53 protein-coding genes and 1 pseudogene (1 of these 54 cut by a window edge) are annotated in these 56,885 nt (G+C 63.4%); 27 read left to right on the plus strand and 27 right to left on the minus strand.

Annotated features, from left to right (window positions below):
• From FCN77_RS12025 to FCN77_RS12040, 4 genes are all read left to right on the plus strand, one after another.
• On the plus strand, positions 1–130 hold the 3' portion of the coding sequence (locus FCN77_RS12025; RefSeq protein WP_137322446.1) for a 1-phosphofructokinase family hexose kinase. The gene continues 836 nt to the left of window position 1, outside the view; the window shows 130 of its 966 coding nt (coding positions 837–966); its start codon lies off the left edge, out of view; it ends in the stop codon at positions 128–130.
• A 157-nt stretch (positions 131–287) separates the two neighbouring features.
• Positions 288–3,128 carry a cation-translocating P-type ATPase gene (locus FCN77_RS12030; RefSeq protein ID WP_137322447.1) on the plus strand — a complete coding sequence of 947 codons (2,841 nt, stop codon included), beginning with the start codon at positions 288–290 and terminating at the stop codon, positions 3,126–3,128.
• A gap of 256 nt (positions 3,129–3,384) precedes the next feature.
• The gene (locus FCN77_RS12035) at positions 3,385–3,654 is read left to right on the plus strand and encodes an SHOCT domain-containing protein (protein WP_137322448.1); all 270 of its coding nucleotides are present in this window, start codon (positions 3,385–3,387) and stop codon (positions 3,652–3,654) included.
• Positions 3,655–4,011: 357 nt separating this feature from the next.
• Positions 4,012–4,539 (plus strand): flavodoxin domain-containing protein, encoded by a 528-nt coding sequence (locus FCN77_RS12040; protein WP_137322449.1) that lies wholly within the window; start codon positions 4,012–4,014, stop codon positions 4,537–4,539.
• A 478-nt stretch (positions 4,540–5,017) separates the two neighbouring features.
• Here the strand turns inward: FCN77_RS12040 and FCN77_RS12045 are convergent, their stop codons facing one another.
• Positions 5,018–5,488: a pyridoxamine 5'-phosphate oxidase family protein gene (locus FCN77_RS12045; protein ID WP_137322450.1), complete on the minus strand. Its 471-nt coding sequence runs from the start codon at positions 5,486–5,488 to the stop codon at positions 5,018–5,020.
• Positions 5,489–5,562: 74 nt separating this feature from the next.
• On the opposite strand from FCN77_RS12045, the gene FCN77_RS26885 reads away from it, so the two are divergent.
• Complete coding sequence (locus FCN77_RS26885) at positions 5,563–5,931, plus strand: PEP-utilizing enzyme (protein WP_254679019.1); 369 nt, start codon at positions 5,563–5,565, stop codon at positions 5,929–5,931.
• 33 nt (positions 5,932–5,964) lie between these two features.
• Here FCN77_RS26885 and FCN77_RS12055 read toward each other — a convergent pair whose 3' ends face one another.
• The 8 genes from FCN77_RS12055 to FCN77_RS12090 all read right to left on the minus strand — a co-directional run bounded on the left by FCN77_RS12055 (position 5,965) and on the right by FCN77_RS12090 (position 13,927).
• A complete protein-coding gene (locus tag FCN77_RS12055) occupies positions 5,965–6,417 on the minus strand; it encodes a universal stress protein (RefSeq protein WP_137322451.1) in 453 nt (150 codons plus the stop codon).
• 274 nt (positions 6,418–6,691) lie between these two features.
• A complete protein-coding gene (locus tag FCN77_RS12060) occupies positions 6,692–7,804 on the minus strand; it encodes a Gfo/Idh/MocA family protein (RefSeq protein WP_137322452.1) in 1,113 nt (370 codons plus the stop codon).
• Entirely contained in the window at positions 7,789–8,487 is a 699-nt protein-coding gene (locus FCN77_RS12065; protein ID WP_137322453.1) for a ThuA domain-containing protein, read from the minus strand. Before FCN77_RS12065 ends, FCN77_RS12060 begins: the two co-directional genes overlap by 16 nt.
• A 51-nt stretch (positions 8,488–8,538) precedes the next feature.
• Positions 8,539–9,543 carry a sugar phosphate isomerase/epimerase gene (locus FCN77_RS12070; RefSeq protein ID WP_137322454.1) on the minus strand — a complete coding sequence of 335 codons (1,005 nt, stop codon included), beginning with the start codon at positions 9,541–9,543 and terminating at the stop codon, positions 8,539–8,541.
• 28 nt (positions 9,544–9,571) lie between these two features.
• Entirely contained in the window at positions 9,572–10,750 is a 1,179-nt protein-coding gene (locus FCN77_RS12075) for a Gfo/Idh/MocA family protein (protein WP_137322455.1), read from the minus strand.
• Positions 10,751–10,762: 12 nt separating this feature from the next.
• On the minus strand, positions 10,763–11,668 hold the full coding sequence (locus tag FCN77_RS12080; RefSeq protein WP_137322456.1) for a carbohydrate ABC transporter permease: 906 nt from the start codon (positions 11,666–11,668) through the stop codon (positions 10,763–10,765).
• A 1-nt stretch (position 11,669) separates the two neighbouring features.
• Entirely contained in the window at positions 11,670–12,605 is a 936-nt protein-coding gene (locus tag FCN77_RS12085; RefSeq protein ID WP_137322457.1) for a carbohydrate ABC transporter permease, read from the minus strand.
• Positions 12,602–13,927: an extracellular solute-binding protein gene (locus FCN77_RS12090; protein WP_137322458.1), complete on the minus strand. Its 1,326-nt coding sequence runs from the start codon at positions 13,925–13,927 to the stop codon at positions 12,602–12,604. Before FCN77_RS12090 ends, FCN77_RS12085 begins: the two co-directional genes overlap by 4 nt.
• A gap of 232 nt (positions 13,928–14,159) precedes the next feature.
• Between FCN77_RS12090 and FCN77_RS12095 the strand changes: the two genes are divergently transcribed.
• From FCN77_RS12095 to FCN77_RS12105, 3 genes and pseudogenes are all read left to right on the plus strand, one after another.
• The gene (locus FCN77_RS12095; RefSeq protein ID WP_137322459.1) at positions 14,160–15,200 is read left to right on the plus strand and encodes a LacI family DNA-binding transcriptional regulator; all 1,041 of its coding nucleotides are present in this window, start codon (positions 14,160–14,162) and stop codon (positions 15,198–15,200) included.
• 326 nt (positions 15,201–15,526) lie between these two features.
• Positions 15,527–17,011, plus strand: a complete 1,485-nt coding sequence (locus FCN77_RS12100) for an IS1182 family transposase (RefSeq protein WP_137322460.1) — start codon at positions 15,527–15,529, stop codon at positions 17,009–17,011.
• A 110-nt stretch (positions 17,012–17,121) separates the two neighbouring features.
• A pseudogene (locus FCN77_RS12105) lies at positions 17,122–17,640 on the plus strand (fumarylacetoacetate hydrolase); the annotation flags it as partial.
• A 1,039-nt stretch (positions 17,641–18,679) separates the two neighbouring features.
• Here the strand turns inward: FCN77_RS12105 and FCN77_RS12115 are convergent.
• Positions 18,680–19,075 carry a carboxypeptidase-like regulatory domain-containing protein gene (locus tag FCN77_RS12115; RefSeq protein ID WP_175417242.1) on the minus strand — a complete coding sequence of 132 codons (396 nt, stop codon included), beginning with the start codon at positions 19,073–19,075 and terminating at the stop codon, positions 18,680–18,682.
• Between the two features lie 308 nt (positions 19,076–19,383).
• Positions 19,384–20,277: a LysR family transcriptional regulator gene (locus FCN77_RS12120; protein WP_137322462.1), complete on the minus strand. Its 894-nt coding sequence runs from the start codon at positions 20,275–20,277 to the stop codon at positions 19,384–19,386.
• A gap of 112 nt (positions 20,278–20,389) precedes the next feature.
• Here FCN77_RS12120 and FCN77_RS12125 point away from each other — a divergent pair, with 112 nt between their 5' ends.
• Positions 20,390–21,643 (plus strand): MFS transporter, encoded by a 1,254-nt coding sequence (locus FCN77_RS12125; protein ID WP_137322463.1) that lies wholly within the window; start codon positions 20,390–20,392, stop codon positions 21,641–21,643.
• A gap of 315 nt (positions 21,644–21,958) precedes the next feature.
• On the opposite strand, the gene FCN77_RS12135 is transcribed toward FCN77_RS12125, so the two are convergent.
• Positions 21,959–22,342 (minus strand): nuclear transport factor 2 family protein, encoded by a 384-nt coding sequence (locus FCN77_RS12135; protein WP_254678969.1) that lies wholly within the window; start codon positions 22,340–22,342, stop codon positions 21,959–21,961.
• Positions 22,343–22,371: 29 nt separating this feature from the next.
• The gene (locus tag FCN77_RS12140) at positions 22,372–23,178 is read right to left on the minus strand and encodes an MBL fold metallo-hydrolase (RefSeq protein WP_137322465.1); all 807 of its coding nucleotides are present in this window, start codon (positions 23,176–23,178) and stop codon (positions 22,372–22,374) included.
• A 109-nt stretch (positions 23,179–23,287) separates the two neighbouring features.
• Between FCN77_RS12140 and FCN77_RS12145 the strand changes: the two genes are divergently transcribed.
• Positions 23,288–24,172 carry an AraC family transcriptional regulator gene (locus FCN77_RS12145; RefSeq protein WP_137322466.1) on the plus strand — a complete coding sequence of 295 codons (885 nt, stop codon included), beginning with the start codon at positions 23,288–23,290 and terminating at the stop codon, positions 24,170–24,172.
• Between the two features lie 52 nt (positions 24,173–24,224).
• Here the strand turns inward: FCN77_RS12145 and FCN77_RS12150 are convergent, their stop codons facing one another.
• Both FCN77_RS12150 and FCN77_RS12155 read right to left on the minus strand, forming a co-directional pair.
• Positions 24,225–24,599, minus strand: a complete 375-nt coding sequence (locus FCN77_RS12150; RefSeq protein ID WP_137322467.1) for a DoxX family protein — start codon at positions 24,597–24,599, stop codon at positions 24,225–24,227.
• A gap of 46 nt (positions 24,600–24,645) precedes the next feature.
• Positions 24,646–25,698 (minus strand): LLM class flavin-dependent oxidoreductase, encoded by a 1,053-nt coding sequence (locus FCN77_RS12155; RefSeq protein WP_137322468.1) that lies wholly within the window; start codon positions 25,696–25,698, stop codon positions 24,646–24,648.
• A gap of 66 nt (positions 25,699–25,764) precedes the next feature.
• Here FCN77_RS12155 and FCN77_RS12160 point away from each other — a divergent pair, with 66 nt between their 5' ends.
• From FCN77_RS12160 to FCN77_RS12175, 3 genes are all read left to right on the plus strand, one after another.
• Positions 25,765–26,289, plus strand: coding sequence for a MarR family winged helix-turn-helix transcriptional regulator (locus FCN77_RS12160; protein ID WP_254678970.1), 525 nt, complete (start codon positions 25,765–25,767; stop codon positions 26,287–26,289).
• A gap of 414 nt (positions 26,290–26,703) precedes the next feature.
• The gene (locus tag FCN77_RS12170; protein ID WP_254678971.1) at positions 26,704–27,180 is read left to right on the plus strand and encodes a hypothetical protein; all 477 of its coding nucleotides are present in this window, start codon (positions 26,704–26,706) and stop codon (positions 27,178–27,180) included.
• A gap of 441 nt (positions 27,181–27,621) precedes the next feature.
• Positions 27,622–29,043: an MFS transporter gene (locus tag FCN77_RS12175; RefSeq protein WP_137322469.1), complete on the plus strand. Its 1,422-nt coding sequence runs from the start codon at positions 27,622–27,624 to the stop codon at positions 29,041–29,043.
• Between the two features lie 54 nt (positions 29,044–29,097).
• Here FCN77_RS12175 and FCN77_RS12180 read toward each other — a convergent pair whose 3' ends face one another.
• The 4 genes from FCN77_RS12180 to FCN77_RS12195 form a co-directional block, all read right to left on the minus strand.
• On the minus strand, positions 29,098–29,835 hold the full coding sequence (locus FCN77_RS12180; RefSeq protein WP_137322470.1) for a fumarylacetoacetate hydrolase family protein: 738 nt from the start codon (positions 29,833–29,835) through the stop codon (positions 29,098–29,100).
• 382 nt (positions 29,836–30,217) lie between these two features.
• Positions 30,218–30,427, minus strand: coding sequence for a hypothetical protein (locus tag FCN77_RS12185; RefSeq protein ID WP_137322471.1), 210 nt, complete (start codon positions 30,425–30,427; stop codon positions 30,218–30,220).
• Positions 30,428–30,455: 28 nt separating this feature from the next.
• Positions 30,456–31,478 carry a D-isomer specific 2-hydroxyacid dehydrogenase family protein gene (locus tag FCN77_RS12190; protein ID WP_137322472.1) on the minus strand — a complete coding sequence of 341 codons (1,023 nt, stop codon included), beginning with the start codon at positions 31,476–31,478 and terminating at the stop codon, positions 30,456–30,458.
• Complete coding sequence (locus FCN77_RS12195; RefSeq protein WP_254678972.1) at positions 31,479–32,447, minus strand: cyclase family protein; 969 nt, start codon at positions 32,445–32,447, stop codon at positions 31,479–31,481.
• 181 nt (positions 32,448–32,628) lie between these two features.
• On the opposite strand from FCN77_RS12195, the gene FCN77_RS12200 reads away from it, so the two are divergent.
• From FCN77_RS12200 to FCN77_RS12240, 10 genes are all read left to right on the plus strand, one after another.
• On the plus strand, positions 32,629–33,417 hold the full coding sequence (locus FCN77_RS12200; RefSeq protein WP_217496289.1) for an IclR family transcriptional regulator: 789 nt from the start codon (positions 32,629–32,631) through the stop codon (positions 33,415–33,417).
• Between the two features lie 186 nt (positions 33,418–33,603).
• Positions 33,604–35,106 carry a sugar ABC transporter ATP-binding protein gene (locus tag FCN77_RS12205; protein WP_137322473.1) on the plus strand — a complete coding sequence of 501 codons (1,503 nt, stop codon included), beginning with the start codon at positions 33,604–33,606 and terminating at the stop codon, positions 35,104–35,106.
• A 7-nt stretch (positions 35,107–35,113) separates the two neighbouring features.
• Positions 35,114–36,220 carry an ABC transporter permease gene (locus FCN77_RS12210; protein WP_137322474.1) on the plus strand — a complete coding sequence of 369 codons (1,107 nt, stop codon included), beginning with the start codon at positions 35,114–35,116 and terminating at the stop codon, positions 36,218–36,220.
• Between the two features lie 77 nt (positions 36,221–36,297).
• Positions 36,298–37,272, plus strand: a complete 975-nt coding sequence (locus FCN77_RS12215; protein ID WP_217496290.1) for a substrate-binding domain-containing protein — start codon at positions 36,298–36,300, stop codon at positions 37,270–37,272.
• 20 nt (positions 37,273–37,292) lie between these two features.
• Positions 37,293–37,442, plus strand: coding sequence for a hypothetical protein (locus FCN77_RS26330; RefSeq protein WP_217496291.1), 150 nt, complete (start codon positions 37,293–37,295; stop codon positions 37,440–37,442).
• Between the two features lie 147 nt (positions 37,443–37,589).
• Positions 37,590–38,492 carry an NAD(P)-dependent oxidoreductase gene (locus FCN77_RS12220; RefSeq protein ID WP_137324756.1) on the plus strand — a complete coding sequence of 301 codons (903 nt, stop codon included), beginning with the start codon at positions 37,590–37,592 and terminating at the stop codon, positions 38,490–38,492.
• Positions 38,489–39,259 (plus strand): SDR family oxidoreductase, encoded by a 771-nt coding sequence (locus FCN77_RS12225; protein WP_137322475.1) that lies wholly within the window; start codon positions 38,489–38,491, stop codon positions 39,257–39,259. The genes FCN77_RS12220 and FCN77_RS12225 overlap by 4 nt, the downstream gene beginning before the upstream one ends.
• On the plus strand, positions 39,259–40,362 hold the full coding sequence (locus FCN77_RS12230) for an L-idonate 5-dehydrogenase (protein ID WP_137322476.1): 1,104 nt from the start codon (positions 39,259–39,261) through the stop codon (positions 40,360–40,362). Before FCN77_RS12225 ends, FCN77_RS12230 begins: the two co-directional genes overlap by 1 nt.
• On the plus strand, positions 40,359–40,892 hold the full coding sequence (locus FCN77_RS12235) for a gluconokinase (RefSeq protein ID WP_254678973.1): 534 nt from the start codon (positions 40,359–40,361) through the stop codon (positions 40,890–40,892). The genes FCN77_RS12230 and FCN77_RS12235 overlap by 4 nt, the downstream gene beginning before the upstream one ends.
• Positions 40,893–40,958: 66 nt before the next feature.
• Entirely contained in the window at positions 40,959–41,924 is a 966-nt protein-coding gene (locus FCN77_RS12240) for a sugar-binding transcriptional regulator (protein ID WP_137322477.1), read from the plus strand.
• Positions 41,925–41,941: 17 nt separating this feature from the next.
• Here the strand turns inward: FCN77_RS12240 and FCN77_RS12245 are convergent, their stop codons facing one another.
• Entirely contained in the window at positions 41,942–43,447 is a 1,506-nt protein-coding gene (locus FCN77_RS12245; protein ID WP_175417243.1) for a GntP family permease, read from the minus strand.
• A gap of 177 nt (positions 43,448–43,624) precedes the next feature.
• Positions 43,625–44,926: an ISL3 family transposase gene (locus tag FCN77_RS12250; RefSeq protein WP_137322105.1), complete on the minus strand. Its 1,302-nt coding sequence runs from the start codon at positions 44,924–44,926 to the stop codon at positions 43,625–43,627.
• A gap of 217 nt (positions 44,927–45,143) precedes the next feature.
• On the opposite strand from FCN77_RS12250, the gene FCN77_RS12255 reads away from it, so the two are divergent.
• The 3 genes from FCN77_RS12255 to FCN77_RS26340 all read left to right on the plus strand — a co-directional run bounded on the left by FCN77_RS12255 (position 45,144) and on the right by FCN77_RS26340 (position 47,431).
• Positions 45,144–45,713: a VOC family protein gene (locus tag FCN77_RS12255; RefSeq protein WP_137322479.1), complete on the plus strand. Its 570-nt coding sequence runs from the start codon at positions 45,144–45,146 to the stop codon at positions 45,711–45,713.
• A 330-nt stretch (positions 45,714–46,043) separates the two neighbouring features.
• On the plus strand, positions 46,044–46,634 hold the full coding sequence (locus FCN77_RS26335) for a cytosine permease (RefSeq protein WP_254678974.1): 591 nt from the start codon (positions 46,044–46,046) through the stop codon (positions 46,632–46,634).
• Positions 46,595–47,431, plus strand: coding sequence for a cytosine permease (locus FCN77_RS26340; RefSeq protein WP_217496293.1), 837 nt, complete (start codon positions 46,595–46,597; stop codon positions 47,429–47,431). Before FCN77_RS26335 ends, FCN77_RS26340 begins: the two co-directional genes overlap by 40 nt.
• 122 nt (positions 47,432–47,553) lie before the next feature.
• On the opposite strand, the gene FCN77_RS12265 is transcribed toward FCN77_RS26340, so the two are convergent.
• The 4 genes from FCN77_RS12265 to speB form a co-directional block, all read right to left on the minus strand.
• Positions 47,554–48,849: a D-arabinono-1,4-lactone oxidase gene (locus FCN77_RS12265; RefSeq protein WP_137322480.1), complete on the minus strand. Its 1,296-nt coding sequence runs from the start codon at positions 48,847–48,849 to the stop codon at positions 47,554–47,556.
• 28 nt (positions 48,850–48,877) lie between these two features.
• Positions 48,878–50,395 carry an aminobutyraldehyde dehydrogenase gene (locus tag FCN77_RS12270; RefSeq protein WP_254678975.1) on the minus strand — a complete coding sequence of 506 codons (1,518 nt, stop codon included), beginning with the start codon at positions 50,393–50,395 and terminating at the stop codon, positions 48,878–48,880.
• Between the two features lie 102 nt (positions 50,396–50,497).
• A complete protein-coding gene (locus tag FCN77_RS12275) occupies positions 50,498–51,955 on the minus strand; it encodes a cytosine permease (protein WP_137322481.1) in 1,458 nt (485 codons plus the stop codon).
• A complete protein-coding gene (gene speB, locus FCN77_RS12280; RefSeq protein ID WP_137322482.1) occupies positions 51,952–52,956 on the minus strand; it encodes an agmatinase in 1,005 nt (334 codons plus the stop codon). Before speB ends, FCN77_RS12275 begins: the two co-directional genes overlap by 4 nt.
• 221 nt (positions 52,957–53,177) lie before the next feature.
• Between speB and FCN77_RS12285 the strand changes: the two genes are divergently transcribed.
• Positions 53,178–54,671, plus strand: a complete 1,494-nt coding sequence (locus FCN77_RS12285; protein WP_137322483.1) for a PucR family transcriptional regulator — start codon at positions 53,178–53,180, stop codon at positions 54,669–54,671.
• Positions 54,672–54,725: 54 nt separating this feature from the next.
• On the opposite strand, the gene FCN77_RS12290 is transcribed toward FCN77_RS12285, so the two are convergent.
• Entirely contained in the window at positions 54,726–55,490 is a 765-nt protein-coding gene (locus tag FCN77_RS12290) for an MBL fold metallo-hydrolase (protein WP_137322484.1), read from the minus strand.
• Between the two features lie 71 nt (positions 55,491–55,561).
• Positions 55,562–56,107: an alpha/beta hydrolase-fold protein gene (locus tag FCN77_RS12295; protein WP_137322485.1), complete on the minus strand. Its 546-nt coding sequence runs from the start codon at positions 56,105–56,107 to the stop codon at positions 55,562–55,564.
• Between the last annotated feature and the right edge of the window lie 778 nt (positions 56,108–56,885).

The raw sequence follows: 56,885 nt of genomic DNA on the forward strand, positions 1-56,885 counted from the left end.
CCCTCTGGAAACAGCTTTCCGGGCGGCCGTCGCCGCTGGCAGCGCCACAGCGATGACGCCTGCGACCGAACTGTGCCACCGTGGCGACGTCGAGCGGCTCGAGGCAGAGCTTGCGTCGGCCGTGCTTTGAACTGCATGGGGCCAAAGAGCCAGCTCTAACGTGGGTGTCGGGTACGGCCAAGCAATACGCCTATCGGGTGGAGCTGTCACGCCTTGGCCCGCAAGTTGGCTGATAGCCTGAGGAATAGAGAGGTCCTTTGGCTGTCCCTTCGTTCGAGGAGTTCTTCGTGATTCCTTCCAGAGCCGTTGGCACATCGATTGAACCCGCCGCCTGGCACTTACGTCCGGCCGCGGAGGCTTTGGCTGCCTTCGGAGTAGACCCGGTCGCGGGTCTGGATTCAACAGAGGCCCTACGCAGGCTGCAAACTGACGGGCCCAACGAGCTCCGTGCCGCCACACCGGTGCCGGTGTGGCGCAAGATCCTGGCCCAGTTTCAGGATCCGCTGATCTATCTGCTGCTCGTAGCCATCGGCATCTCCCTGGGCGCCTGGGCGGTTGAAGGCGCTACCGGTGTCCCCATCGATGCGGTGGTCATTGTGGCGGTCGTCCTGCTCAACGCGGTACTCGGATTCGCCCAGGAGAACAAGGCGGAGAACGCCGTCGCCGCCCTGCAGTCGATGACGGCTGCAACCTCCTCGGTGTGGCGCGACGGTGAACGCAAGACTGTTCCCGCTGCCGAACTGGTCCGCGGCGACATCCTGGTGCTGGGCGAGGGCGACGCCGTCGGGGCCGATGCCCGGCTGATCACGGCCACTGCCTTGCGCGTTTCGGAAGCACCGCTCACCGGTGAGAGTGAAACGGTCATCAAGGATCCCGCGGCTTTGGGCGGGGATGTGCCTCTTGGGGACCGCCTGAACATGGTCTTCAAGAGCACGGCCGTCGTCCGGGGGCGCGGCAGTGCGGTGGTCACCGGGACGGCCATGAACACCGAAGTGGGCGCCATTGCGGGCATGCTGGAACGGACCGAGTCCGAACCGACACCGCTCCAGAAGGAAATCGCGGGCGTCAGCAAAATACTGGGGGTCACCGTGATAGTGATCGCCGTTGTGGTGATGGTCACCATCGTACTCGTCAACGAAGTTTCTTCGCTGCAGGATCTGGTCACCGTGCTTCTGCTGGGCGTCTCGCTGGCGGTTGCCGCGGTGCCCGAGGGGCTCCCGGCCATCCTGTCGGTCGTCTTGGCCATCGGTGTCCAGCGGATGGCCAGCCGCAATGCGGTCGTGAAGGAACTCCACTCGGTGGAAACTCTTGGCTCAGCTTCTGTCATCGCCTCGGACAAGACCGGAACGTTGACCAGGAACGAGATGACGATCGGCCGGATCGTCACTGCGTCGGGGCAGATCGAGCTCACCGGCGTCGGGTACCGGCCCGAAGGTCAGGTCCTTCAAGGAAACCGCGTAGCCAGCGACCCGGTGGTACTGCATGAGGCCCGTATGGTTTTGGCGGGCGGGTCATTCGTCAATGATGCACAGCTGACGGAACACAACGGTCAATGGCAGATCCAGGGCGACCCAACGGACGCTGCATTCTTGGTCGCTGCCCGAAAGCTGGAGGGGGTTACCGAACGCGTCGGGGAGTTCGAACGGCAGGGCGAAGTCCCGTTCACGTCAGAACGGAGGCTGATGTCAGCCCTGGCGCGCCATAAGGAGTTCGACGAACTCGCTCTTGTCACCAAGGGTGCCCCGGATGTCCTTCTGGGGCGTTGCACCCGGATGCAGGTGGGGGCGGACATTGTCCCCTTGGACGGGCCGCTGCGCGACAAGGCCCTGGCCGACGTCGAGGCTCTGTCGGCGCAGGCCTTCCGGACCCTGGGCGTGGCCTACCGCCTGTACGGGGAGCGGGACCGTCACGAAACGGACGTGCTCGACGAAGCGGACGAAAACGCCCTTGTCTATCTCGGCGTCGCCGGCCTCATTGACCCGCCCCGCGCCGAAGCGGCAGCTGCCGTCGCGGCGGCCCATCGTGCAGGCATCCGCGTGGCGATGATCACCGGCGACCACCCCGTCACCGCCGCCCGGATTGCCAGCGATCTGGGTATTTGCGAACAGGGGGAGAAGGCAGTGACCGGAGCCCAGCTCGATGTACTCGACGATGCGGGGCTGCGTGCTGTCACCGGCTCCACGTCCGTCTACGCGCGTGTGTCCCCGCACAACAAGCTTCAAATCATCGATGCGTTGCAGGCGCAGGGCATTGTCGTTGCCATGACAGGCGACGGCGTCAACGACGCGCCGGCACTGAAGTCCGCCGATATCGGTATCGCCATGGGCATCACGGGAGCCGCAGTTACCAAGGAAGCTTCGAAGATGATTCTCGGCGACGACAACTTCGCCACTATTGTCTCAGCGGTCCGTCAGGGCCGGGTCATTTTCGACAACATCAAAAAATGCCTGCGCTATCTTCTTTCTTCCAATATGGGGGAGGTCTTCACGGTCTTCCTCGGCGTGCTTTTCGCCAGCACCATGGGATTGGCAGGAGCAAGCGGCGAGGCTGTGGCGCTGCCGCTGCTGGCCACGCAGATTCTGTGGATCAACCTCGTCACCGATTCCGGGCCCGCGCTGGCGATGGGAGTGGACCCGGAAATAGACGACGTGATGGACCGCCCACCGCGGAAGATGACCGTCCGCATCCTCGGGAGGCGGATGTGGGTTGGCATCCTGGCCGTCGGCCTGGTCATGGGCGTCGCGACGCTGCTGACCATCGACATCTTCCTGCCCGGAGGTCTCGTTAACGGCAGTGAGTCCCTGGACGTGGCCCGGACCGCCGGCTTCACCACCCTGGTCTTCGCGCAGCTGTTCAATGCCTTTAGCTCACGTTCAGAAATGAACAGCGCCTTCCATCGGCTTTTCGTCAACAAGTGGCTGTGGGGCTCTGTCCTGCTCGCGGCTGCACTTCAGTTCGCCGTGGTGGAACTCCCGCCGCTGCAGCGGGCCTTCGGGACCGCGTCCCTGGACGCGGCACACTGGGCTGTGTGCATCGGCATGGCATCCACCGTGTTGTGGTTCGACGAACTCCGTAAACTCTTCTACCGAGCCCGGCGGAATGAACCCGCACTGGCTCGAACGGGATGAGTTCCTGAACGTTGCAGGCGTGCGTCCTATGCAGGCCTGGGCAGCATTTGTGTTCGGCGCTGTTGCACGGCTCGATGAGCGGCAGATCTACCCTGGGGCCTGAGCGAGCAACAAGCCACCTGGCACGCCCGGCACCAGGATTTCCACCGCAGACCGCGTGACCATAAACCAGTGCAGGGACCTCGGACTCTACCCGTCGGCCAACGCCGCGCCCCAGAATCGAAGTAACTAAAGTCGGAGGCGAAAGGTGCCCGTCATGATGTGGGATTACGGACAAGGCATGGTGTGGATGTGGCTATGGGGCATCCTGCTGCTCATAGGGATCGCCATTCTGGCACTGCTTGCGGTCCGGATATTTGGCGCCGGTGTCCATGGCGGTTACACCCCGCCAGGTTCCCAGGCGCCGGGCGGTCCGCCGGTGGGAAGGAGCAGGGCACGTCAGATCCTTGATGAACGCTTCGCTGCAGGAGAGTTGACCGCGGATCAGTATCGCGAACAGCTCAAGGTCCTCGCTGAGGGTCCGTAGTGCAGCCCATCAGCGGGCCAGGCTGGTCCAGCCGCATGCAGACCGCCGGGGGATCATCCGCCTGGCCTGTACTGGGGAACATCGGGGAAATGGACCTGACCAATAGCAGTGCCATCGACCCCCCGTTCCACCTGCACGTCTGGCCGATGCAAATAGTCGAGGAAGAACGGCCGCGGCGTGAACATCGCCGTCTGGCAGGACTGGTGAACGTACCTGCGAACGGGTGGCTAAAGTCAGGCATGTCGCTTTACGGGGCAACCCGACGGCGATGTTTGTCCGGGCGATAACGGGATCGACGGCACGCCCGCCACCACAGACCTCCATAAAACCTACTAAGCGAAGAAAGGCGTCTCCATCGTGACGGTACTTGTTGCTTTTGCAAGCGCTCGGGGGTCCACCCGTGAGATCGCCGAACACATGGCATCCCGTATGTCCCTTGTAGTCGGGACGGTCGATTGCCGTTCCGTGGAGGAAGTGGATGATGTCTCCGCGTATCAGGCAGTCATTGTCGGTAGCGCGGTTCATAACCAGGCGTGGTTGCCCCCGGCACGGCTGTTCGTGGCTCGGCACGCGCCCGAACTGGCCAAAGTACCCGTCTGGGCCTTCAGCGTGGGGATGGCCGACGCACTACCTAGGCTGTTTCGCCAGCTCGGTGCGGCGCTGCAAGAGGAACGACTGGCCAAGGATCTGTCCGAGGATGTGTTGCTTCGAGGCCACAATCTCTTCTCAGGCGTCTATAAGGCCGACCAAATGCCTGCACCGCTCCGGATCGTTTTCCGGCTCGCCCGTGGGCGATTCGGCGACTTGAGGGACTGGGACGCTGTCGACAGTTGGACAGATGAAATAGCGGACCAGCTTAGCGGAACTGCCCCCTCAGCTTCCTGAAGTGCCACCAGCGGATAGCGCCACCGAGGCTCTTCTTTCGACCCCGATGGGTGTCGGGGCCATCGAGAAGTCAAATGGTGTCCAAGGAGTCCACCAGCTCCGACGGGCCCGGAATCGCGGGAGATCGCCATCCCGTAAGGACATGCTTCTGATCCCCCCGGTACAGGGTCCGTCACTGGGCTCGCCGCCCTTAAGAACCAGATCTTCAAGGATGGATGTATTCCCCGGCCGCGGCGGTGCTGACGGTCGCGGTCACCGCAAGAAGGTCAATGCCCCAATGTCCGGAGTGGGAAACGGGGAATCGTGTCCACGGGTGAGTACCGGCCGTTCCCCAGCGATCTGAATCAGTCCGCGTTGCCCTCACGGCGGCCTCAGCGTCAGCCGTGACGAAAATAAGGCCTGTGTAAGCCCACAAATGCGCACCGGATCGTAGAGGAGCGGTGCGGCGCCCCACAGATCTGCCAGCCGCAGACCGCCGTCATTCCAGCCCGGCCCGGGTGGCGTCATCCAGAGGGCTCCACCAGGTCAGCGGCGGGGCGATCGTGAAGCGTCTCCCGCTCACACTGTCCGGGACAATCTGTACGAAGTGGTCCTTGCGCCCTGTCTCCCACGGAAAAAGGAGCAGTCCAACGGTATCCAATACCTCTTTGGTCCGATCGAGAGCCACAGCCTGGCCCTTCACAACAACGCTCCACGCCACCCCAGCATCTGCATCGACTCCGTCAGCTTCAATGGCAATCGGGCTACCCGACAGCGCAGAGGAGAGTTTTGTCCCCGAACCCGTACGGAAAACCAGCGTTCCGTGGTCGACCTTGTAATTGACTGGGAAAATGTCCGGATGGTCATTAACCCAGACAGCGAGGCGGCCCACCGAAACGCTGCGCAGCAGCCGCCAGCACTCATTACTTGCCAGGACTTCCGCCGCCGGTACTGATGCATCGTTCGTCATGGGGCCGAGCGTACGCCCTCGTCCAGCCCTTAAACAGGGCCCAAAGACCCTCGAAGGTGACCCAGCCCGGCGGAATGCCGGACCCTCGACAGGTCAGCCGGCCTCGGCCGCTGGCGGGGAGCGGCTTAGCCAGGACGACTGCGGAGACCGACCCGGACTGGGTCCCGGTGACGGAGAGGGCCGCCGGCATCATCACCGATCACGGCGGCCCGGTCAGTCATGCAGCCATTGTGAGCAGGGCCCGGGGTGCCGGCGATTGTCGGCACCGGCAATGCAACGTCGGTCCTCACGGAAAAGCAAACGGCATCTGCGGGCAAGGTCCCTGGGACCACCCCGATTTTGCTGCGTTCCTCATACGCGAAGGCATTGATTCACTATCGCTCAATCCCGATAGCTTCCTGCACACTCTTCACATCGTTGCCCACCCAGAATCCCGGATGTAACAACGCAGCGCCTTCAGCTGAGCCCGCCTGGGCTCACTCGTCCCCGGATTCTTGCCCCACTACCAGAACGGGACAAAAGGCATGGCTGGCGCAGGCACTACTCACTGAGCCCATGACCTGATTCAGGAAACCGCCGTGGCCCCGGCGCCCCACGATAAGCAGTTGCGCATCCTTGCTCTCTTCGACCAGGACCTTGGCTGGCGATCCAAATTTTACCGTCGTGGAGAGTTCCGGTGGACGATCCTGCCCGAAAGCAGTCTCAATGGCCTGCTCCACCAGGCGCGTGGCGACCTCTTCCAATCGGGTTGTCATTTCGGGATTGCCAGGAGGGAGATGGGCGGCCAGGTAAAAATCGGAAAAACCGACGCAGGTGATGACCTCGAGAGGTGCGCCGAGCGCCGCGGCCAAGCGGCCGGCAAGCCGCAGAGGCGTCGGAGAGTATTCAGAGCCGTCGATACCTACAACGATGCGTTCCTTAGCGTTCATGGAATTACCGTGGACCATTTCTCGGTGCTGGTCTAGGGTCGAAGGTCACCGCGGGGTCCAGCCCGTGCAGGGCCGGCGACTGCAGACTATCCCCTTTGGGCAGGGCGGGAATGCCGCTTCCGCGACAAGTTCCTGCCGGCACTCTGCTTTGCCCAACAGCAGCAGGGTCGGAGCCTCTGCGCTTGACCGATTGATCTCACGCAGAAGTTCCGCTCACGGGCGGGGAGGCTTTACCGCATCGACCGCGATAATCACCCTAGGGCTTTTGTCAGTCCTAGGAGTTGATTTCCTGGGGGAGTGCGGCCAGGTCCGCCAGTGCGACGGCCGAGGGCCGCTCCACCGTGCTGGCAATCGGGATTGAGGCTCCGGTGCGCGCGGACGCGAGCACGGATTCCATCACTTCGAGCACGTGGAACGCTAGCGCCCCGCCGGCACGCGGTTCCGCACCATCCGGTGTTGCCGCGATGTCCGCGATCCCGTAACCGCGCCCCGAGTCGATGTATCCCGCGGATACCGGGAGGATCTCCCAGGATTCGCCTCCGAGCCGGAAAAGCTGCACGTCGCCGTCGAAGTGGTTGGGGTCAGGAACGGAGAGCGAACCCTTCTCACCGTGGATCTCAATATTCGGGGACTTGCTCTGTACGGCGTCGAAGCTCATGACCAGGGTCGAAAGGGCCCCCGATGCGTGTACCAGGACACCGGTGACATGGGTGTCGATGTTCACCGGGATTACTTGTCCGGCACGCTCACCGGAGCCGATGGTCCGTTCGGTGCGGGTATGGCTGGCGGCGCCAATCACGGAGACCACCGGGCCCAGCAGCGTCACCAGAGCGCTCACGTAGTAGGGGCCCATGTCCAGAAGCGGTCCGCCGCCGGGCTGATAGTAGAAGTCCGGGTTCGGGTGCCAGCGCTCGTGGCCGGGGGTGACCATGGTGGCCGTGGCAGCGATCGGGGAACCGATCAGGCCGTCGTCGATGGCCTTCCTTGCGGTCTGAATCCCGGTACCCAGCACAGTGTCCGGCGCACAGCCGACGACAACGCCGGCCTCACGGGCCGCGGCCAGGACGTGCCGCGCCTCGTCGGTGGTGGCAGCGAGCGGTTTTTCTCCGTAAACGCTCTTGCCGGCCGCGATGGCCCTGAGTGCGACTTCGGCGTGGGCGGCGGGGATGGTGAGGTTGAGGACGAGGTCGATATCCTCCGCGGCAATCAGTTCGTCGACCGATACGGCCCGGACACCTTCGTAGGTGTCTGCGACTTCCTGTGCGCGGGCGGTGTCGAGGTCTGCAACAGCCACCAGACGCACCTGCTCCAGCCTGCGGAAGTTGGTTAGGTACTGGGCCACGATCTTGCCGCAGCCAATAATGCCTACGCTCAACGGCTTGCCCACAGCAAACCCCTTTCAATGATGGTGCGGACGTTGTTGTCCTGCAGGACTTCGACGCGGTGGCCGGGAGTGCTCACAAAGATGCGGCCCTTTCCCCATTGCCGCGTCCAGATGGCGGGTGAAGTGACTTCGCGGTTCCACGGGTCCCAATCGCGGGCCTTTTGGGTGGTGGTGGCCAGGACATCGATGTAGTCGTCGGAGAGCACCCAGTACTGCTCGGTGACGAGGTCGAAGTCCTTGATGCCATTGGTGATGGGGTGCTCCGCCGCTGCTGGGAGCATGTTGACGGTGTAGGGCACGTAGTTGTCGGACTGCTCACCGATGCACTCGTCCGGGTGCTTGCCGGGATGGCAGGCGAACTGGCCGCCGATCAGGTGCAGATAGTCCGAGTTGTTGCGGTAGGAGTCGGCGATACCGCCGTGCCAGCCGGCCAGCCCGGTGCCGTTTTCCACGGCTGCGCGCAGCCCGGCGAACTCGTCCTTTTCGATGGTGGTCATGGTCATGCACTGCATGATCAGGTCCACCCCTGCCATGTATCCGGCGTCGGCGTAGACCTTGGGCGATTCCTCGACGCGGACGTCGTAGCCGCTGTCTTTGAGGTAAGGGATGAAGAGTTCGGTGGCCTCGTACGGCTGGTGGCCGTCCCAGCCGCCGCGGACCACCAGGGCGTTCTTGCGTTCTGTCATAAGAGTTTCCTTTGTTTGGCTACCGGCCCGGCAGGACCGGCAAAATCCGGGTCAACGGGTAGCGAAGGCGGCGTCGAAGGCAGCAGCGGGCGGCGCGATCCGGGCAAGTTCCTTGACCAGGGCCAGCGCCTGGGGCGCGCCGATGAGACGGTCCATGCCGGCGTCCTCCCATTCGATGCTGGTGGGGCCGTCGTAACCGATTGCGTTAAGCGTCCGGAAGATCCTGTTCCACTTCACGTCCCCATGCCCTGCGGTCACGAAGTCCCAGCCGCGCCGAGGATCTGCCCAGGCCAAATGGGAGCCGAGGCGGCCGTTGCGCCCGTCAAGCTGGCGGACGGATTCCTTCACATGCACATGGAGGATGTGTTCGGCGAAGTCCTGCAGGAACATCACGGGGTCCAGGTCCTGCCAGATGAAGTGGGACGGGTCAAAGTTCAGCCCGAAGCTCTTGCGGTGCCCGATGGCCTCCAGAGTCCGCTTGGCCGTCCAGTAGTCATAGGCGATCTCGGACGGGTGGACCTCCAGGGCGAAACGGACGCCAACTTCGTCAAAGACGTCCAGGATGGGATTCCAGCGGTCTGCGAAGTCCTGGTAACCGGCGTCGATCATCGCCTCGGAGGCGGGCGGGAACATGGCAACGGCCTTCCAGATGGAAGAGCCGGTGAAGCCTGTCACGGTCTTCACACCGAGGCGGGCAGCTGCCCGTGCCGTATCCTTCATCGACGCTGCGGCGCGCCTTCGCACTCCTTCGGGTTCCCCGTTGCCCCAGATTTCCGCGGACAGGATGCCCTGGTGGCGTTCATCAATGGGGTCATCGCACACGGCCTGACCGGTGAGGTGGTTGGCGATCGCGAAGACTTCCAGGTGGTTCCTCTCCAGGATGTCCAGCCGGCCCTGGAGGTAGCTATCGTCCTCCGCCGCGCGGCGCGGGTCCAAGTGGTCTCCCCAGCAGGCAATCTCGAGCCCGTCAAAGCCCCACTCGCCGGCGAGGCGGGCCACCTCCTCAAACGGCAGGTCGGCCCACTGGCCGGTGAAAAGAGTGATTGGTCGTGTCATCGTGTTTCCCTGTTCTGTGTTCACGTTCCTAGACCTTTTGCCACTGGCTGGAGTTCGTGGCGCTGGCCTCGACGGCAGCGAGGACCCGCTGGACCTGCAGGGCGTCGGCGAAAGACGGCTCCGGCTGGCGGCCTTCACCGATGGCAGTGACAAGGTCCACCACCTGGTGGGTGAAGCCGTGCTCATACCCCAGCCCGTGGCCGGTAGGCCACCATTTGCCGACGTACGGATGCTCGGGCTCCGTGACGAAAATCCGGCGGAAGCCGGCGTCGGGAGATTCGGCTGCGTCGTAGAAGGACAGCACGTTCATTTCCTCGAAATCAAAGGCGAGGGAGCCTTTGGTGCCGTTGATTTCCAAGCGCATGGCGTTCTTCCGGCCCAGCGCGTAACGGGTGGCTTCGAAGACCCCGATCGGGCCGCCGTCGAATTTTGCACTGAAGATCGCTGCGTCGTCGACCGTCACCGTGCCGCGCGGTGAGTCGCTGCTCAGGTCACCGTACCCGCCTAGGCCGACGAGGTCACCGGCAAGCGGGCGCTCCGGAACGAAAGTTTCCAGCAGTGCCGAGACGCCGGTGATGTTCTGTCCGGTGACCCACTGGGCGGCGTCGATGCTGTGCGCCCCGATGTCACCGAGGGACCCGGAACCGGACTTGCTCTTGTCCAGGCGCCAGGTCATGGGGGCGTTGGCATCCGAGAGCCAGTCCTGCAGGTACTGGGCGCGGACATGCCGGAGGTCGCCCAGCCTGCCCTGTTCCACGAAGCGTTTAGCCAGCGCCAGGGCGGGGGTGCGGCGGTAGCTGAAGCCGCACATCGAGAGGACGCCCTCCTTCGCCGCCGTCTCCGCCGCGAGGGTCATCCTCTCTGCTTCCTCCACGGAATTCGCAAGCGGTTTCTCGCACAGCACATGCTTACCGGCTTCGAGGGCGGCGATCGCAATCTCGGTATGGGTGTCGCCGGGGGTGCATATGTCGATCAGGTCGATGTCGTCGCGCTCGATCAGGCGGCGCCAGTCCGTCTCGACCGATTCCCAGCCCAGCTTGTCTGCTGCGGCGCGCACGCCGTCGGCGTTCCGCCCGGCAACCGCGGTGAGCCGGGGCTGCAGCGGCAGGTCGAAGAACCGTGGCGCCGTACGCCAGGCGTGGGAGTGGGCGGCGCCCATGAAGGCGTAGCCCACCATGCCGACCCGCAGGGGTTTGGGGTTGGTCATCGGAGTTCCTTTCTACTTGCTGAAGCCGGCGGTGAGGCCGGCGAGCAGCTGGCGTCGGCCTATGACGTAGAGCACGAGGATCGGCAACGTGCTGAGCATCACCGAGGCAAGCACGGCCGGGATGTTGACGCTGAACTCTCCCTGGAACGTCCACAAACCCAGGGGAAGGACGCGCAGGCCGGGGCTCTGGGTGAGGACCAGCGGGAGCAGGAAACCGTTCCAGACGTGCAGGCCGTTATAGATGGCGACGGTCACGATCGCGGGGCGGGTCAGCGGCAGGGCCAGCCGCCACATGGTCTGCCACTCGCTGCAGCCGTCCAGCCGCATGGACTCGAACAATTCGTTCGGAACGTCGCGGATGAAGTTGGACAGGATCAGTACTGTCAACGGGATGGCAAAGGCAATGGATGGAAGCATGAGCGCGAGCAGGCTGTCGTACAGGTTGAGCCGGATGATCATCAGGTAGATCGGGATGATCGTGGCCTGAAGCGGAATGGCCAGTCCCATGAGGAACATCCCGTTGACCAGCTTGAGGAACCTGCCGCTGCCCCGAACGATGGCGAACGAGGCCATGAAGGAAATCAGCACTGTTGGAATCACGGAACCGAGCGTGACGATGGCGCTGTTCATGAAGTACGTCGCGAAATCGGCCTCAAGAACCATCTGGTAGTTTTCCAGCGTGGGTGAAGTGGGAAGTGCCAGTGGATTCTGGCCGAAGTAGCCGGCCTGCGTCTTCAGGCTGGTGATGACGATGTAGTAAACCGGAAGAATGATGATGGCGAGCCAGATCCAGCCGCCGAGTCCACCAAGGATGTTCAGCTGTTTGATCCGGCTACCGAATCCGCGCCTGGCGGCTGCGGAGGTGGCAACTGAGCCGGTCGGAGTCTCCTCCGTGCTGCTTTTCAAGACGGTGCTCACCCTACAAACCTTCCAATTGGCTGCCCTGCTTGTCCTTGCCTCCGAGGCGCTGGAGGAACAAGGCCAGTGCAAGGCCGATGACTACGAGAATGACGGCGATGACGCTCGCCGGGCCCATGAGGTTGGCCCGGAAGCCGCGCAGGTACATGTCCAGGGCCAGGATCCGTGTGGAGTTTCCCGGGCCGCCGCCGGTGAGGACGAAGATCAGGTCGAAGTACGTCAGCGACCCCACGACCATCAGGGTGGACGAGGTGATGATGGTGTACTTCAGCTGGGGGAGGGTGATGTGGAAGAACTGCTTGATTGTTCCCGCGCCGTCGATCTGGGCCGCCTCGTATAGCGATTTGGGGATCTGCCGCACGCCGCCCTGGTAAATGAGCGTATGGAACGGCACGAACTGCCAGGCGATCACAAAGATGACCAAACCAAGGGCAAGATGCGGTACCCCCAGCCAGTCCTGGGCAAGGAAGGGCAGTCCAAGGCCCGTGGCCAGGCCGAAGTTCGGATCCAGCAGAGCCTTGAAAGCAATGGCGACTGCAGCGGATGAGAGCAGCAAAGGCAGGAAATACAACACTGCCAAGGCGGCCCGGTAGCGCTGGCTTCCTGCAGTGAAGACTCCCAGGAGGAGGCTGATGGGAGTCTGGACGAGCCAGGAGACGATCATGATCAGGAAGGTCAGTCCCAAAGCGTTGTACAGGCCCGGGTCCACGAGCACCGACAACCAGTTGCTCAGGCCCGCAGCCCCGATGGCACCGATGCCGTCCCAGCTGGTGAAGCTCAGGATGAGTACACCGACCAGCGGCACGAGGGCGAAGACCACGAAGAAGAACAAAGCGGGCAGGGTCAGCCACGCGAGTGCAGCCTTACGCTTGTCGGTTTGCTCAGTGCCGGTTCTGGCGGCGGCAGTCCTGGGCGCGGTGGAGACGGCGTTACTCATTTTTCGAGGGTGGCATTCATGTTCTCGGCGAACTGCTGCGGTGTGATCGACTTCAGGAACAGCTGGTCGATGTTGTTCAGCAGGGCTTCGGCGGCGGTGGGGCTCAGGGCCTGGTCCCACGACTGCTGGAAGTTCGGAGCATTCTTGGCCAGATCGTAAACGAAGTTCAGGAAGTCCTTGTCCGGAGAAGTGGAGAGCTTGTCTTCGATGCCGTTGACAATGGGAACTGATCCGGAGTTGATGTAGGTGTCAATGACGGTTTCGGTCAGAATGCCGTCCTTGAAGAACTTCTTCGCGGCTTCCTTCTCCTTGTCGTTGGCCTTTGAGGAGATCGACATGTACTGGGCAGGGTTTCCCACCCCGTTCTTTGGGTCGCCTTTGCCGCCGGCGACGGTGGGGAATTGGACGAAGCCCAGTTTCCCGTCCTGGACGAAGTTTTGACCGCCCTTCTTCATCGCGCCATAGGTCCAGGAACCATGCAGCATCATGGCGGCCTTGCCCGTGAACAGAAGCGCCTGGTCCGCGTTGGAGTCGGCGGTGATGGAGGAGAAGCCTTTGATGAAGCCTTCCGCCGAGACGAGCTCCTGGATCTTGGTGCCGGTCTCGATCACGGCAGGGTCCATCCAGGCATTGGGCTTGCCTTCGAAGATGGCCTTGAATACCCCGGCGCCCCCGATGCGGTCGAGCAGGTATTCAAGCCACATCATCGAGGTCCAGCGGGACTGACCACCGAGAGAGAAGGGTGCCACGCCCATGCCGTTGAAGGTCTTGACCAGCGACATGACATCGTCCCAGGTCTTTGGCGGCTGGGCGCCCGCCTTTTCGAACAGTTCCTTGTTGTAGAACAGGACGATCGGGGCGACGTATTGGTTGGGCAGCGCGTAGATCTTCCCGTTGACGGTGCCTGCGCCGAAGGCGGCGGGGAAGAACTTGTTCTTCAGGTCCGGGTTCTGATCGAACCAGCTGGTCAGGTCCTCTACCTGGTTAGCCTCGGCATAAGTCTTCAGGGTGCCGCCGCCCCAGCCGTAGATGATGGTCGGGGCCTGACCTGCGCCGATCGCGGTTTTGATCTTGGTTTTGTATGCGTCGTTCTGGAAGTACGTCACCGCGATCTTGTTGTCCGGGTTCGCCGAACCAAAGGCGTCCACCGCCTTCTGCATGGTGGTCTGGTTCGGTTCACCGGAGAGGTACCACATGCTGGCTCCCCCGCCGCTGGAGGCGCCAGGCCCCGATGTTCCGCAGGCACTGGTCACCATGGCGGCGAAGGGTGCGAGGGCGGCAAGGGCGAGGAAAGAGCGCCGGGATGTCTGGGGTTGCTTCATTGCTTCTCCATCTGTAATCGCTTCTTTGAGCCATCCGGGGTGTTGCCTCCGGAAACGGACTCGAAATGTTTCGCATCGGTGATTTAGGTCACGGTCTAAACTAATGCGACTAAAGTAGCGCCGTCAAGAGGCTCTGAAAAGTTTTTGCGCGTTCGGCCGTGCAGTGCTTGACCCCAAAGGCGAGCTTCTGCAGAATGAAAGTCCTGAATCTATCGAAAGGTTTCGAACCTTTATGGCAACAAAGATCCGCCAAGCTAAGCCGACGCTTGCCACCGTGGCCAGGCAGGCAGGGGTATCGGCACCTACAGTCTCGAAGGTGGTGAACGGCCGTGACGACGTTGCGCCGGAAACCCGGGCCCGCATTCTGGCCGCACTGGAGCATGCGGGGTACCAGTCTCCCCTGCAGCGCCGTTCCGCCGCCGAGGCCGGCACCGTCGTCGAGGTGGTCATAGACGTCCTCGACTCGGCCTACACGGTTGAAGTGCTGAACGGGATACTGCGGTTCGCCGCAGGTGCCGATGTTGAGATTCTGGTAAGCGTCACCGGCCCGGCGCCCTCGACCCGGCTCGGCCCCGAGGGCCGAGCCCAGCGCATAGTGGACGAGGGAAGAGCGGGAATGATTGTGGTGACGTCAGCTTTCAGCGAGGCGCAACTGCATGCGTTCCGGCGGCGCCAGATTCCCGTCGTCGTGATTGACCCCCTAAATCCGCCTTCAGCCGATGTGGTCAGCGTAGGAGCGACCAATTGGGCTGGAGGCAAGGCCGCGACAGAACACTTGCTGGAGTTGGGGCACCGGCGCATCGCCTATATCGGCGGCATCGAGGGGGCTGAATGCAACCAGGCGCGCCTGCACGGCTACATGGCCGCCCTTATGGCCCAAGGCGTGCCCGTCGATCCTCACTACATTATTTCCGGCGGCAGGTTCCGCAGGGACAGTGGAGTGGCCGGGCTCAAGGCGCTGCTCGCGCTTGAGCAGCGGCCCACAGCCATCTTTGCCGGAAGCGACAGCATCGCATTGGGTGTTCTTAGCGAAGCGGGCCGTCACGGGGTCAGGATTCCCGAAGACATCAGTCTTATTGGCTTCGACGGGACAACTCAAGGCGAGGAGTCCGTCCCAGCGCTGACTTCCGTAGCCCAGCCGCTGGAGGAAATGGGGCGCGCAGCGCTGCGGTCATTGCTGCGCCAGGCCCGCGGGGAAGTTCTGGATTCCCATCGCGTCGAGCTGGCCACGCAGGTGATTGTCCGCGACTCCACAGCCCCTCCCGCGGACTGACCTCACCGCTCTTGTCAGTTCTTGTCGGTGCTCCAAGCGGCTTGGCGACCCGTCCTGCACCTTTGCGTTCAGCGGAGGCCCGCGAAGCCCTTACCGGACGGGCGATCCCTCACTGTTGACGCTGGGGTGGGCGATGGGTTCCTCAAACGCGGGCTCTCCACTGCTGAGGTCAACGTCGGATTCCCGGATAGCGTATTTCATGGCCGCCTCTGACGCTGCGGGGCCCTCGGTGCAACGCTAGGAGCGCGGGTCAGTAGTCGGCCGGGTTCTTAAAACGCCGTGTGAATTGCCGGGGTGCGGGAGGAGTGGCTGGAAGAATCGGGAGTATGAATTCCGGTTCCCAGGATGGCCTTTTTGATGAAGCTCTCGTGGAGCGGGTGGAGCGTTTTGATGACGGGATCGTTGAGGCCGGCGCTGGTGTGAACAAGCGGTTCAAATCCTTTGAGCCGGACGCGGTGATGCTGGTCCCGCCGTCGCTGGATGAGTGGTTGCCGGGCAATCATCTGGCCCGGTTCATCGCTGATCTGGTGTCCCGGGAGCTGAATCTGTCCCGGTTCTACGGCTCGTATGGGAAGACGAAGGGCCAGCCGCCGTATGATCCGCGGTTGATGGTCCGGGTCCTGCTTTACGGCTACTGCGTCGGGGTGCGTTCCTCCCGGGAGTTGGAGCGGGCGTGCGTGGACGTGGTCGCGTTCCGTTGGCTGGCCGGGCAGCAGGCACCGGATTTCCGGTCCATCGGCCGGTTCCGCAAACGCCATCTCGCGGCGTTGGGGAACGTGTTCCTGCAGGCGCTGGAACTCTGCCGGGCCGCGGGCATGGTCTCCTTGGGCCGGGTTGCCCTGGACGGGACGAAGGTCCGGGCCAACGCGTCCCGGCGAAAGGCGATGAGCTACGGACGGCTGACCGAAAAACAGAGGATCCTCGCCGCGGAGGTCTCGGACATGCTCGCCGACGCCGAGGCCGTGGACAGGGAGGAGGATGCCCGGTTCGGGGCGGATACGCGCGGCGATGAGCTCCCGCCGGACCTGGCCGACCGGCAATCGCGGCTGGCGAAGATGGCCGCGGCCCGCAAACAGCTCGAAGAGGACGCGGCAGCCAAAGCACGCCAAGAGGCGGAGCAGAAAGCCCGGGACCGCGGCGATGACGACGGGGCGGCTGCGGCCAAGGGCGAGGAAGCCGCGGCCAAAGCGGAGGTCAGACCGAGGGCCCAGCGCAATTTCACGGACCCCGACTCCCGGATCATGAAGACCGCAGACGGCTCGTACCACTATTGCTACAACGCCCAGGCCGTGGTCGACGCGGACCATCAGGTCATCGTCGCCACCGATCTGAACAACACCGCGGTGGACGTGCAGCAACTGGTCCCGATGACCGAACGCACCGCCGAAACCCTGGGCCGGATGCCCGCCCAATGGACCATTGATGCCGGATATTGTTCAGCAGCCAACCTCGAACACGTGAAGGAAATCGAGGCCGCCGGCGGGACCGAGTTCTTCATCGCGACCGGCCGGCTCAAACACGGCGAAAAGGTTCCCGAGACGCCCCGGGGCAGGATCCCGGCCACCGCCACACCCAAGGAACGGATGGCGAGGAAACTCAAAACCAAGAAGGGCCGGGCCGTTTACGCGCGGCGCAAGGCGATCATCGAACCGGTCTTCGGGCAAATCCACACCCGCCAGGGCAAACACGTACTCCTGCGCGGCCTCGAACAAGCCAAACACGAGTGGGAACTGATGGCAGGCTGTCACAACCTGCTGAAATTGTTCACTTTCAAAGCCAAAGCCGGTCTCAACGCCCCGGCCGGAGCCTAACCCACGGGCCAAAGGCGGCCACGGCTGCCCGGCCATCAAGATGGCAACGTGTCACCGGTCAGTAGACAGGACCACCCCTGGATGACGGAAACCACTACCGCCCCACGCTCCTAGGGAACGACGTGAATCTCCGGGACGTAGAGGGGCGCAGCGCGCTCCTGCTCGGCATGGCCAAGGACAACAACGCATCCTGTGCCATCGGCCCGCTGATCCGGCTCTTCCACGAGGACTCCACCTTGGAGTCCCTGCGGACGGAAGTAATCACCCTCACTGTCGAAGGCGCGGACGGCTACCGACTGGAGGGCCGCAACAGCCTGGCCCGCATCAGCCGCCCCTTCGAGGAACTCATCAAAGCGGCGCACGGCCGCCACCACCAATACCCCGACGGGTTCGCCCTTTTCACAGGAACGCTGTTCTCACCCACTCAGGACCGCGACACCGAAGGCCTGGGCTTCACCCACAAGATCGGCGACATCGTCACGATCAGCAGCCCCCGGCTCGGAACGCTCATCAACCGAACGCAGAGAACCGAGGAAATGGAGCCGTGGACCTTCGGGATCACGGCCATGCTCAGCTACCTCGCCCAGATGGGAGCCGGTGGCGTGCCATCGACCGCATATGCTAAGTAAACTTAGTAATTGGGAGTGAAGAACTCAGGAGTCAGCAGCAGCTGGTCGGTCCGGTCTGGGGAGCATGTGGCCGGGGTCCCTTCGGACAGTCCGCTGTTGACCCATACGGTACAAAACCCGAGGATTGCGGTCGTTACCCGCCGCGTCCGCCAACACTAGACGACAAGAAGAGAACGATGGATTATTCCCAGCTGGCTTACGCGCTCCACGATGCTATTAACATTGAAGCCCGCAGCGCGTTGCCTTGTGCCCCTGTGATCGAGGCTGGAGGCGCCCGACGGAAACGTAGAGTCGACCGCCTCCGCGGCCAACTCGCGAATGTGTTCCATCGTGCCGCATGGGCCCTGGAACCAGACGTGCATTGTGTAATTCCTCGCGGATGCACCGGGCAGGGGAAGAATTAGCCCTACGGGACCACCCATGCCCTTTCTTTCAGGCTGTGTATCAAATCCGTGTCGGCAGGGTGCGTTGGGAAATACATCAGGGGCCAGCTGCTGGCTCGAGTCCCTGCCCCACGGCGCCCGGCGGAAAACCACGGCGTCATCGTCCACGACTACCGGGGGAAAGTCATGATTCTTGCAGTTGGCCGCCCGCCCATGCAAAGCGGAGCCGATGGCGTCGCTCGAGGCGACGGCGAGGGAAATCTCGTGGAAACTCATACTCGGACTGCCACCGCAGGATAGAGCGACGCCCAAGAGTAAACCGAACGTCAGCCGGCGGCGTGGGCGCAGGCGATGAAGTGGTCGGCCAACGGTTCCTCATTGCCGGCGCGGCTTACTACGGACAGTTCTACGAGATCGACGCGTCCTGAGTTGGCGCCAGGCCAGTGGCTCCGCCGTCAGCACGGGAAAGCTACCCGTCTCGTATTGGCCAAGGGGTAACGCTGGATTGCCGGTCTGCCATCTTCCATGAAAACCAGACGAGATGGTGCCCATCAAGTACCTCCGATGCCGAGCTCCGCCTCAGCGACTGCACCCGGTTCCCCAACGATATGGCAACCGCCGGGCCGGGTCCAGACATTCACCGTGGCCTCAATGCCTCAGCGGATACCGCTATCAACAATCAGTGTGATGTGAACAGGTTGGTCCGAGATGACTACGAGCTTGGAAGCAGTCGAGGCGTAGCCGCCGACGTTGCTCGCCTTGATGACATAACGGCCGTCAGCCAGTGTGAGGCTGAAGGCACCTGCCGTGTCGGTAAGCGTTGAGCCCCGGACGGCGTCCCCGGCGAGGGCGACGACGGCGGCCCCGGATACCGGGCGCGGCGGACAGTCCTGGCCAACACGTTCGACCGGACAGGCCGGCGCCGACAGGACGTAACCAGTGACCAGCCCGGAATGGAGTGTCGCCTCCCGGGATTCGTTGATGCACCCGCACAGCAGCAACAGGGCCGCCGCGGCCAGCAAAATCCGGTGGAACCGAGCCACGTCATTCACCACGCAATCCTGGACACCATAACGTTGGTCCCGCGTTTTTCAACGCAGGAGCGGCCTCCTGCGGGGCAACGCATTGTGTACAACACCGAGTATCCACGCTTCACGAACCGGAACATAGGTCCTCCTGGCGTTCCTGGTTGGCCGGGCTGCCGAACGGCCCGGCATTGAACGCCTGCGTGCTCAGCTTCGTCCCTCCCAGCATTCCGGCCCGGACACGAAGTGAATCAACGGCAGGGTCCCGCAAGGTGAGAGATGCAAGCGGCGTTGCTGCATACTACTGGTGCCTCGGTGTCGTCCCGTGAGACTACCTACGGGGTGGCGCGGACAGAATCACGGATCAGGCCAAAGAGGGCGGCTGCAGCTTTGCTGGGGCGTCGGTCAGATGGAGTGGCCAGGGACATGGGCCACATGAGGTCGGTGCCAGTGACGTCGATGACCGTGACTGCTGCGCCGGGTCGGATGGCGAATCGGGGGATGAAAGCAACACCGAGACCGTGGCTGACGAAGTCGCTCACGGTGGCGATGTCGGGAAGTTCCATCGTCACCCGGCGGGCTAGTCCTGCGTCGGCGAAGGCGCGGTCGACGATGGTGCGGTTTCCGTAGCCGATCGGTGAGTCGATGAAGTTGACGTCGGTGAGGTCATGGAGTGGAACCTCCCTGGGTGATGCGAGCGGGTGATCGTTCGGGACGACAAGGTCGATCGGTACGCGAGCGATGTCGAGGAGATCGACGGCGAAGCGTGGTGTGGTGGGCATCGAAACGAGGGCGAGGTCGAGACGTCGTTCGCTGAGGGCTTCGACCAGTCCCTGAGACCCGGAGGGAGCAGCAGAGACATGGATGCCCACATGGGGATGCTGTGCGTGGAACGTTCCGAGGAGCGCCGCGAGATCGACCAATCCGACGGAGGTCATCGTTCCGATGCGGACGGTGCCGCGCAGTCCGCCCTGGACGGCGCCAACAGCGTCGCGTGCGTCCGCTGCGGCCTGCAGGGTGATCCGCGCCTTGGTTAGCAAGGCCGCCCCGGCGTCCGTCAAGGCGACATGTTTCGTGCTGCGGTCAAGCAGCATGGCACCAAGTTCGCGCTCGAGGGCTTTGATCGCTGCCGATATGGCCGACTGAACCACGTGGACCCGGGCGGCGCCCCGTGTGAAGCTTTGCTCCTCGGCCACAGCCACGAAGTACTCAAGTTGACGCAGTTCCATCCGCTTATTATCTCTAGAATTGATAAGACTTGGCAAAATAATTCGTTGGACGAGATGCATTAACCGCGGGAGGGTAATAGTACAAACCCGCACCGATCCCTCGGAGTTCTTCATGTCAGCTTCAACCACTTCAACAACAGTCGCCTCGCACCAGACAGTTAGCGTCCGGCCCGGGCATTCGCCGAGCCGTCATCACCTCGGGTTCTGGATGATCGCGTTCGCGTTCCTCGTCGCGATGGCCTTCTCCGCCGCCCCGGCACCGCTGTACCCGCTGTATCAGGCACGGGACGGGCTCTCGACGTTCATGGGCACGGTGATCTTCGCCGTGTATGCCGTCGGTGTGGTGATCAGCCTGGTCCTCGCCGGTCATGTCTCTGACTGGGTGGGGCGGAAGAAGATCCTGATCCCGGCGCTGGTGCTCGAATTCGCCGCCGCAGCGCTGTTCCTCGCGGTGCCCGAGCTGTGGGCGCTACTGGTGGCGCGGTTCATCTCAGGACTCGGGATCGGGATGCTGACCGCGACGGCGACCGCTCACCTTCATGATCTGCACGTCCGGCACCGTCCGGGAGCATCGAAGCAGCGCTTCGAGATCGTGTCCACCGCCGTGAACATCGGCGGCATCGGCCTCGGTCCGCTCGTCAGTGGCCTGCTCGCCCAGGTCCTTGCCGAACCGCTGCGCACGCCGTACCTGGTCTTCGGCATCCTGATCGCCGTGAGCATCGTCGCCGTGCTGCTCACGCCCGAGACGGTCGGGGAGCAGCTTGTGAAGCCGACATACCGTCCGCAGCGCATCAGCGCCGACCACGGTGACCGCGCGGGTTACATCGCCGCCGTCGCCTCGGGCTTCGTCGCCTTCGCCGTGTTCGGCGTCTTCACCTCCGTCGCTCCGGCCCTTATAGCAAACATGCTTGAACAGCCCTCCCGGGCGATCTCCGGGCTCGTCGTTTTTGCCGTGTTCGGTGCAGCCGCCATCGCCCAGACTGCCACCAGCCGCCTGGGGCTCAAGACCCGCCAGACCGGCGGGCTCCTCGCGATGGCTGTCGGTCTCGTCGTGCTCGTGATCGGCATGATCGGCACGAACCTCCCGACGTTCCTGATCGGCGGCGTGGTGGCCGGCATGGGAGCAGGCATGCTCTTCAAAGCAGCTATCGGCGCCGTCGCGGCCATGGCCGCGCCCGAAAAGCGCGGCGGAGCACTCGCCGGCCTGTTCCTCATCTCCTACGTCGGACTCAGCGTTCCCGCACTCGCGATCGGGATCGCCACCCTAGCCATCTCCTCAACCGTCGCGATGACCGGGCTCACCGTGGTTCTGCTGATCATGCTCGCCATCGTCCGAGTGCTCGCTCGCCGCAGCCCGCGCCGGTAGCGCGAACATCAACGGAGGAAAACCACGGTCACACATGCGGTACTCGGAGTGGGGAACGTCGGCGCCGCGGTCGCCCGAACGGCGCTGACCGCCGGATTCGATGTCCACGTCGGTGATGCCCGCGGCTGTGGGAGAACCGTGGAGCGAGTTCTTGCTGTTCCTGGACGATGACGTGGAAATCCGGCGGGTCATCTGCAGCACCAACGCCATCGAATCCGCCAAACGCCCGCTACCGGCGCGAGGTCAGAGCCAGGGGCCGTTTGCGCACCGAGCAGGCGGCCCTGGCCACGGTGGGAGTGTTTGCTGTGAGCCGGGTTAGTCCGACGAGTGTTCCGCTGCGTCCCTGACCAGTGCTGTGGCGACAAACTGTTCGAAGCGGACGATGAGGCCGCCGCGGACGGTGAAGTGGTGTGCGACGTGGACGTTGAGGGGTTTTCGGCTGCGTTTGTGGATGGCGGTGTAGCTGGCCAGCACTACAACGTTTTCGCCGTCGACGACGTAGGTGTCGTCGTGGGCGGCCCAGCCGTCCCAGTCCCGGCGAGTTCTTCCATGACGTTTTTTGGTGACGCCTGTCGGTGTCCGGTAGGTTCCGGCGAGGGGGAACCCGGCCATCTCGGTCCATTCCACGTCCGGGGCCATGGTGGCGCGCAGGGCTTCGAGGTCTCCGGCCGCGGAGGCGAGATACTGGCGGCGGACCACGGCCGCGGGGGCGTTCTCGTCGGTCTGGTTCAGCCCCAGGTCATCTCCCCCTTGGCGACCTTGGTGCCCAGCGTGGCGGCAATGCCCAGGCCGGCGTCGGGGTAGGCGGCCTTCAGCGTGGTTTCCGCTGCGGCGGCATCGGGAGCGTCCGCAACAGTTGTTTCGAAGAACCGCAGGTAGTCGCGGGTGTGTTGGATTGAGGTCAGGTCCGTGGGCGAGCCGGTGGTGCGGTGGCCTGCGGAGACGAAGCTGGGGTTGAGGGCCTCGAAGCTATCCAGTACGCGGATCCACTCCTCGCGCTGCTCGCGGGTGGGCGAGTCTGCGGTCCATACATGCAGTCCTTCGAAGAGGAGGACACCGCCGAGGAGCACGCCATCGACTGGCTCGTATACGAACCACGCGCGGTCACCGAGGTTCTTGCTGGCCCGGCGTACCTCAAGGTTGACGCCGTCAACGGTCAGGCGTGTCTCTGTCAGCGGTGCGATGGTGATCAGGCGTGAGGGCAGGTTGGCGCCCAGGTGCGCCCAGGACACCAGCTTTTTCTCGTAGGTGTCCTTAATGTGTTCGATCACGTCATCCGGGGCAAGGAAACGAGCCTCCGGGAAAGCCTCGGCGATGACCTCGGCCCCGAAGTAGAAGTCAGGATCGCCGGCGGTGATCAAGACTGTCTGAAGGGACTTTCCCGAGTCGAGTATCCGGGCGACAATCCGGTGGCCGTCGGCGCGGGTAAACCCGGCGTCAACGAGAAGTGCTTCGGATTCACCGGTTACCAGGACGCTGGTCTTGTTCAGGGACGAATCCGGCGCGTCGATGATGGTGTAGTTCAACGGGGTCATGGCGTGTACCTTCGTTTGGGGAACCGAGTACAAAACGGACTTGGTTGCTGTAAGCCTACGGATCCGGTACCGTGCTTTCACGGTCCTGTTGAGTCGAGAGATGGTAAAAATGGGACAACCGGATATTCGCCCGGTCCGCTACACCCCGTCGCCGGCGGCATCCGGAGAGATAGAACTGATGTCGCTGCGCCAGATGCGCAAGCGAGGCGGGCTCAATGAGTTCGTTTCCGCTCAGCGCTTGGACTTCGACCTGCTCTTCCGGATCGACTCCGGCTCGACGACACATACTGTGGACTTTCAGGAGTATCTCCTTGCCCCTGGTGACGCCATGTGGGTGCGGGCGGGCCAGGTTCAGCAGTGGGGTTCCATCAGTGACATCGATGGCCCCGTGCTGCTATTCACCCCCGCAGCCCTCGAGAACCGGATCCATCAGCAGATCACCACATCCGTGACAACCCCACCCAACCACTTTCCAGCAGATGCCCTCTCCGGATCATCGGAGACGGACGCAGCACTGGCGCAGGCCTTCACCATTGCCGGCAACGGACAAGGAAACGCTCTGCGCAGGCTGGCCCTGGCCCATGCCATTTCAGTCGCGCTCCTGCTCCTGGTCGTGTCCGCCTCAGAGGAAAGCGTTCGAGGTCGGAAACAGGCGCACGAGGCATTCATCTGGTTCAGGGAGAATATTGACGAGAATTTCCGAACACGTCGAACGGTGCAGGACTATGCCGCCCGGCTTGGTTACTCCACCCGAACACTCAACCGGCTAAGCCGTGAGAACACAGGGCTCACCGCCAAGCAGCTCATCGATGAACGGATAGTTCTCGAAGCAAAAAGGGCTCTGGCGCATGGCGCCTCCTCCGTGGCCACGATCGCTGAGGAAGTAGGCTTCGACGACCCGTCTAACTTCTCCAAGTACTTCCGCCAGCGTGTGGGTATTGCCCCAGCGGCCTTCCGCGACGCCGCCAAAGGAGAGGCGCGACAGGCAGACTGAAAGTTCCAGGAATGCACAGTCCAGAGCTCCCCAGGCTTCTTCTTACCCTCGCTCAGAGGCCGAACGGGCCGAACCGGGCAATGGCGACACCAGCGGCAAGGATGCCCAAAACGAGGTTGATGATTACATTGGGCTTTTCGTGGCGACGATTATGAGTGATGCCCGCACCTGCCATAAGAAGGAAGAGCCCGGCCGCGGCTGTGGGCACCAGCACTGTGGCTATACCCAGTACTGCCGGCAGGATGAGGCCCAGGGCGGCGAGGATTTCGAGTGCGCCGATGCGCTTGACGGCGCCGTCGGAGAAGTCTTCCACCCACCCTTGGCCGGCGGCCGCAAGCTTCGCTTTCGGTTGGGCGATTTTCATGGTTCCTGCCGCCAGGAAGAGAAGGGCGAGTACGGCCGTGATGATCCAGAGGACGATGTTCATGATGTTCTTCTTTCGTGAGGCACTGGGTTGTTCGAGACTGGGAGCGTCATGCGACTGCCATCGCGTGCCGGTGGTCGGAGAGTATTTCGCGGACCATGGGGACGACTTTGCTCCCGTAGAGTTCGACGGCTTTGAGGCGTGCGGTGATCGGCTGGGCTCCGGAAGTGAAGATAAGGTCGAAGCGGCCGACGCCTAGTGATGCCACGGCACGTGCGATTCTCCGGGCGACGGTCTCCGGTGAGCCGATGTACATCGAGCCGTTCCGGGTTTCGGCCTCGAACTCTTCGCGGCGGACGGGAGGCCAGCCGCGGATGGCTCCGATGCGGTCCCTGACTACCTTGTAGTGGGGCCAGAAGATCTCTTTGGCTTCGTCGTCGGTTTCCGCAATGAACCCGGGGGAGTGCATTCCTACGGGCCATGCGGTCGTGTTGAACTCCTCCGCTGCCCGCTTGTAGAGGTCAATGAAGGGCAGGAACCGTTCCGGTTGTCCGCCGATGATGGCGAGCATCAGGGGGAGCCCGTATTTCGCGGTGCGGACCACTGACTGGGGTGTGCCGCCGACGCCGACCCACGTCTTGAGTCCTTGCTCTGTCTTGGGGTAGACATCAGCATCAACCAGCGGTGCACGCATGGTGCCGTTCCAGGTCACCGGTTTCTCTTCAAGGAGGCGTGCGAACAGCTCGATCTTCTCCTCAAAGAGCACATCGTAGTCTTTGAGGTCGTAGCCGAAGAGCGGGAAGGACTCGGTGAAGGAACCTCGTCCCAGAATGACCTCGGCACGGCCGTTGGAGAGCGCGTCCACCGTGGCAAATCGTTGGAAGACGCGGACCGGGTCGTCGGAACTGAGCACCGTTACGCCGGATCCAAGGCGGATCCGTGAGGTGCGCGTGGCCATGCCGGCGAGGACAGTCTCCGGGGCCGAGACTGAATACTCGGGGCGGTGGTGCTCACCGACTGTAAACACATCCACACCCAACTCGTCGGCCAGCACGGCCTCGTCGACCAACTGCCTGATCGCACGGGCGTGGCTTACGGGTGCACCCTGGTCGTCAACAGGGACGTCGCCGAAGGTGTCCAAGCCAAAGATCACTTCGCTCATGGGTCTCCTCTAATTGATATGTCAATTACTTAATTGACGCGTCAATCATCACCCCGTATGGTTGACATGTCAAGCGAAGATGAGGTGGTCATGGAACAAAGCGGTAAGAGTGCCCGACAGAGTCCTACTCCGGATGAACTGGCCGTATGGCGCGAGTATGTCGAGACGGCAGAGGCGTTACGCCAGGCCCTGGCGGCGGGGCTACAGGCCACGTCCGGCGTTTCCCCGGGTGACTATGCCGTGCTCCTGGCCCTGAGCGAATCTGACGGGCACCGTTTGCGGTCCTCGGCGCTCGCCGAGGGGATCGGGTGGGAGCGCAGCCGACTTTCGCACCATCTAGGTCGCATGGAAGGCCGGGGGCTCATCCTGAGGCGCAAGTCCGGTGGGGACAGCCGTGGCGCAGAGGTGGAGCTCACCGACGACGGAGCACGGACTTTCCGTGCTTCTTCAGGGCCGCATCTCCGGCTTGTCCGCCGCCTCTTTATCGACGCCCTTGCGCCGGCGGACCTCGAAGCCGTTGGGAAGGTTGCAACGAGTTTGCGCCGCCACCTGGAGGAACTCGCTCTTGAACAGGAAAACGACCAGGACTGAGCCGTCGTCGAGCATTATCCGCGCGACGCCGTGGTGGCGCCGGCCGTGGACGTGGGGACGGTCATTGCTCAAGACTCCGAGTATGCCCGGTACTCCTAAAGCTGTCCCTAGTGTCACGTAGCATGGTCTGGCATGGGCGCGAATCGGGATTTGTCGACGGACGAGCTGGTGGGTGCCTGGACACTGGTTGGCGATGACTGGGAGTTACTGGGCAATAAGTCGGGGGTGACCCGCTTGGGATTCGCACTGTTGTTGAAGTTCTTTGAGCTCGAGGCCCGTTTTCCGCGAGCAGGATCGGACTTTCCTCACGGGGCGGCGGGGTACGTGCGGACCAGGTCAGAGTCGGCGCAGCTACCCTTGATGAGTACGAGTGGTCCGGCAGAACCGCCAAGCGCCATCTTGTAGAGGAACCGATTGGACGTGCCCAGAGCGGCCCGGCTCGTGGCTGACCACATCGCAGCCGCCCGGCTTAACAGTGCCGTGATCGTCGCCCACAGCAAGGGCGGCCTCGTCGGCAAATACGTCATGCTTGCCCTGGACCCGGACGAGCGCATTGATCGCATGATCGCCGTCTGCACGCCCTTCTCCGGGTCGCGTTACGCCCGCTACCTGCTCATCCCCAGCCTCCGGGTCTTTTCACCCCGCAACGCGCTGACCCTGCAAATGGCGCGGGAAGAATCCATAAATCACCGGATCACGTCCCCTCTACGGCGTTTACGACCCGCATATCACCGAAGGCAGCGTTCTGCCCGGGGCCACAAACGTACAGCTCCAAACCGCCGGGCACTTCCGGATCCTTGGCGACGAACAGACCGCCCGCACCATTCTGGAGCAGCTGCAGGCGAACCTTCCCGGGCAGTCAACCACTATGCCGGAGGCCTCCGCGAGTAACTGATGCTGCTCACATTGGACCAAGTCACAGCTGTCCCCTGGTTTATAGCGTGGCTGCCGCCGATATACGCCCGAAGCGGATGAGCCGCCCGTCGCGCCAGGGCTCGACCGGGGGCGGTCGGGCAATACGGTTGGCCGGTGAGCTGTGCGGACAGCCCTCCGATCAACGAGCTGCCAGGCGAGCCGGTCTACGCTGTCTACATCCAGCTCGTGATCGTGACCAGTCGGGCAACCTGCTTTCCGAGAACGGCTTCACCGCGGTCAAGTCGCTGGCGGGAAGTCAACGCAGGAATGCCCAACGCACTGCACATGTTCGGGTCTTGACTTGGTTCAGTACGGTGCTACATTGCCGCTAACGGGCAACACCCGTGTGGGGGCCGACGCCCCGAGTCTACGGTGACAGCCGCCAACCCGGGGCCCATCAAATGGAGGCACGTCCTTATGAGTTCCGGCGCCGCACCGCACGTCGGTAGGGGTTCCAACGATCCCGAGTATGCTGCCAACCTTCGCCGGGCCACGTTCGCGTCGAGCGTGGGCAGCGCCTTGGAATACTACGATTTCGCGCTTTACGGGCTAGCTTCCGCCCTGATCTTCAGCAAGGTCTTCTTTTCCAACCTTGACCCCGCCACCGGCACTGTGGCGAGCTTCGCCACGTTCGGTGTGGCCTTTGTGGCCCGGCCGCTGGGCGGCCTTTTCTTCGGCACTGTTGGCGACAGGCTTGGCCGTAAATGGGTGCTGGTGGCCACCGTCCTGCTCATGGGCGGTGCCTCCACGCTGGTCGGCGCGCTGCCGACGTACGGCCAGGTGGGCATTTGGGCTCCGGCGTTGTTGGTCCTCATGCGTCTCCTGCAGGGCTTCGGCGCGGGGGCGGAGCAGGCAGGTGCGACGGTGCTGATGTCGGAATACGCGCCGGTCCGGCGTCGGGGTTTCTTTGCTGCGTTGCCGTTCATCGGCATCCAGGCCGGTACGCTGCTGGCCGCCGGCGTCTTCATCTACCTGGGCACCCTTCCGAGCGAAGTGCTGCTGTCCGGGGTGTGGCGGATTCCATTCCTGGCCTCAATCCTGCTGATTGCCATAGCCCTTTTCATCAGGCTCCGCCTGAGGGAGAGCCCCACCTTCATCGTGCTCGAAGAGCAGGACCAGATTGCCCAGAGTCCGCTGCGCGAGGTCTTCAGCCGGTCTCTCCCTAACGTGTTTCGCGGTATCGGCCTTCGAATGGCGGAGAACGGAGGCTCCTACCTTTTCAATACGCTGGCCGTCAGCTTCGTTGTCACAACTGTTGGCGTCGGCGCCTGGATCGGTCCGCTGGCTGTCGCGGTCGGATCACTCGTCGGCATGGTCTCGGTCCCGTGGTCCGGTGCGTTGTCGGACCGCTTCGGGCGGATCCCTGTCTACCGCTTCGGAGCCGGCGTCCTATTGGTGCTGGCTTACCCCGGCTGGTGGCTGCTCTCCCTGGGGAATCCCATCGTCATTATCCTCGTTGTCACGGTTGCCATTGGCTTCGGGGTGAATACGATGCTGGGTTCGCAGTGCGCCCTCTTACCCGAACTTTTCGGCAACCGCCACCGCTACATTGGTGTGGCTACGGCGCGGGAGTTCAGCGCGGTGCTCGCCGGCGGGATCGCCCCTGTGGCGGGTGCGTGGTTGATCAGCATAAGTAGCGGAGCGTGGTGGCCGGTGGCCACGTATGTGTTTGCGCTGTCAGTCATCACATTCATCACCACGTTTCTGGTGCCCGAAACGCGTGGCCGCGACCTGACCCTGATCGAGGACGCCTCACGGGACACCGCCGAGCAGGTCAACTTAAGGCCGATGGCGACCAGCCCACGCAGGCGTGATCGTGGCGGCGGCCGTTTAGCCTAGTTCTGCGGCCGCGGCGCCCATCCACTTCACGTGTACCGATCTTGGCAAACGCCACTAGGCAATCGTGTTCGTCAGGGTTCCGATGCCGCCGAGGACAACGTCGACACGATCACCGGGCTGCACGGCCACTGCTGTCCCGGGAGCCCCTGTCATCACGACGTCCCCGGGCTCAAGGGTCAACCAGGATGTTACGTAGATAAGGCACTCCGTCACGGAAGAGGGCAGGTTGAAGGAACCTGATTTCGCCCTGACCACGCCGTTGACGCACACGTCGATCCCCACGAGGTCGGGATCCGGGATCTCCGTTTCAATCCATGGACCCAGAGGCGTGTAGTTGCAGCCGGCCTTGCCTTGGAAATTCCGTTCATCCACGGCACCCTGGTCCACGTTGGTGACATCGTTGACGCAGGTGAAGCCCAGGACGTGCTCCAAAGCGTTCCCGGCTGTCAGTTCCGTCGCACTTTTTCCGATCACGACGGCGAGTTCGCCTTCGACGTTGACCGTGCCGCGGCCGCGGGCCGCCGATACCTGGTCCCCTGGGGCGGCCACGGTATGAACCGACTTGTGCCATGCCTGGATGGGCAGGGGATGACTATTGAGCGTGCGGTTGTGCGCAATGCCGAGCACTACGGCGGGCCGGACGGGAGCGAGGAAGACCGCTTCGGCCTCAGGGGTTGTGCCTCCGGTGTAGGTGAGCGGTTCCACAAACGGGTCATGAATGTGATCCCAGCTGCCGTTCCGCTCCACGGCATGTTGCGGACCTGCGGGTGTCTTGATTCTTGCAATTCTCATGGGGCTCCTGGTTGCGATGATTGTGGGAGGACGGCGGCTGACATGGCGGCCGCGGTGCTATTGGAGGTATTTGAAAACGCTCCAGGGTCTCGGGGCTATGAAGTCGCAATTATGGCTATGCCTCGCTCCGAAGCTGGGACGGCGGTCGTTGGATTGAGTCCGGAAGAATGCAGGCTCCCCGCATCCCAAACAGCTGAGGCGGTGACGGCGGGAACTCCGCCATGCTTCCTCTCTCGCCGCGAATTCCGCGGCGTCCCAGTCCTGGCCGTCAATTTCACTCATGGCACGTTTCACTATCTGGAATCCTTCATTAACATCAGGTGCCGCCTCCGGCCGTGCCGGTGCGGCACCGAGCGAAACTGGCCGTGAGCGGAGGCGGCAGTCAGGCTTTCTCGTACGTGTAGCCGAAGGGTACGTCGTGGCTCAGTTCAAGGGTGAACCGCCCGGGCGCGAGCTTCGTGACGAGAATTCCCGCGGTGCCGTGCGCGAGGGCCGTCGCCTGGAGGCTCCGAATCCCGGAATCCAGGGCGTCGCCCAACTCGCGGGCCTCTCGAATAACAACTTCCGTTTTTTCAAATGCTGTCTCAGTCATTGGTATCGCTTTCTGTGTTGCGAGGGTGCTAGCCGGCCCTGAGGCTGAGCCGGTTGTTGAATGCAGTCGTATCGAGCACTTCCCGATTGATCACGAATTTGGGAGTCCGTCCGTTGGCGACAGCAACGATGGCGCGCACGCAGCTGCTGCCGTTGCCGAGGGACATTTCATCGGTCCAGGAGAGGCAGTGCGGGGACAGCGTTACGTTGTCCATACCGACAAGTTCGTTGGCCACGGGTTCCGTTTCAAACACGTCCAGTCCGGCTGCTGCAATGCTTCCGCTGGCCAGGGCTGAAATAAGGTCCCGTTCGTTGATGATGGGGCCGCGAGCCATGTTGATGACCACTGCCGTGGATTTCATCCGGTCCAGGATTGCCGCGTTGATGACGTGGTAGGTCTGTTCGGTCAGCACTGCCATCACAATGAGGGCGTCACAAATGGCGGCAACGTCTTCCAGTTCCATCAGTTCAACACCCAGTTCGATGGCCCGTTCGGGCGGGCAGAAGGGATCGTGGCCCACGCATCGGACGCCGAAGGGCTGCAGCAGGCGGACCAGCTCACCCCCGGTGTTTCCAACGCCGAGCAGGCCAATGGTTTTGCCGGACAGCCCGGTGCCCATAAATCGTTCGCGGAGGTCCCAGGACTTTTCACGGACCAAGCGATCCTTCATCACTGTGTTGTGCAGGACGGACAGAAGCATGGACAAGGTGGCTGTGGCGACCGGGCCGCGGGCGCCGTCGGGAGTGATGGTAGCTACTGTTCCCGCACGGGTGCAGGCCTGGAGGTCCACCGCGTCGAACCCGACACCGAACCGGGCCAGAATGAGCGGCGGATTCTCCACCCCTGCAAAGGACGCTGCTGTGACGGCGGGGGCGGCGTAGAGGATGGCGTCGTAGCGCTCCATTTGCGCGGGCGTGAGGACCTCGGCCCGGTCCGTCATGTACTCCCACTTCAAGCCGGCGTCGTCGAGTCCGGCAAGTCCGATGTCGCCCCAGACGTTGTTGCCGCCGGAGTCCAGGAAATCGGGGGAGATTCCAACTGTGAATGTCATTTAGAAGACCGCCAAAGGGTTTACGGGCGAACCGGTGCCGCGGGGAATGTTGAGGGGAGCGACCACGAACATGAACCGGTAACGATCCTCCTCGGCGCAGGCATCGCCGAGGTCTTCGAGGTCGAGGTTGTCAAGCAGGGGCAGTCCCATAGCCGTGATCGCAAGAATGTGGATGGGCGAATGGATGCCGGGAGTGGGGGAGGGGCGAACATCGGAATCACCGTCGCCACCCAAGAGGACGATGCCACGCTCTGCCAGCAGCGGCATGCAGTCAACGTGCAGGCCCGCGCTCAGATCCGAAGAGTCCCAGACGCCGAGTTCGCGGGCGCGGCGGAAGTGGCCAGTGCGGATCAGGACGGCGTCGCCGTGCCCAATTTCTACGCCCAGCCGTGCCTCCGCGGCCAGAATGTCCTCGGCGTGGATGGCTGTTCCCGGCTCGAGCCATGGGACGTCGAAGAGGACGGCGAAGTCGAGCAGCACAGCCGGCGCCACGAGCGAGCCGAGCGCACTGACGGATCCGAAGTCGGCGCCGGTGGCGGTCACCACGTCCTTTGAGGTCTGTCCTTCGTACAGGAGTCCTTTGTAGGCGATGTGGCTGAGGGCATCAAGGTGACTGACGGCTTTGCCGTGGTAGTCGACGCCGATGAAGTCCTTGTTACAGGACGGTTCCGGGGCTTCGCGCACCCCAAGGTCCGTCATATAGTGCAGGGCGGGATTGGCGTTGGACGGTCCGCTCACGGTGTTCCATGGCAGCGCAGTCTGCACAACCCGTCCGCTGCTTACGAGGGAAGCCGCTTCGACCACCGAGGCGGGGGTGACGGTCTGCCAGGCCCCGGCGGAGGGGTTGCCGTAATGGCCCCAGGTTTTGACAAGTTCGAATACCTCCTCGAAACGGTCCTGCAGGACAGTGAAGCCCGAAATGGTTGGGGCTGGGTAGAGTGAGCTTGCCCTGATGTCTTCCGCACACACGGTTTACTCCTTGAAAATTAGGGACCGTCTTGGAATCGCGGGTCGGCAACTCCACTACGGAGGCCCGGGCGGCCACATGAAACGCCACCGGTCCTGAAGGAAAGTGAGGAGGGGGTGACTCGGTAATGATAAGCCAATATACTGGTCGAAAGTCAATATCTTGGATAAGGGGAACACGGAAATGACGACAGAAGCACACTCGGGAGCTCAAAGCTCCGTACCGGCCATCACGCGGGCGATGGCCATTCTCGACCTCGTCGCAGCCGCTGGCCAGGCTGGCGTCAGCGTGCCCGAAATTGCAAAGTCGATGGAGTTGGCCAAGTCCTCCACGGCTAACATCTGCGCGGCCCTGGAGGGCGAGGGGATGCTCCGGCGCTCCGATGGCCGCTTGATACTGGGGCGGCGGATCCTATCGCTTGCCGGGGATTACCTCCGCTCGGCCGACCAGCTCTCCGAGTTCTATGCCTTGTGCCGGCGCTCCCGGCTGATTTCCCGCGAGGCGGCCCGGCTGGCACTCCTGGATGGAACCGACGTCCTCTACCTGGCGCGCTACGAGGGAACCAATCCAATCAGGCTCACCGCCAACATCGGGGACCGATTCCCGGCTCACGTGACGGCCACGGGCAAGGCCGTCCTCTCCACGTTGCCTGACGCCGTGGTGGAGGACCGATATCGGGGCAAGACCTTTGTGCCGTTCACCTCGCGCTCCCTGACCAGTGTTTCGGAGCTCATGTCCGACCTGGAGAAGTCCCGTCATCGCGGCTACTTCATGGATGACGAAGAGACCAATATCGGAGTAGTGTGCTTCGCCGTTCCCGTGGTGGACATCCCGGGCGAACCTGCGCAGTTTGCCATCAGTGCCACGCTGCTTAAGGCGCGTGCCGATGAGCTGGACCACGAGGAAATCGTGGAGGAACTGCAGCAAATTGCCCGCGCCCTCGCCAATCCACTGAGCGCGCATTCCCTCTAACCTTCCTGATTCAGGGCCGCCCTTAGGGGTGGCCCTGCCTGTTTAAATGCCCTGGTTGCTGCGGGAAGAGTCCCGACAAGGAATTGGCTATTGACCAATATGCTGTTCGTAGGACAAGATATTGGTCAAGCAGGTCATTGGTGACCACCCAGAATTTAGGCAGCACTGGGGCTGCAAGGAGCGAACATGGGACTCAACCCTCCCGCGATGCCGCTGATTCACATCGAAGAATTAACCAAGCGCTTTGGCGTGAACGCGGCGCTACAGGATGTCAACCTCACGCTGGAAGCCGGCAGCATCCATGCGTTGCTCGGCCAGAACGGGGCCGGCAAGTCCACACTGATCAAGATTCTGTCCGGGCTTTACACACCAACGAGTGGCCGCATCACAGTCGCCGGGCACGCACTCGGCACGCCCGAAGCCACCGCGAACATGGCCTTCATCCATCAGGACCTTGGCCTGGTGGACTCCATGACCATCGCGGAGAACATTGCGCTGAGCACGGGCTTTGGCCGCTCCGGCGGATTCATCTCCTGGCGCCAGGTCCGGGACGACGCCGCGGAGGCGCTTCAGACGGTGGCCTCCCACCTCGAACCTGACCGGTACGTCTCGGAATTGACCCGGGCGGACAAATCGCTCGTGGCAATCGCCCGGGCGCTGGCCTCCAGCGCCTCGGTCATTGTCCTGGACGAGCCGACGGCAAGCCTCCCCGCAGCAGATTCCCGCCGGCTCTTTGACGTGCTGGAAAAGCTGCGGAGCCAGGGCCACGGGTTGCTGTATGTAAGCCACCGACTCGACGAAGTGTTCGCCATTTCAGATACCGTCACCGTCCTGCGGGACGGCCGCCTGATCCACAGCGGACCGATCGCCCAGAAGTCACCGCGGGAACTCGTCGTGGACATCGTGGGCCGCAAACCCGTCAGTTACACCTCGGGCAGCGGCGTCCAGCAGGACGTACGGCTTGAAGTGGATGGGCTGACCACCTCCCAGACGCAGGCGGTCTCCTTTACAGTCCACGCAGGCGAAGTCGTCGGCATGGTGGGGCTCACCGGAGCCGGGCACATGGAACTCGGGCGGGCTTTGGCCGGGGCGCGCAGGATCACCTCGGGCAACGTCCTGCTCGATTCGAAGAACTACCACCCCCGGACGCCGTCGGAAGCTGTCGACTCAGGCGTAGGTTTCGTCACCAGCAACAGGATGGAGGAGGGCTGCGCCCCCGAGTTGACGCTCCGCGAGAACTTCCTTCCGAATCCCGGCATCCGAACCAAAAACCCCTTCGCGTGGACCAGTCCGCGGGCCGAACGGAAGCTCGCCGAGGAACTCGTGGAGCGGTACGGCGTCAGGCCCGCGCTGACCGAGGTGGCCATCGCCACCCTCTCCGGCGGCAACCAGCAGAAGATCATGATCGGCCGCTGGCTCAGCACGCGCCGGAAGCTCATCATCCTCGAGGAACCCACAGCCGGCGTGGACGTCGGCGCCAAGGCAGACATCTACACGCTGTTGGAAGAGTCCCTCGCGGATGGCCTCGCCGTGCTGATGATCTCAACCGACTTCGAGGAAGTCGCCAACGTCTGCCACCGGGCACTCGTTTTTGTCCAGGGAACCGTCACCGCGGAACTGTCCGGCGCTGACCTGTCCATTGCAAACCTAACGGCGGCCGCCTCCGGTGCTGCTCTCACTTCGGAGTAATCCTCACATGAACAAGATGAACACAAACCGCCAGCGGGGCGGCGCCGCCCACCTCCTCGGACCCTACGGACTCGTCGTCATCCTAGTGGTACTGTTCGCGGTATTTGCCCTAATCCTGCCGCAAACGTTCCTCTCGGGCCGTAACTTCAACGCCATTCTCAGCAACCAGGCCATCCCCGCCCTGCTGGCGCTGGGGGCAATGATCCCCATTGCCACCGGAAAGTTCGATCTGTCCATCGGCTACGGCCTGGGGCTCTCCCACGTGATTGTCCTCAAGCTCATCGTCGACAGCAACATACCGTGGGGGATCGCGGCCGTCGTGGCCATCGCCGTCATGGCACTCGTGGGCGTGATCAACGGCCTGTTGGTCGAATTCGGCCAGATCGACTCCTTCGTAGCAACGCTGGGCACCGGAACCGTGCTGTACGCCATCACAGGGGCCATCACCAACGGGGCCCGCGTGGTACCGGGCGACGGCGGCCTGCCCGTCTCCTTCAAGGACCTCTACGATTCAAAAATCGCCGGAGTCCCGATCGTTGCCGTCTACCTGCTGATCGTTGCCGTCATCCTGTGGGTCCTGTTCGAACGGCTGCCGCTGGGACGCTACTTCTACGTGCTGGGCTCAAACCCCCGCGCCGCAGCCCTGATTGGCATCCCCACGAAGAGATACTCCATTTACGCCTTCGCCTTCTCCGCAGTGGTAACCGGCGTCGCAGGAGTGCTGCTTGCCTCCCAGCAGCAGATCGGAAACCCGAGCGTCGGCATGGACTATTTGCTGCCAGCCTTCGTGGGGGCGCTCCTGGGGGCCACAGCCATCAAGCCCGGACGCGCCAACGTGATCGGCACTCTGGTTGCGGTCATCACTCTGGCCATCGGCCTGGCCGGAATCTCCCAGTTGGGCGCCCAGTTCTGGGTAACCCCACTCTTCAACGGCGTCACGCTGCTGATCGCCGTCGGTCTTGCAGGCTACTCTGCACGGCGCAAGCTGCGTGCCGGTGCGGTGGCCGCACCGCCGCCCAACCTCCCCGCCGCAGGCGACGCCGGCCCTCCAACTCCCGCAGGACCTTCCACGGGGGCCGGGCTACCGGCGGCCCCAGCCACCAGCGCCGTCTAGCCCCGAAACATCACCGGCTACACCTGTCCGGATCAGGCACCACATCAGGCAATTTCCCATGACCGAAAGGCTTCACGATGAACAACTCCGCCCCAAGACTGCTGCTCGCTGCCGGCGCCATCATGGCACTAGGACTCACGGCCTGCACCAGCGGTTCGGCTGAATCAGCTGCCGCCGGCGCAACCGCTGGCGGGGACAGCGGCTGCGCCGACGTCGTTGCCACCGCGCAGAAGGCCATCGACGCGGCATCCAAAACGAACAGTCCATGGGATGGACCCACCTCAGGACCCAAGGCCGCAGCGGGGAAAACCCTCGTCTACGTGGCGCAGTCCATGACTAACCCCGGTGTCGCTGGAGTGGCCAAGGGACTTCAGGAGGCAGCGGCGTCCATCGGCTGGAACGTAAAAGTGATCGACGGCCTGGGAACTCCCGCCGGGATCCAGAGTGCCTTCAGCCAGGCGCTGACCACCAAACCGGACGGCATCGTGATCGGTGGCTTCGACCCCAAGACCACCGCAGCCCAGGTTGCCGAAGCCAACTCGGCCAAGATTCCGCTGGCCGCCTGGCAAGCTCTGTCCACGCCTGGTCCCAGCACCGATCCGCTGCTGTTCACCAACATCACCACCAAAGTTGAGGACGTGGCGAAGATCAGCGCCGACTTCGTCATCGCCAAATCCAACGGCAAGGCCGGGGTCGTCATCTTCACCGACTCCTCCATCCCCTTTGCCGAGGGCAAATCGCAGATGATCAGGAAGGAACTGGAAACCTGCTCCGGCATCAAGGTCCTGGAATACGACAACGTTCCCCTCTCTGACGTCAGTGCAAGAATGCCGCAGGAAGTGTCCTCCCTGCTCAGCAAGCACAACGAAGCCTGGACCTACTCCGTGGCCATCAACGACGTCTACTACGAAAACGCGACCGCAGCACTGCGTGCCGGCGGCGTGAACGCCGGCGGGGCACCGTTCAACGTGGGGCCGGCGACGGCGACTCCTCCGCGTTGCAGCGGATCAAGGCCGGCGAATACCAGACCGCCACTGTCCCTTCACCGCTGAAGTCGGAGGGATGGCAGCTCGTGGATGAGCTCAACCGAGCCTTTAACAACCAGCCCGCCAGCGGCTACGTTCCCCAGATCCACGTCTCCACCAAGGAAAACACGACGGCCACCGATGCCTGGGACCCGGAAGGTTACCAGGACGCGTACCGCAAAATCTGGGGCAAGTAGTTCGGCCGCAAGATCCCACTCAAGTACACCCGGGCGCCCGCCCACGAACCAAGGTTGAAATTGAACAACGATCACAACCCCCAGGCCCCTGCCCCGGCGAAGAGCACGGCCATTGCGCGCAGTGCCGGCTTCGTCGGGCTGGGGCTGATGGGTGCCCCCATGGCCGGTAACCTTCTCAAAGCCGGGTGGTCGGTGACGGCATGGAACCGTTCGAGCGCCGCCGCCGAGGACTTTGTAGGCTTGGGTGGAGCCCGCGCCCGAAAAGTCGCGGACCTTCGGAACGAGCCGGTGATCATCTTTATGCTCCCGGACCTCTCCTACATCGAGGACGCCGCCGCCGGGCTCCTGGCCGAGTGGCGTATGACGCCGCCCCGGCCGGGGACCCTGGTGGCCGTCATGAGCAGCGTTTCCCCGGTGGCCGTCCAGGCCTTCGGCCGTGCCGTTGCCGAAGCCAGCGGCGGAAACGCCGTCGTGCTGGATGTGCCGGTGAGCGGAGGAACTGAAGGGGCACAGCGGGGAACGCTTGCCATCATGGCCGGCGGACCGAAGGAGCACTTCGAGCGGCTCCTGCCGGTCCTCGAGGCGATGGGCACCACGGTCCGGCGCCTTGGCGAACTCGGGGCAGGGTCCCTGGCCAAAGCCTGTAACCAGCTCATCGTGGGAATCACGACGGCGGCGCTTGCCGAGGCAGCTGAGCTCGCCGAACGCTCCGGCATGGACGTTGAGTCTCTCTTCGAGGTGCTTTCGGGCGGATTGGCCGGCAGCCGTGTGCTGGATTTCGTCGGACCACGGATGGCGGCCAAGGACTACGCGCCTACCGGCCCGGCGAAGTTCATGCACAAGGACCTTTCCTTCGTGCTGGAAAGCGCCGCGGCGGTGGGCGCCGCCGTGCCCATGGCATCCGCCGGGGCCGAGCTCTACGGCAAACTCAAGGACCAAGGCCTGGGGGACCTGGACCTGGCCGTTGTACGGCAGACCATCGCAAACCTCAGCGATCCCAAGGTCACCGCCGCCCGTATGACCGCCACCGTGCAGGGGACAGCCCGATGAATTCGCTTTTTGACCTGACCGGGCGCATCGCCCTGGTCACGGGTTCCAGCCGGGGGATCGGCAACGCGCTGGCGCGGGCGCTGGCTGATGCCGGTGCCACGGTGGTGCTCAACGGCATCAACCCCGAGCGGCTCAAGGCCGCCGAGGCAGCCATGGCGGCCGACTACCCGCCGGGGCGGGTGCACAGCTGCGCCTTCGACGTCACGAAAGACACCGGGGCCGCCCGCGGCGTCGCCTGGGTGGAGGAAAACGTGGGACCGCTGGAAATCCTGGTGAACAACGCGGGCATCCAGCACCGCGTGCCCATGCTGGAGCTGGAAGTCAGCGACTGGGAACGGGTGATCAAAACCGATCTCACCAGCGCGTTCCTCGTAGGCCGGGAAGCGGCCCGGCACATGATTCCGCGCGGACACGGCAAGATCATCAACATCTGCTCGGTGCAGACCGACCTCGCTCGCCCCACCATCGCCCCGTACGTTGCGGCCAAGGGCGGGCTCCGGAACCTGACCCGGGCCATGACCGCGGAATGGGCAGCCTCGGGCCTGCAGATCAACGGCATTGCACCGGGCTACATCCACACCGAAATGACCCAGAACCTGGTGGACGATGAGCAGTTCAACTCCTGGATCCTCGGCCGGACCCCGGCGCACCGGTGGGGGACAGTGCAGGACCTGGCCGGCCCGGCGGTGTGGCTCGCATCCGATGGTTCCAATTTCGTCAACGGCCAGACCATTTTCATCGACGGCGGAATGACGGTGGTGGTCTGATGTCGGCAGTTTCAGCCCTTCCCGCGTCCGGCCCGGCCGTCGTCGCGCACGCCGCCGGCGACCTGCGCATCGAAGACGTCCCGCTGGCGGCACCCGCGGCGGACCAGGCCGTCGTTGAGGTCGTGTACGGCGGGATCTGCGGTTCGGACCTGCACTACTGGCTGCACGGCGCGGCCGGGGAATCGATCCTGAAGGCGCCCATGGTCCTGGGCCATGAGATCGTCGGCGTCGTGGCGCAGGCCGCCGCCGACGGTACCGGCCCCGCAGCCGGCACCCCCGTCGCCGTCCACCCCGCCACGCCGGGTCCCGGCGCCGCCCGGTATCCCGAAGACCGGCCCAACCTGTCGCCGGGCTGCACTTATCTGGGGAGCGCCGCCCGCTTCCCGCACACCGACGGCGCCTTCAGCCGCTACGCCGTCCTGCCTGCCCGGATGCTCCGGCCGCTGCCCGAAAGCCTCAGACTGCGGACCGCCGCCCTGGCGGAACCGGCCGCCGTTGCCTGGCATGCCGTGGCCCGCGCCGGAGACGTCAAGGGCAAGACGGCGCTGGTGATCGGCAGCGGTCCCATCGGCGCCCTGGCGGTGGCGGTCCTCAAGCGCGCGGGTGCCCAACGGATTGTTGCCGTGGACATGCACCCGAAACCGCTGGAGATCGCCCGGGCCGTCGGCGCCCACGAGGTCCTCAAAGCCGACGACGCCGAGGCCATAGCCGCGGTGGAGGCGGACGTGGTCATCGAATCCTCCGGCAGCCACCACGGCCTTGCTTCCGCGATCAAAGGAATCGTCCGCGGCGGCAAAGTGGTGATGGTGGGCCTGCTGCCCTCCGGACCCCAGCCCGTCCTGATCTCCCTGGCCATCACCCGCGAGCTGGAACTCCTTGGTTCCTTCCGCTTCAACAGTGAAATCGACGAGGTCATCGCGGCTCTCGCGGACGGCACACTGTTCGTGGACCCCGTGGTCACGCACGACTTCCCGCTGGAACGCGGTCTCGAGGCCTTTGAAATGGCCAGGAATTCAGCGGAATCCGGAAAGGTCCTGCTGGACTTCAGGCCGACCGGTTCAGGACTTGTGCTGCACCACTCCGCCGACGAGCCGGCCTCATGACAGCGGCAACCCGCCCCATGCTGGTGATGGGCGTTTCGGGCAGCGGCAAGAGTGTCCTGGGGCAAGCCCTGGGACACAGCCTTGGGATCCCCTTCGTCGACGCCGATGACCTCCATCCGGCATCCAACAAAGCGCGTATGGCCGCTGGCATCCCGCTGACCGACACGGACAGGATGCCCTGGCTGGGCGATGTCGCCAAAACGATTGCCGGCCGCCTCAGCCTGGGGCATCCAACTGTGGTGGCATGCTCCGCACTGAAGCGGGTGTACCGCGATCTGATTAGAACCTACGTCCCGGACCTGCTCGTTATCTACCTGGAGGGATCCCAGGAAACGATCCAATCACGGCTGTCGGAGCGTCAGCATGAATACATGCCAGCGAGCCTCCTGGCGTCTCAAATCGCCGATTTGGAACCCCCGGATGCCGACGAGGCGCACATCAGGATCTCCCTGGACATCCCCGTGGAAGCGGCTGCGGACCTCATCCTACGGACACTGCACGTACCGGTTGTCGCCACTGCGCAGCAGTAGGGCGAACTTCGGCGAGGGGCCAACCAAGCAAACCTGACCAAAGACAACATCACGGCGGAGGGATCGATGGGACGCCAGGAGGAGGAACTGCACGACGAGCTCCTGGTCCGGGTTGCAACGCGATATTTCCGCCATGGCATGCTCCAGCACGACATCGCTGAGGCGGAACACCTTTCCCGGCCAAGCGTCTCGCGTCTCCTTGCCGAAGCCCGGGACCGCGGTGTGGTCCAGTTCAGGATCGGACGACCGGTGGACCGCGCACACGGGCTGGAATTGTCCCTGCTCCGGGGGTCGCTCCTGCGGAAGTGTGTGGTGGCGACCGGAAAGCACCGGTCGCTCTACGGAGCGGAAAGCAGAATCGGATATGTCGCCGCGCGGTACCTGGAATCACAGCTGCCCCACGTGCGCCAGCTGGGCGTAGCTTCGAGCCGGTCATTGTCGGGTGTGGTGGCTGCCCTGGCCTCAGCCCGTCGTCCGGATCTCACCGTAGTTGATCTCCTAGGTTGTCTTCCCAGCGACAGATCGGGTGAAGACAACCGCGCCCACACGGCGAGGGCGGTGGCAGGACGGCTTGGCGCAACGTTCCGTGCCCTTCCGGCGGCGTTCGTCTACAGGTCCGAATCCGCCCGAAGCGCGGCCCTGGCGTCTGCCCATGTGCGGCGAGCCCTGGACCTGGGGCCGCTGAGCGACATGGCGGTGGTTGGCATCGGGTCCATGCAGCGCTTCGATGGGACGGGCCTCTATAGTCCGGTGCCCCGCCAGGACCTGGCACGCCTGGCCGAGGACGGTGCTGTGGGTCATTTGTGCGGACACTTCATCCGGGCGGACGGATCGCGGATCCACAACGACTCGGTGCCCCTCCTGCTTGGAATCGGCGCCGACGAACTCCGACAGATCCCTCGCAGAATCGCCGTAGCAGCCGGCCAGCACAAAGTGGTTCCCATTGCCGCTGCCATCAGCGGTGGCCTCATCTCGGAGCTTGTCACGGATGAGGCCACCGCCTCCGGCTTGCTGTCGTTTCTGCAACGCTGAGGGCCCTGCTTACGCCCTCAGGACACGGCGAGCCACAGCAAAGAGGCAATGGTCGCCGTCACGCACCCCATGATGGTTACGCCCACGGTCCAGGTTTTGAGCATCACCTGTTCACCGATGCCGAAGTACCGGGACAAGACCCAGAACCCGGCGTCGTTGAAGTTGGACAAGCACATGCCACCCGCCGATACCCCCACGGCCAGCAGCGCCAGCTGACTGGGATTCAGGCTCGTCGTGTCGAAGGACTGCGCTAGCAGCACCGCAACAAAGGTGACTGCCGCCGTCGTCGTTCCCAGCGTTGCCCGCAGAATCGCGGCGAGTACAAAGCCGAACAGCACCAGCGGAAGGTGAATGTCCGCGAGGGTGTCCAGAAGCTGCTTGCCCACGCCGGACGCGCCGATGATGGAACCGAACGCAACGCCGCCGCCGGTCGAGACCAGGATTTCGCCCACCGGTTTCATGCCCTGCATGCCGAAGAACGAGATGCTCTCCCCGCGCCGGACTCTGGGCGTCAGCAGCAGTCCGTAGGCACAAAAAACGGTGATGGTGAGCGCCAGCCAGGGAGTACCAAGGAATGCCAGGATGTCGAGTACCGTCTGGGCAGGTCCGCCGATTTGCAGGGAGCCGGCGAGGGTCTGGATGAGGATCAGCACAATGGGGAGCAGCAGGACGAACAACAGTGTCCCGACGGCGGGGCGCTCGTGCCCTTCCAGCGAGGTCAAGGTGGTGGACCGGGCAGGCGCAGCGACGACGGTGCTTGACGTACCACCGCTGCCTCCCGGCTCCTCGAAAGCGGGATCCCCCGCGGCAGCCGGCGTCGTGCCGTCTGAAGTCCCACCGGCGGTGGGGCTGCCGCCGTCGTACGCTGCGTCAAGATCAAGGGTGCCGTTGCCGGTCAGTTTCCTCGCCGCCCATTGCGAATAGAGGAAGGCGATACCGGCTCCGGGCAGCATCGCGAGCAGCCCGTACATTATCAGGAGCCCGAAGTTCACATTCAGCGCCGTGGCAATGGCTACCGCTCCCGGGTGTGGCGGAACGATGGAATGCATGCCCAGGACGGCGATCGCCATGGGGATGGCGAAGAAGATAATGGATTTCCTGGACTGCCGGGCGACGGCGATGGTGACGGGCGCCAGGAGAATCACGCCGGTGTCGAAGAAGATGGTGCTGCCCACCAGGAGTCCGCACATGGTCATCGCCAGAGGGCCGCGTTTGTTTCCGATGCGCTGGAGCATCTTTTCGCCCAGCACTTCGCTGCCGCCTGAGCGGCGGATGATTTCGCCAATCACACACCCCAGGGCGATCAGCGGCACCATGTGGCCCAGCTGCTTCCCCATGGCAGGTTCCATAACGGCGAAGATGCCGGTCTTCGGATCGATGAGCGGCACGCCCATGGCCAGGGCTAGGCCGACGGCGACAACCGTCATGGTGATAAAGGGGTGGATCTTGAGCTTCACAATCATGAAAAACAGGACAACGATGCTGAGGACCACCATCGTCATGGAATACCAGATCGGGTACATATCGCTCCTTCGCGACAACAGGCAGTGACGGCCGGCGGCTGTGCCGCCCGTCATTGAATAAGGTTTCGGGCCGACCCCGATCCAACCCGTCACGGATGCGCCGGTCAATCAATCCGCGTGAACCTGAACATCCGTTCCAAAACCTGGAAAATTGGGCTCTCCTGACTTATCCGTGGGCTAATTTCGGCCCGGGAGCACCGGTTTGTGACCGCCGAGGCTGAGCATGGCCAGGGCGATGAGGGCCTCGGGTGATTTGAAGCCGAAGGCGATGCGGGTGATGAGTCTGATCTTGGTGTTCATGGATTCGATGCGTCCGTTGGAGAGCCCGTGCTCGATCGCTGCGAGGATGGATTCCCGGTGTTTGACGATGCTCTTTTGCAGTTTCACGAACGATGGAATGCGGCACCGGCGCGCCCAGGCAACCCATTTGTCGAGCGCTTCTCCGGCTTCGTCGTAGGGCAGTTTGAAGACCGTGCGCAGCCCTTCCTTGAGGTAGTACGCCCGGCCGAGTCCGGGGTCGGTCTGCACGATCCAGGCGAGCTTGGCCTGCTGCTTTTCGGTGAGGTTCTCCGGGTTCTTCCACAGCGCATAGCGCGAGTTCTTCACCCCGGCGGCAAGAGTGCTGTGGGGCCTGGCCGGGGCGTCTTTGGACGGGCGTCCCCGGCCTCGTTTGGCCTCTCCGGTCCGGGCCGCCCGGCGGGCGTCGTTCCACGCGCCCCGGCGGACCTCGTCGAGGGCTTCGGTGGCCCATTTGACGACGTGGAACGGGTCGGCACACCTGATGGCGGCGGGACACCGGGCGGCCACGACAGCGGCGATCCAGTCGGCGCCATCCGCGGAAACATGCGTGATCCCGGCGCACCGTTCTTCTCCGAGGGCATCGAAGAACGTGCCCAGGGTGGCCTTGTCCCGGCCAACGGCGGCCCAGACCAGCCTGCCGCTGTCATGGTCCACCACGACGGTCAGGTACTTGTGCCCGCGCTTGTAGGAGATCTCATCGATACCGATCCGGACCAGGTTGGCGAAGGGGTCGTAAGTGGCCGCCGTGTCCTCCCAGACCCGGGTGATGATCGCCCCGACGGTCCGCCAGGCAATGCGCATCAGCGCGGTGATCGCGGTCTTGGATGTCTGGGTGGCAAGCCAGGCGACCTGCGCATCGAAATGATGGGTGTGTCCGGCCTGATGCCTGGCCCACGGGACGGCGGCCACGGTGACGCCGTGTTCACGGCACCGGATCCTCGGGGCGTCGGCCTCCACCTGGACCTGGACCGTGCCGGCATCCAGGGAACGCCAGCGCCGGCGGCCGTGCCCCTGGTCGTATTTCGGACACCTGCGCCGGCAGATGCCGCAGCGGTTCCGGACCGATCCAGTCGGGCGGACCGAGGCGACCAGGACCCCGGCTTCGTCATCAAAATCGATGGCTTCGACGACTGTTTTCTCGACACCGAGCAGAGTTCGCCATAGTCTTGCATTTCGCACGCCGTTTTCCCGCTCTAATAGTTTCTGTTCCTTAGACAGTCAGAAACCTAGACAGGAAACGGCGTGCGGCCGTTAAGGCGCTCCGAAAACACCCACAGTTACGTCAGGAGAGCCGAAAATTGGGCTGTTTCTGTTCGGGTCCGCTGCTGGGAAACCAATACTGGAGGTTCGATTGCCACGCCACTCACCGCCGAGTGGCTGAAGAAAGGGTTGCATTATGCGTCAAGACCAAGTCGCGAAGTCACGCACTAACGAACTTCCGGCACGCACCATGCGCATGCACCATGTATGCCTGGTTGTGTCCGACATTGCCGCCACACGGGACTTCTACGTCAACGTCCTCGGGTTCGAGGAAATCCACCGGCCCACGGATTTTGTTTTCCATGGTGCCTATTTCCAGAATGGCAACGTGGAAGTGCACGTAGTCCGCGAAACCGAACCCGGCAGGCTTTCCCGGCGTGATCCCGGCTGGGGCGCTGAAGAGTTGCGCACGGGCCTGTGCCACCACTTCGCAGTGCTGGTGGATTCGTTCGAACCGTTCCTCGCAGCGATGCGCGAACGCGGACTCGAGCGGGTGGGCGGACCACGCGTCCGCGACGATTACGTGGAGCAGATCTACATTGCCGATCCCGACGGCCACGTCATCGAGCTTTTGTACCAGCACACTCCGGAGTCCGGCCACGCGCGGCGCATGGAAATTTTCGATCTGGGGATCGCTGTTCCCGTCGCTCCCGGGCACCACGTCCTCGATCCGCGGGTCAAGTATGGGCTGCACTGCGCCGGATGAGTACTGCCTGATGGCGCAACTTTCACTGTGGTGACCTTCGCAGTACTTCCTGCACGACGGCGTCCACGCCTGCACGACGTCCGTGCTGAGCCCGCACCCGAGCCCGACGGGCTTAGTCTATTTCCCCATGGCCAAGCTGAGTATATTTGGCACCAATGGCTGCGCCGTCGGAACCCAGTTGTTAGGGGCAACTTAGGCCCAGCGTGTGAACATTTGGGAAGCGAGGAGTAGGTGTCTCACGCAATTCCGCCGGGGGCCAGCCCGCGTCTGTACAACGAAGACCTGGCACCCGCCGAGCATCGCACATGGGGTTTCTATTCGCTGTTTGCGATGTGGATGTCCGACATTCACTCGCTCGGCGGTTATACGTTTGCCGCTGGCCTCTTCGCGTTGGGCCTCGGTGCTTGGCAGGTGTTCCTTGCGCTGGTAGCAGGGATTGCCGTTGTTTTTGTCCTGATGAACTTCTCCGGATACGCAGGCCAGAAGACAGGAGTTCCCTACCCCGTCCTCGCCCGGATTTCGTTTGGCACCTTCGGCGCCAACCTGCCCGCCCTGATTCGTGCCTTCGTCGCGATTGCCTGGTACGGCATCCAGACATGGCTTGCCTCTCGCGCCGTCATTGTCATCGCCCTGAGGATCTGGCCTGAACTGCAAGGCCTGACCGGGAACAACTTCCTGGGCGAGTCCACCTTGGGCTGGCTGGCCTTCCTGTTGATGTGGTCGCTCCAGCTCCTTCTGCTTCGAAACGGCATGGAGACAATCCGGAAGTTTCAGGACTGGGCCGGGCCGGCCGTCTGGGCGGTGATGGGCCTGTTGGTCGTGTACATCCTGATCAATGCGGGATGGAATATTTCCCTCGACCTGCCGGGGGGAAAAGCGGAATGGGGGTCACACATGCTTTCTTCGCCGCCGTGGCGCTGACGGTGACGTACTTCTCCACCCTGATGCTCAACTTCTGCGACTTCTCCCGGTTCGCGCCATCCCGTAAAGCAGTGCGCACGGCGAACCTGTGGGGGCTGCCGGTGAACTTCATCGCCTTCTCCGTGGTCTCCGTCGTCGTCACCGCCGGAACGTTCAAGGTATATGGGGAGTACATCTACGATCCGGTTGAGATCGTTGGGCGGATCGACAGCATCTGGGCGCTTCTGCTGGGCGCCGTCACCTTCGCAGTAGCAACGCTGGGGATCAATGTCGTGGCAAACTTCGTCTCGCCGGCCTACGACCTTTCGAATGTCTGGCCCTCTCGGATCGATTTCAAGCGCGGCGGCCTGATCGCCGCAATGATCGCACTGATCATTACGCCCTGGAACCTGTTCAACAGCCCGGTGGTGATCAACCTATTCCTCGGAGGGCTCGGAGCGCTGCTCGGGCCGCTGTTCGGGATCATTATGGTTGACTATTATGTGCTCCGCCGGCAGCGCGTGCTGGTTCGAGACCTGTTCAGGGAACAGGGGTACTACACGTACACAGGTGGCTGGAACCAGAAAGCGGTCATCTCGTTTCTCGTCTCGGCCGTCCCGGCCGTGGTCTTCGGCCTGCTTCCGGTATTTGGCGCCTTCTCGGCGTTCTCCTGGTTCATCGGAGCAATCGTGGCGGCCGCGGTGCATTATTTCATCTCGCGCAACGACACGAGTCTGGCCGAATCGATCACTGCAGCTGCCACCGAAGAAACAGATCCGGGCGGCGCACCGTGGACGCAGGTTCCCCAGACACGCTGAGCCAGGGGACTGGGCTCGCATCCTTCTTCGGTGTCGGTGGCCTGATTCGCGCATAGTTCTTCCTAATTGGAATCCGGTGTATGCCCCAGAGCACGGCTCGGGGCATACACCGCAGTGCTGATTTAGCCTACAAGGGCACGGGTGTGGTCGTTAAGGAATATTCCGCGCGGGTCGAACTCCCGGCGTATTTGGATGAAGGTGTCAAGTTCCGGGTAGAGACGTTCCAGGCGGTTCCTTGTCATGAAGTGGATCTTGCCCCAGTGGGCTCGCGGCTCGAATTCCTGCAGCAGCGCGTCAGCGTCCCGGAAGAAGGGCCAGTAGTCAGTTCCAGGCTCGGTTGTCAGGGTGATGACGGTTGTGTCCCGTCCCTGGAACTGGGACATGTAGCCTTCATCGGCTTTAACCCAACGGACCTCAACGGGGTACTTCTGGGCGGAATGCTTGGTGCGGATGAGCTCCTGGACAGCCTCGACAGCGGCCAGGCCGTGCTCGCTGGGAACGAAGTACTCGAGTTCATGGAACGGTGTGGTAAATCCGCCCGGGTAGATGCGGTAGGACCGGTCCAGCCGGGCGCCCTCCGTGCGCGAGATCTCACGCTCGTCCTGGACCTGGGCGATGTTGTACCGCTTGGTGTAACTGCGGTCCGCCATGCTCTGGCCGGGCGCTCCGGGAAGGTCCAGGAGTTCGCATGAACCGTCTTCCGGGCACCAGAGGAACGAGTAATGCCTGTTCGTATCGATGTCGGCTTGCCACGTTGCCGCGGTCTCTGACCAGGTGGGATACGTAATCTCCTCCTGCAGGTAATAGCGGTCCTCCACCGCCAGCTCGACCTCCAGGAAAACTCCGAGCGTCCCCAAAGCGACCTGCGCCGCCCTGAGTTCGCGGAGCTGCCCTTCGCCGATTTCGACGATTTCGCCGTACCCGCTGATCAGCTTGACCCAACGAAGGCTTGACGAAAAGCTGCCCAGATCCTTGCCGGAGCCGTGAGTGCTGGTTGAGAGTGCTCCGGCGATCTGCTGCTTGTCGATGTCGCCCTGGTTGGCGAGGGCCAGTCCCTGCTCCCACAGCGGATCGCCGAAGGTGCTGATGGTGGTGCCCGCCAGGGCCCTGACGCGACGCCGGTCCTTGTCAGTTCCGGTGATGGCTGAGAGCGCCGACATGTCCATCAGGACGCCGCCAGTCTGAACCAGCGGGGAGGACGAATGTCCTGAGCCGACCGCCCGCACAGGGAGGCCTTCGCGGATGGCGAAACGGACGGCGTCGAGCGCTTCCTGTTCAGTCCGCGGCCGCACGGTGAAAGCGGGCGTGGCGCTCTGGTTTCCGCCCCAGTTGGTCCACGTTACGTCCGTCCCGAAGGGAGCGGACGGGGTTGCGGCGCGTGCCAGCGCTGCGTTGCTGGGAAGGTTCGTTGTGGTCATAGCTGAGCTCCGATGCCGGTCTGAACGCTCACGCGCTGTGGTTGATCATGACGTGCTTGGTACGGGAGTAGTCGTCCAAGGCGTAGAGCGAGAGGTCGCGACCGTAACCGGATCCCTTGAAACCGCCCCACGGTACCTCGCAGGCCAGCACCAGGTGCGAATTGACCCAGACGGTGCCGAAATCGAGCCGCTTTGGAACGTTCAGGGCGAGGCTCGAATCCCGAGTCCACACTGAGGCAGAAAGGCCGTAGGGGCTCTCGTTTGCCCGGGTAACGGCTTCTTCAGTGGAAGTGAAGGTCTCGACCGTGACTACGGGACCAAAGATTTCGTGGGTAGCTATCGGTGCCCCTGCCGGCACACGGCTGATGACTGTGGGCTCGATGAAGTAGCCGGGGCCTTCCAAAGCCGAACCACCGATGGCCACGTTCAGGCCGGCAGCCTTCGCCTCGGACAGGGATTCCTTCACGCGTTCGAAGTGCGGGCGCGAGATCATGGGACCGATTTCGACGTCGTCGCCCGCCTGCGGGGCTCCCACCACCAGCGTGCTGACTTCGCGCACGAGGTGCTCGGTGAACTCCTCAGCCACTGACTCGTGCACCAGCACGCGGCAGGCAGCGCCACAGTCCTGGCCGGCATTCCAGAAGCCGGCATTGCGCACCCCGGCGGCGGCCGCGCGGAGGTCAGCGTCAGGAAAGACAACAACGGGAGCCTTGCCGCCAAGTTCCAGATGGACGCGTTTGACCGATTTGGCCGCGGTCTCCGCAACGGCCTGTCCGCTCACGACGCTCCCGGTCAGGGCAACGAGGGCAACATCAGGATGTTCCGCGAGCCGCTGTCCGACGGTTCGGCCTTGTCCCGTCACAACGTTGAGAATCCCGTCGGGAATGCGTCCGGCCACGAGTTCTGCGAGCTTCAGCGTGGACAGTGGCGTCTGCTCGGAAGGTTTCAGGACGATGCTGTTTCCTGCAGCCAGGATGGGTGCGATCTTCCAGGCGGCCATCAGCAGCGGGTAATTCCACGGGGTGATGACGCCGACGACACCCACGGGTTCCCTGAGAATGACCGACGTGTGCCCGGTTGCGTAGTCACCCCCTGCCATGGACGTCAAGGTGCGGGAAGCTCCGGCCATGAAACGGAACGTATCGATGGTGCTTGAGACGTCGTCCTCCGCGACGGTTCGCGGTTTACCGGTGTTGGCTGACTCGATGAGTTCGAAGGCTTCCCGGTTGGCTTCGATGATGTTGGCGATCAGGTTCAGCACCTCGGAGCGTTCCTTCGGGGTGGTGGCGCCCCAGGACTTCTGGGCCGCCACGGCGGCTGCAACAGCAACATCAACATCGGCGGCTGTGCCGGCCTGCACGGACGCGATGACCCGCTCAGTGGTGGGGTCTACGACGTCGATGAGTTGGGTGGAGGACCCTGGAACGAACGATCCTCCAATGAAGTGTCCGCTGGGCGGCAGTATGCCTGCCGGGCTGTGATCCTCGGAGGTGTGATCTACGGGGGAGCGGCGGACAGTGAACTGTTCGGTGTTAGTGAGTGTCATGATGTTTCGCCTTTGCTTTCTGCGCCGGTCGCGGCGTCGGGGGTGTACGTGGGGTGCGGGCCGTTAGCCCGTGGTGCAGCGCGGGCTTTGGCCCGCGGTGCGTCAAATCAGTTCAGTGGCGAATGCGGGGGCCTGAAAGGGGGCGGCATCCGAGTTCTTCCGGAACACGCGTGCAGCAAAGTAGTAGAGCGGAGCAACAACCGCCAGCCCGACGATCCACGAGATGTCCACGCCGCCCATCGCTGCGGCCAGTGGGCCCGTGTAGATCGCTGTTGCGGAGAACGGAACCTGAATCAGGGCGCCGGCAACATAGGAGCCGATCGCCACCCAGTTGAACCGTCCGTACACGCCGCCGTCGCGCTTGAAGAAGTCTTCCACCCTGTAGTCGCCGTGCCGGAGAAGGTAGTAGTCCACCAGGTTGATGGCCGTCCAGGGTACCAGCACGTACATCAGGAAGGAGAGGAAGTTCGTGTAGAAGAGGATGAAATTGTCGCGGGCGAACAGCGCGATCAGGACGGCGAGCGTGAAGAGGATGAGTGCCGCAACGCTTCGGGTCTTGGCGTGGGGCAACCAGTTCGGCTTGAACGTCTGGCCAATGGTGAGGCTGCACAGGACGCCGCAGTAAAGATTCATGGCGTTCGACGCCGCAACCCCGAGGCAGAAGATTCCGATGACGATCATGGTCCATGGTTGGAGAAACGCTCCCAGGCTGCCGACGATTTCGACGGTGCCGGCGTCGTTGCTCAGCGTCGCGGCGAGCGTTCCCACCAAGGCACCTAAGACCATGGGGAACAAGGTGCCCAGGACGCAGCCTGAGTAGGACGCCCAGAACGCCGGGGCCGAGCCAGTGCCCTGCGGCATATAGCGGGAGTAATCCGAGACGTAGGGAGCGTAGGCGAGCTGCCACAGGGCGGATACAGAGATGGTGCCCATGAAGCCAACCCAGTTGAAGTTTCCCTGGTCCAGGAAGCTGGCCGGCAGTCCCTGGACGAACAGGATCCAGGCGAAGGCCAGCAGCAGTGCTACGCCGGCCACGACGCTCAGGAAGCGTGCATAGGCATGAATGAGCCGGTAGCCGAAAATCGTGGCAATGACGCTGACGACGCCGATGATAATGATGCCGGCGTCAACACTGATGCCCGGGCTGACTGCGGCCATTGCTTCCCCGCCAAAGACGAGGTTGGCCGCGAAAAACCCGACGTACATGATCACCACGATGACAACGATCAGCAGCGCCCCGTACGAACCGAACTGGCCGCGGGTCTGGATCATCTGCGCCACGCCCAGTTGCGGGCCCTGGGCAGAGTGCAGGGCCATGAAGATGCCACCGACGACGTTCCCGATGATGATTCCCACGATCGCGGGCACAAAGTGCAGGCCGAACACCGTGGTGGCGAGGCCGCCGGTCACGATGGTCATGATCATGATGTTGGAACCGAACCAGATGGTGAAGAGGTCCCGGGCTTTCCCATGGCGTTCGTTCGCGGGGATGGGCTGGATGGTCTTGTCCTCGAGCCGGGGTACTTCTGCCGCGGCATCGGAAGTGGTTCGAGTGCTCATGATGCGTTCCAGGATGCTGCCTGCAGTTCACGGACGGTGTGCGTTTCGGCCTTACTGCGGTTCACCATCAGGGCGAGCAGGTCGAAGACGAGGGTGGCGGCGGCGACCGTGGTGATGTCTGCGTGGTCGTAGGCCGGAGCGACTTCGACGACGTCGGCGCCCACAATGTTGATGCCGTTCAGTCCGCGGAGAAGGGCCAGGAGTTCGCGGGAGTGGAGCCCGCCCATCTCGGGGGTGCCGGTGCCCGGCGCGTAGGCCGGATCCAGGACGTCGATGTCGATGGAGACGTAGACCGGGGTATCGCCGAGCCGTTCCTTGACCTGCGCGATCGCTGCCGGGACGCCGATGACGTCCAGGTCCGAACAGCGGATGATCTGGAAACCGAATTCGTGGTCGCGCAGGAAGTCGTTGCGGTCATAGACCGGCCCGCGGATGCCGACGTGCATGGACTTGTCTTCCACCAGGAGGCCTTCCTCGAATGCCCGGCGGAAGATGGTTCCGTGGGTGACCGGCTGGTCGAAGTAGGTGTCCCACGTGTCCAGGTGGGCATCGAAGTGCAGCAAAGCCACGGGTCCGTGGACCGTGTTCAAGGCCCGCAGCATCGGGAGGGCGATGGTGTGGTCTCCGCCGATCGAGATGAGCTTCTTGTCCTCACTGATCAGGGGCAGTGCCTGCTCTTCAATTTCGCGGACTGCCCGTGTGATGTCGTAGGGCGTGCAGGCGATGTCGCCGGCGTCCACAACCTGGGCTTCGTAGACCGGCGCGACGTCCAGTTCGGGGTGGTATCCGGGACGCAGTAGCCGGGAGGCTTCGCGGACTGCGGCAGGACCGAACCGGGCGCCGGGGCGGAAGGACGTTCCGCCGTCGAAGGGTACGCCGACGATCGCAATGTCGTAGTCCGGAACGCGGTCGATTTGGGGAAGCCTGGCGAATGTGCCGAGGCCTGCATACCGGGGGACTTTTGTTGCGTCGACGGGGCCGATGGGCTTGTGAGCTGTCATGCCGGGATCCTTCGGTTCAGTGCTGCCGGGCGGTGACGCCGGCGGCGTTTCGGGGAGGTGTTGGGCCGCTCGCCGTTGAGCGGGAAGTAAGTAATCCAATTCTTGGTGACGCGCATCACGGCGTATAGCGGTAGATTGACTACAAATGGCCGAGGCTCTTATACATATGTCTAGAGAGCCTCCGGGTGGGCTGGAAACCAAGGAGCTGGGAGCGCAATTCCATGGCGATTACAGTGGCCGAGCTCGTGGCGGAACCCCAGCTGGGCCTTACGCTGCTGGCCGGTTCCGCAGGCGCTGGCAACCGGGTCACCTGGGCCCACACGTCTGACTTGCCGAGGCTGTGGGAATGGGTCACCGGTGGCGAGCTGATGATGACCAACGGCCTCTCCATCCCGGCCGATGCTGCCGGGCAGGTTGGGCTCGCCGAGGCGCTGGTGGAGGCGGGCGCGAGTGCGCTGGCCATCGGAGAGAAGATGCACGCGCCGGAGCTGTTGCCGGAGTTCCTGGCGGCTTGTGAGGGGCTGCCGCTGCCGCTGATCAACGTGCCCTATCCGCTGCCCTTCATCGCCATCGCGCGAACGGTGGCTGAATCCTCCCTGTTGGAGGAATCGCGGCGCCTGCGCCAGACCGCCCGGATATACGACCTGCTCCGCACTGCCGGAACATCCGAGGACCAGTTGCAAGGCCTTCTTCTGGGCCTCGCAGCCGAACTCGATGCGGACCTCTTCGTCGTGGACCGGCGCTGCCTTCATCCATGGCATCCGGACGGCCGGCCGCTCCCGGATTTCCTGCAGGCGGAATTGGCCCCGCTGACCGGGCGGATATCTCTGGCCGGGAAGAAGTTCCAGTGGCACCGGCTTCGGGACAGGCACGTGCTCATGATGGATATCCCTACGCATGCCAATGCGCTCCTGGTGGTGCTGCCCAACAGCGATCCGCACCCGGACGCCGTCGTACTTCTGCATGCGGCAACCGTGCTGGGGCTGGAACTTTCACGAAAAGTCCTGTCCCTGGAAAGCCAGCACCGCCTGGCGGGCGAATTCCTGTTGCAGGCAGTCGACGGTCGGCTGGGAACGGCGGAACTGGAAAGCCGGCTTACGGCTTTTGGTGTTCCGGCGCAGGATTTCCTGGTGGTTTCGATATCGGCCGACGACGGCGAGCGGCTGGCGAACGTCCACGTCGAACTGTGGCGCCACGGCTTTCCGGCCGCTTGCCTGCGGCGCTCCAACACACTTCATGTGGCGGTGTCCGCGGCGGTGACCGACGATATCCTGATCCATTGCGCGGGTCCGGAGGTCCGGATCGGCATCAGCTCGCCGACGTCTGCGCCCGGGATCCGGCGTGCCCTGCAGGAGTCGCTGTGGGCGCTCGGCTCGGCCAAGGGCAATGCCATGAATCTGGCCCGGTACGCCGAAGGTCCCTCGTGGCTGGGGCTCACGAGCTTCGAGGAAGGGACCGCGTTGGTGCAGCGGCTGCTGGGGCCGGTCTTCGCATACGAACAGAGCCAGGAAGGCGACCTCATCGTGACGCTCAGGACCTACCTGGACACCCAGAGATCGTGGCAAAAGACCGCGGCGGCGCTCTTCGCCCACCGGCAAACCGTCATCTACCGCATCCGAAAAATCAGCGAACTGACGGGCCTGGACATGACCGAAACGTCCACATTGGCTCAGCTTTGGTTTGCACTTCAAATCCATGAGGCCATGCATAAGTAGAACGCCAAGCCGACCGTGCAGGCGCGGCGGCCGCTTCCGGAAGCCGGGGACAGCCTAGCCTCGCAACGTCGCCAAGGCTTCAGCCAGCGGCATGCGCAGTGCGGGGCCATGGCCGGGAAGTACCACTGTGGCGTTGATGCCGTCCAGGCGGTGAGTTGCCGCCAGCGCCCCGGCGGGGTCTGTGTGGTACATCCGGTGAAGCATCTGGGGTCCGGACTTACGGCTCACCGGATGGCCGCTAACAAACGAGTCACCTACGGCGATCGCTCCTGCACCGGGGAGATAGATCGAGACGTTGCCCGGGGTGTGGCCCGGAAGCAGGATCGCTTGCGGGCTGCCGGGCAGGCTCCGAAGCCTCCCGGCGTCCCATGCCTGGGCCTGCGTTGCCGGCTTCGCCGTCAAGGATCCTGCTTTGATGACGTGGATCATCCAGCGGAAGACGCGGGGGCGCCAAGCCCGGGCGAGGACCTGACCGAACGTGACCTGGTGCTTTTCCCTCCCTTGGACATGGGCCAGTTCTTCCGGGGCGCACAAGATCGGCGTTCCGTATGTTGTGGAGAAGTAGGCCGCGGAGCCGGTGTGGTCGACGTGGCCGTGGGTGATGAGCACGGCCTGAGCGTCGGCCGGATGCAACCCCAGGTGGCGGATGGACTCAAGGACCAAGGCGCGGTCGGCGGGATAACCGCTGTCAATGAGCATGAATCCAGTGTCGTCGAGGACCACGATCCAGTTGGAGGCTGGTCCTTCGACGAAAAAGACACCGGGTGCCTGCTCTGAAACGTTGGATGAGGGGTGCCATTCATTGGCTCGGAGGTGCACTGGTACATACTAGTCAACGGTCCAGTGAAAGCAGAGGACAACAGGTTGGGCAGAGCTTCCTTTGGAGCGGGTTACGGATTGGATGCCATGAAGTCAGTGACGGCTGCCTCGGTTTGTGCCTGCGTTGGTCCGAGCCAGAACAGGTGACTGGGCGCGAGTCGGCGGTATGACGCACGATCAGGTCGGGCCTGCTGCAGATCGTTGACGAACCCGCTCCCGGAGCGCATCGTCCGGAACAGTTCCCGTGCCCGTTGCTTGTCCTCTCCGGACCAGGTATGCCACCACTCGTTATCGGACCTGTTGGACAGTGCGCCGACCATCCGTCGTAGCCCGGCATCGGAATCAACCAAACGTGCCAACGTCGCCCATGTCAGGCCCTGCAGGGCCGGAGAGAAAACTAACGGGCCCAACAGCGATTCGAGGTGCGTGTCGGGATACGCCCGCGTCGAAGGGGCGCAGCTGTGCAGAACCATCCGGGGCACCAATTCCGGCATGGCCAACGCGGCGTGAAGGGCCTGCATGCCGCCAATGGAGACACCAACCGCCCCTGCAGTCCCGGGCAGGTACATGACTTCCACAGGACCCAGGCGGGTTTGGATCACTCGGGGCTCGCTCACGGTCCAAGCCTACGTTGGGGCATCCTGTCCTCACCCGGCCGCGCGCCAGCGGACGCGCGACCGTCGACTGGTGCCATGAGCACGTGCTGTAATACGCCGGTTTCAGGTAGTCGTAGTCGGGTCCGACTCCTCGTACGCTGACGGGGCCGGAATCGAACCAAGAGTCCAACACACGGTCACGGTGTGGTGGCTCCTGGACTACGCCGACGCTGTTGATTCCGAAGCTGCCGGTTCGGGAATTTGGCAGTAGGGTCCTTCTTCAAACAAGGTTTGTCGGACACGGGAGACATGTAGGACGCCGCCTGGCTTCCTCGGCGTCCTTCAGTTCTGCGACGCCCCGCGTCCACTTGAAAGGTGTGTGGTGCTTCGTCAGCTCGGTCGATCTCTGCCCAGCGACGCGCGGCGGTACCAGTCAATAGTTGGCTTCGTGAGCTTGCTGCTGTTGGCACAATTCCGGTTACTGCAGTGTGACGGGATTTCGTCCTGCCGTCCTTTTGCGCCCGGTCCGTCGTATTTCAACCTCGCCAAAACCACGGCGGATCCACACACAGCGCACACCAGAATGGACTGCATGGTTATCCCCAGCAATCTTTCTCGGCCGGGAAGGCTCTCCGGCCGGTAGTCATTATCTTGCCGTCATCGCCTGTGGCTTCCATTCGTCCCCTTGAGTTGGCCTGCGCTTAGAGTACCGCGTCCGGGGGCGGCCAGGCGTTCGGTGGGATTGCAACAGCCGGACGGGGCCAGGCATTCAGCGAGCCCGGATGGCTGAGAGGATCGC

The sequence above is a fragment of the Arthrobacter sp. 24S4-2 genome, assembly GCF_005280255.1.
Taxonomy (GTDB): Bacteria; Actinomycetota; Actinomycetes; order Actinomycetales; family Micrococcaceae; genus Arthrobacter.

Bases quoted from the DNA above. Each gene is read 5' to 3' on its own strand.
- FCN77_RS12035 (WP_137322448.1), top strand. From the start codon at position 3,385: ATGATGTGGGATTACGGACAAGGCATGGTGTGGATGTGGCTATGGGGC.
- FCN77_RS12045 (WP_137322450.1), bottom strand. From the start codon at position 5,488: ATGACGAACGATGCATCAGTACCGGCGGCGGAAGTCCTGGCAAGTAAT.
- FCN77_RS26885 (WP_254679019.1), top strand. From the start codon at position 5,563: ATGCCGGACCCTCGACAGGTCAGCCGGCCTCGGCCGCTGGCGGGGAGC.
- FCN77_RS12055 (WP_137322451.1), bottom strand. From the start codon at position 6,417: ATGAACGCTAAGGAACGCATCGTTGTAGGTATCGACGGCTCTGAATAC.
- FCN77_RS12065 (WP_137322453.1), bottom strand. From the start codon at position 8,487: ATGACAGAACGCAAGAACGCCCTGGTGGTCCGCGGCGGCTGGGACGGC.
- FCN77_RS12070 (WP_137322454.1), bottom strand. From the start codon at position 9,543: ATGACACGACCAATCACTCTTTTCACCGGCCAGTGGGCCGACCTGCCG.
- FCN77_RS12075 (WP_137322455.1), bottom strand. From the start codon at position 10,750: ATGACCAACCCCAAACCCCTGCGGGTCGGCATGGTGGGCTACGCCTTC.
- FCN77_RS12085 (WP_137322457.1), bottom strand. From the start codon at position 12,605: ATGAGTAACGCCGTCTCCACCGCGCCCAGGACTGCCGCCGCCAGAACC.
- FCN77_RS12090 (WP_137322458.1), bottom strand. From the start codon at position 13,927: ATGAAGCAACCCCAGACATCCCGGCGCTCTTTCCTCGCCCTTGCCGCC.
- FCN77_RS12095 (WP_137322459.1), top strand. From the start codon at position 14,160: ATGGCAACAAAGATCCGCCAAGCTAAGCCGACGCTTGCCACCGTGGCC.
- FCN77_RS12100 (WP_137322460.1), top strand. From the start codon at position 15,527: ATGAATTCCGGTTCCCAGGATGGCCTTTTTGATGAAGCTCTCGTGGAG.
- FCN77_RS12120 (WP_137322462.1), bottom strand. From the start codon at position 20,277: ATGGAACTGCGTCAACTTGAGTACTTCGTGGCTGTGGCCGAGGAGCAA.
- FCN77_RS12125 (WP_137322463.1), top strand. From the start codon at position 20,390: ATGTCAGCTTCAACCACTTCAACAACAGTCGCCTCGCACCAGACAGTT.
- FCN77_RS12140 (WP_137322465.1), bottom strand. From the start codon at position 23,178: ATGACCCCGTTGAACTACACCATCATCGACGCGCCGGATTCGTCCCTG.
- FCN77_RS12145 (WP_137322466.1), top strand. From the start codon at position 23,288: ATGGGACAACCGGATATTCGCCCGGTCCGCTACACCCCGTCGCCGGCG.
- FCN77_RS12150 (WP_137322467.1), bottom strand. From the start codon at position 24,599: ATGAACATCGTCCTCTGGATCATCACGGCCGTACTCGCCCTTCTCTTC.
- FCN77_RS12155 (WP_137322468.1), bottom strand. From the start codon at position 25,698: ATGAGCGAAGTGATCTTTGGCTTGGACACCTTCGGCGACGTCCCTGTT.
- FCN77_RS12160 (WP_254678970.1), top strand. From the start codon at position 25,765: ATGTCAAGCGAAGATGAGGTGGTCATGGAACAAAGCGGTAAGAGTGCC.
- FCN77_RS12175 (WP_137322469.1), top strand. From the start codon at position 27,622: ATGAGTTCCGGCGCCGCACCGCACGTCGGTAGGGGTTCCAACGATCCC.
- FCN77_RS12180 (WP_137322470.1), bottom strand. From the start codon at position 29,835: ATGAGAATTGCAAGAATCAAGACACCCGCAGGTCCGCAACATGCCGTG.
- FCN77_RS12185 (WP_137322471.1), bottom strand. From the start codon at position 30,427: ATGACTGAGACAGCATTTGAAAAAACGGAAGTTGTTATTCGAGAGGCC.
- FCN77_RS12190 (WP_137322472.1), bottom strand. From the start codon at position 31,478: ATGACATTCACAGTTGGAATCTCCCCCGATTTCCTGGACTCCGGCGGC.
- FCN77_RS12200 (WP_217496289.1), top strand. From the start codon at position 32,629: ATGACGACAGAAGCACACTCGGGAGCTCAAAGCTCCGTACCGGCCATC.
- FCN77_RS12205 (WP_137322473.1), top strand. From the start codon at position 33,604: ATGGGACTCAACCCTCCCGCGATGCCGCTGATTCACATCGAAGAATTA.
- FCN77_RS12210 (WP_137322474.1), top strand. From the start codon at position 35,114: ATGAACAAGATGAACACAAACCGCCAGCGGGGCGGCGCCGCCCACCTC.
- FCN77_RS12215 (WP_217496290.1), top strand. From the start codon at position 36,298: ATGAACAACTCCGCCCCAAGACTGCTGCTCGCTGCCGGCGCCATCATG.
- FCN77_RS12220 (WP_137324756.1), top strand. From the start codon at position 37,590: ATGGGTGCCCCCATGGCCGGTAACCTTCTCAAAGCCGGGTGGTCGGTG.
- FCN77_RS12225 (WP_137322475.1), top strand. From the start codon at position 38,489: ATGAATTCGCTTTTTGACCTGACCGGGCGCATCGCCCTGGTCACGGGT.
- FCN77_RS12230 (WP_137322476.1), top strand. From the start codon at position 39,259: ATGTCGGCAGTTTCAGCCCTTCCCGCGTCCGGCCCGGCCGTCGTCGCG.
- FCN77_RS12235 (WP_254678973.1), top strand. From the start codon at position 40,359: ATGACAGCGGCAACCCGCCCCATGCTGGTGATGGGCGTTTCGGGCAGC.
- FCN77_RS12240 (WP_137322477.1), top strand. From the start codon at position 40,959: ATGGGACGCCAGGAGGAGGAACTGCACGACGAGCTCCTGGTCCGGGTT.
- FCN77_RS12245 (WP_175417243.1), bottom strand. From the start codon at position 43,447: ATGTACCCGATCTGGTATTCCATGACGATGGTGGTCCTCAGCATCGTT.
- FCN77_RS12255 (WP_137322479.1), top strand. From the start codon at position 45,144: ATGCGTCAAGACCAAGTCGCGAAGTCACGCACTAACGAACTTCCGGCA.
- FCN77_RS26335 (WP_254678974.1), top strand. From the start codon at position 46,044: ATGTGGATGTCCGACATTCACTCGCTCGGCGGTTATACGTTTGCCGCT.
- FCN77_RS26340 (WP_217496293.1), top strand. From the start codon at position 46,595: ATGGGGGTCACACATGCTTTCTTCGCCGCCGTGGCGCTGACGGTGACG.
- FCN77_RS12265 (WP_137322480.1), bottom strand. From the start codon at position 48,849: ATGACCACAACGAACCTTCCCAGCAACGCAGCGCTGGCACGCGCCGCA.
- FCN77_RS12270 (WP_254678975.1), bottom strand. From the start codon at position 50,395: ATGACACTCACTAACACCGAACAGTTCACTGTCCGCCGCTCCCCCGTA.
- FCN77_RS12275 (WP_137322481.1), bottom strand. From the start codon at position 51,955: ATGAGCACTCGAACCACTTCCGATGCCGCGGCAGAAGTACCCCGGCTC.
- speB (WP_137322482.1), bottom strand. From the start codon at position 52,956: ATGACAGCTCACAAGCCCATCGGCCCCGTCGACGCAACAAAAGTCCCC.
- FCN77_RS12285 (WP_137322483.1), top strand. From the start codon at position 53,178: ATGGCGATTACAGTGGCCGAGCTCGTGGCGGAACCCCAGCTGGGCCTT.